General features: G+C 62.7%; 42 protein-coding genes and 1 tRNA gene. 22 read left to right on the top strand and 21 right to left on the bottom strand.

What is annotated here, in order from left to right; all coding sequences use genetic code 11:
- Positions 1-39: 39 nt before the first annotated feature.
- On the bottom strand, positions 40-1,473 hold the full coding sequence (locus AC1RQ9_RS14250) for a pyridoxal phosphate-dependent decarboxylase family protein (protein WP_485987476.1): 1,434 nt from the start codon (positions 1,471-1,473) through the stop codon (positions 40-42).
- Positions 1,474-1,570: 97 nt separating this feature from the next.
- Positions 1,571-2,518: a bile acid:sodium symporter family protein gene (locus AC1RQ9_RS14245; protein WP_485987475.1), complete on the bottom strand. Its 948-nt coding sequence runs from the start codon at positions 2,516-2,518 to the stop codon at positions 1,571-1,573.
- Positions 2,519-2,606: 88 nt separating this feature from the next.
- On the opposite strand from AC1RQ9_RS14245, the gene AC1RQ9_RS14240 reads away from it, so the two are divergent.
- A complete protein-coding gene (locus tag AC1RQ9_RS14240) occupies positions 2,607-3,539 on the top strand; it encodes a hypothetical protein (RefSeq protein ID WP_485987473.1) in 933 nt (310 codons plus the stop codon).
- Between the two features lie 215 nt (positions 3,540-3,754).
- Here the strand turns inward: AC1RQ9_RS14240 and mfd are convergent, their stop codons facing one another.
- Together mfd and AC1RQ9_RS14230 are read right to left on the bottom strand one after the other, a co-directional pair.
- A complete protein-coding gene (mfd, locus tag AC1RQ9_RS14235) occupies positions 3,755-7,237 on the bottom strand; it encodes a transcription-repair coupling factor (RefSeq protein WP_485987472.1) in 3,483 nt (1,160 codons plus the stop codon).
- Complete coding sequence (locus tag AC1RQ9_RS14230; protein WP_193732037.1) at positions 7,234-7,545, bottom strand: FAD assembly factor SdhE; 312 nt, start codon at positions 7,543-7,545, stop codon at positions 7,234-7,236. The genes mfd and AC1RQ9_RS14230 overlap by 4 nt, the downstream gene beginning before the upstream one ends.
- A 104-nt stretch (positions 7,546-7,649) precedes the next feature.
- On the opposite strand from AC1RQ9_RS14230, the gene recG reads away from it, so the two are divergent.
- On the top strand, positions 7,650-9,797 hold the full coding sequence (recG, locus tag AC1RQ9_RS14225; protein ID WP_485987479.1) for an ATP-dependent DNA helicase RecG: 2,148 nt from the start codon (positions 7,650-7,652) through the stop codon (positions 9,795-9,797).
- Here the strand turns inward: recG and acuR are convergent.
- Positions 9,736-10,461, bottom strand: a complete 726-nt coding sequence (gene acuR / locus AC1RQ9_RS14220) for an acrylate utilization transcriptional regulator AcuR (protein WP_485987470.1) — start codon at positions 10,459-10,461, stop codon at positions 9,736-9,738. The genes recG and acuR overlap by 62 nt on opposite strands.
- Here acuR and AC1RQ9_RS14215 point away from each other — a divergent pair.
- Both AC1RQ9_RS14215 and AC1RQ9_RS14210 read left to right on the top strand, forming a co-directional pair.
- Positions 10,460-10,846 (top strand): hypothetical protein, encoded by a 387-nt coding sequence (locus AC1RQ9_RS14215; protein WP_485987469.1) that lies wholly within the window; start codon positions 10,460-10,462, stop codon positions 10,844-10,846. The genes acuR and AC1RQ9_RS14215 overlap by 2 nt on opposite strands.
- Entirely contained in the window at positions 10,836-11,516 is a 681-nt protein-coding gene (locus tag AC1RQ9_RS14210; RefSeq protein ID WP_010507903.1) for a cold-shock protein, read from the top strand. Before AC1RQ9_RS14215 ends, AC1RQ9_RS14210 begins: the two co-directional genes overlap by 11 nt.
- 298 nt (positions 11,517-11,814) lie before the next feature.
- Here the strand turns inward: AC1RQ9_RS14210 and smpB are convergent, their stop codons facing one another.
- The 4 genes from smpB to AC1RQ9_RS14190 all read right to left on the bottom strand — a co-directional run bounded on the left by smpB (position 11,815) and on the right by AC1RQ9_RS14190 (position 14,924).
- Positions 11,815-12,309 carry an SsrA-binding protein SmpB gene (smpB, locus tag AC1RQ9_RS14205; RefSeq protein WP_025438569.1) on the bottom strand — a complete coding sequence of 165 codons (495 nt, stop codon included), beginning with the start codon at positions 12,307-12,309 and terminating at the stop codon, positions 11,815-11,817.
- Positions 12,310-12,312: 3 nt separating this feature from the next.
- Positions 12,313-13,191, bottom strand: a complete 879-nt coding sequence (dapA, locus tag AC1RQ9_RS14200) for a 4-hydroxy-tetrahydrodipicolinate synthase (protein ID WP_485987478.1) — start codon at positions 13,189-13,191, stop codon at positions 12,313-12,315.
- A gap of 153 nt (positions 13,192-13,344) precedes the next feature.
- Entirely contained in the window at positions 13,345-14,190 is an 846-nt protein-coding gene (locus AC1RQ9_RS14195; RefSeq protein WP_485987468.1) for a prephenate dehydratase, read from the bottom strand.
- Positions 14,187-14,924 (bottom strand): 3-deoxy-manno-octulosonate cytidylyltransferase, encoded by a 738-nt coding sequence (locus AC1RQ9_RS14190; protein WP_485987467.1) that lies wholly within the window; start codon positions 14,922-14,924, stop codon positions 14,187-14,189. The genes AC1RQ9_RS14195 and AC1RQ9_RS14190 overlap by 4 nt, the downstream gene beginning before the upstream one ends.
- A 137-nt stretch (positions 14,925-15,061) precedes the next feature.
- Between AC1RQ9_RS14190 and AC1RQ9_RS14185 the strand changes: the two genes are divergently transcribed.
- The 3 genes from AC1RQ9_RS14185 to serA all read left to right on the top strand — a co-directional run bounded on the left by AC1RQ9_RS14185 (position 15,062) and on the right by serA (position 17,737).
- Entirely contained in the window at positions 15,062-15,565 is a 504-nt protein-coding gene (locus AC1RQ9_RS14185) for a c-type cytochrome (protein ID WP_485987466.1), read from the top strand.
- A complete protein-coding gene (locus AC1RQ9_RS14180; RefSeq protein WP_485987464.1) occupies positions 15,565-16,380 on the top strand; it encodes an inositol monophosphatase family protein in 816 nt (271 codons plus the stop codon). The genes AC1RQ9_RS14185 and AC1RQ9_RS14180 overlap by 1 nt, the downstream gene beginning before the upstream one ends.
- A 91-nt stretch (positions 16,381-16,471) precedes the next feature.
- Positions 16,472-17,737, top strand: coding sequence for a phosphoglycerate dehydrogenase (gene serA / locus AC1RQ9_RS14175; RefSeq protein WP_193732030.1), 1,266 nt, complete (start codon positions 16,472-16,474; stop codon positions 17,735-17,737).
- Positions 17,738-17,931: 194 nt separating this feature from the next.
- Here the strand turns inward: serA and AC1RQ9_RS14170 are convergent, their stop codons facing one another.
- Entirely contained in the window at positions 17,932-18,258 is a 327-nt protein-coding gene (locus AC1RQ9_RS14170; RefSeq protein ID WP_193732029.1) for a superinfection immunity protein, read from the bottom strand.
- A 148-nt stretch (positions 18,259-18,406) separates the two neighbouring features.
- Here AC1RQ9_RS14170 and AC1RQ9_RS14165 point away from each other — a divergent pair, with 148 nt between their 5' ends.
- Positions 18,407-18,913, top strand: coding sequence for a hypothetical protein (locus tag AC1RQ9_RS14165; protein WP_193732028.1), 507 nt, complete (start codon positions 18,407-18,409; stop codon positions 18,911-18,913).
- Between the two features lie 113 nt (positions 18,914-19,026).
- Here AC1RQ9_RS14165 and AC1RQ9_RS14160 read toward each other — a convergent pair whose 3' ends face one another.
- Positions 19,027-20,391 (bottom strand): MATE family efflux transporter, encoded by a 1,365-nt coding sequence (locus AC1RQ9_RS14160; RefSeq protein WP_485987463.1) that lies wholly within the window; start codon positions 20,389-20,391, stop codon positions 19,027-19,029.
- A 180-nt stretch (positions 20,392-20,571) separates the two neighbouring features.
- Here AC1RQ9_RS14160 and AC1RQ9_RS14155 point away from each other — a divergent pair, with 180 nt between their 5' ends.
- The 4 genes from AC1RQ9_RS14155 (at position 20,572) to AC1RQ9_RS14140 (ending at position 25,159) form a co-directional block, all read left to right on the top strand.
- Positions 20,572-21,759, top strand: coding sequence for a restriction endonuclease subunit S (locus AC1RQ9_RS14155; RefSeq protein ID WP_485987462.1), 1,188 nt, complete (start codon positions 20,572-20,574; stop codon positions 21,757-21,759).
- A gap of 38 nt (positions 21,760-21,797) precedes the next feature.
- Positions 21,798-22,286 (top strand): GNAT family N-acetyltransferase, encoded by a 489-nt coding sequence (locus tag AC1RQ9_RS14150; protein ID WP_485987461.1) that lies wholly within the window; start codon positions 21,798-21,800, stop codon positions 22,284-22,286.
- A gap of 158 nt (positions 22,287-22,444) precedes the next feature.
- Positions 22,445-23,494: an AI-2E family transporter gene (locus tag AC1RQ9_RS14145; protein ID WP_193732021.1), complete on the top strand. Its 1,050-nt coding sequence runs from the start codon at positions 22,445-22,447 to the stop codon at positions 23,492-23,494.
- Positions 23,495-23,503: 9 nt separating this feature from the next.
- Positions 23,504-25,159, top strand: coding sequence for an HsdM family class I SAM-dependent methyltransferase (locus AC1RQ9_RS14140; RefSeq protein ID WP_485987460.1), 1,656 nt, complete (start codon positions 23,504-23,506; stop codon positions 25,157-25,159).
- A gap of 159 nt (positions 25,160-25,318) precedes the next feature.
- Here AC1RQ9_RS14140 and mtnK read toward each other — a convergent pair whose 3' ends face one another.
- Positions 25,319-26,551, bottom strand: coding sequence for an S-methyl-5-thioribose kinase (mtnK, locus tag AC1RQ9_RS14135; RefSeq protein ID WP_485987459.1), 1,233 nt, complete (start codon positions 26,549-26,551; stop codon positions 25,319-25,321).
- Positions 26,552-26,708: 157 nt separating this feature from the next.
- Between mtnK and bfr the strand changes: the two genes are divergently transcribed.
- Positions 26,709-27,197: a bacterioferritin gene (gene bfr / locus AC1RQ9_RS14130; RefSeq protein ID WP_193732018.1), complete on the top strand. Its 489-nt coding sequence runs from the start codon at positions 26,709-26,711 to the stop codon at positions 27,195-27,197.
- Here bfr and AC1RQ9_RS14125 read toward each other — a convergent pair.
- Together AC1RQ9_RS14125 and AC1RQ9_RS14120 are read right to left on the bottom strand one after the other, a co-directional pair.
- Entirely contained in the window at positions 27,166-27,357 is a 192-nt protein-coding gene (locus tag AC1RQ9_RS14125; protein ID WP_485987458.1) for a hypothetical protein, read from the bottom strand. The genes bfr and AC1RQ9_RS14125 overlap by 32 nt on opposite strands.
- Positions 27,358-27,429: 72 nt before the next feature.
- Positions 27,430-28,089 (bottom strand): hypothetical protein, encoded by a 660-nt coding sequence (locus tag AC1RQ9_RS14120; protein WP_485987457.1) that lies wholly within the window; start codon positions 28,087-28,089, stop codon positions 27,430-27,432.
- A 147-nt stretch (positions 28,090-28,236) separates the two neighbouring features.
- Here AC1RQ9_RS14120 and AC1RQ9_RS14115 point away from each other — a divergent pair, with 147 nt between their 5' ends.
- Complete coding sequence (locus AC1RQ9_RS14115; protein ID WP_193732015.1) at positions 28,237-28,686, top strand: Fur family transcriptional regulator; 450 nt, start codon at positions 28,237-28,239, stop codon at positions 28,684-28,686.
- Positions 28,687-28,726: 40 nt separating this feature from the next.
- Here AC1RQ9_RS14115 and AC1RQ9_RS14110 read toward each other — a convergent pair whose 3' ends face one another.
- Positions 28,727-29,074, bottom strand: coding sequence for a hypothetical protein (locus AC1RQ9_RS14110; protein WP_485987456.1), 348 nt, complete (start codon positions 29,072-29,074; stop codon positions 28,727-28,729).
- A gap of 288 nt (positions 29,075-29,362) precedes the next feature.
- On the opposite strand from AC1RQ9_RS14110, the gene pgm reads away from it, so the two are divergent.
- The gene (pgm, locus tag AC1RQ9_RS14105; RefSeq protein WP_485987455.1) at positions 29,363-31,030 is read left to right on the top strand and encodes a phosphoglucomutase (alpha-D-glucose-1,6-bisphosphate-dependent); all 1,668 of its coding nucleotides are present in this window, start codon (positions 29,363-29,365) and stop codon (positions 31,028-31,030) included.
- Positions 31,031-31,225: 195 nt separating this feature from the next.
- On the opposite strand, the gene AC1RQ9_RS14100 is transcribed toward pgm, so the two are convergent.
- Positions 31,226-31,720 (bottom strand): YaiI/YqxD family protein, encoded by a 495-nt coding sequence (locus AC1RQ9_RS14100; RefSeq protein WP_485987454.1) that lies wholly within the window; start codon positions 31,718-31,720, stop codon positions 31,226-31,228.
- Between the two features lie 264 nt (positions 31,721-31,984).
- Positions 31,985-32,974 carry an AraC family transcriptional regulator gene (locus tag AC1RQ9_RS14095; RefSeq protein WP_485987453.1) on the bottom strand — a complete coding sequence of 330 codons (990 nt, stop codon included), beginning with the start codon at positions 32,972-32,974 and terminating at the stop codon, positions 31,985-31,987.
- A gap of 110 nt (positions 32,975-33,084) precedes the next feature.
- On the opposite strand from AC1RQ9_RS14095, the gene AC1RQ9_RS14090 reads away from it, so the two are divergent.
- The 3 genes from AC1RQ9_RS14090 to AC1RQ9_RS14080 all read left to right on the top strand — a co-directional run bounded on the left by AC1RQ9_RS14090 (position 33,085) and on the right by AC1RQ9_RS14080 (position 35,412).
- Complete coding sequence (locus AC1RQ9_RS14090) at positions 33,085-34,257, top strand: alpha/beta hydrolase family protein (protein WP_485987452.1); 1,173 nt, start codon at positions 33,085-33,087, stop codon at positions 34,255-34,257.
- 514 nt (positions 34,258-34,771) lie between these two features.
- Complete coding sequence (locus tag AC1RQ9_RS14085) at positions 34,772-34,918, top strand: hypothetical protein (RefSeq protein WP_010511556.1); 147 nt, start codon at positions 34,772-34,774, stop codon at positions 34,916-34,918.
- 143 nt (positions 34,919-35,061) lie between these two features.
- On the top strand, positions 35,062-35,412 hold the full coding sequence (locus AC1RQ9_RS14080; protein WP_485987477.1) for a zinc ribbon domain-containing protein YjdM: 351 nt from the start codon (positions 35,062-35,064) through the stop codon (positions 35,410-35,412).
- 179 nt (positions 35,413-35,591) lie between these two features.
- On the opposite strand, the gene AC1RQ9_RS14075 is transcribed toward AC1RQ9_RS14080, so the two are convergent.
- The 3 genes from AC1RQ9_RS14075 to ruvX all read right to left on the bottom strand — a co-directional run bounded on the left by AC1RQ9_RS14075 (position 35,592) and on the right by ruvX (position 38,930).
- Complete coding sequence (locus tag AC1RQ9_RS14075) at positions 35,592-37,226, bottom strand: dihydroxyacetone kinase subunit DhaK (protein ID WP_485987450.1); 1,635 nt, start codon at positions 37,224-37,226, stop codon at positions 35,592-35,594.
- Between the two features lie 131 nt (positions 37,227-37,357).
- Positions 37,358-38,287: an MIP/aquaporin family protein gene (locus AC1RQ9_RS14070; RefSeq protein WP_485987449.1), complete on the bottom strand. Its 930-nt coding sequence runs from the start codon at positions 38,285-38,287 to the stop codon at positions 37,358-37,360.
- Between the two features lie 166 nt (positions 38,288-38,453).
- A complete protein-coding gene (gene ruvX / locus AC1RQ9_RS14065) occupies positions 38,454-38,930 on the bottom strand; it encodes a Holliday junction resolvase RuvX (RefSeq protein ID WP_193732008.1) in 477 nt (158 codons plus the stop codon).
- Positions 38,931-39,005: 75 nt separating this feature from the next.
- On the opposite strand from ruvX, the gene gatC reads away from it, so the two are divergent.
- From gatC to AC1RQ9_RS14045, 4 genes are all read left to right on the top strand, one after another.
- Entirely contained in the window at positions 39,006-39,293 is a 288-nt protein-coding gene (gene gatC, locus AC1RQ9_RS14060) for an Asp-tRNA(Asn)/Glu-tRNA(Gln) amidotransferase subunit GatC (RefSeq protein WP_010511548.1), read from the top strand.
- A gap of 1 nt (position 39,294) precedes the next feature.
- Entirely contained in the window at positions 39,295-40,779 is a 1,485-nt protein-coding gene (gene gatA / locus AC1RQ9_RS14055; protein ID WP_485987448.1) for an Asp-tRNA(Asn)/Glu-tRNA(Gln) amidotransferase subunit GatA, read from the top strand.
- Positions 40,776-42,224, top strand: coding sequence for an Asp-tRNA(Asn)/Glu-tRNA(Gln) amidotransferase subunit GatB (gene gatB, locus AC1RQ9_RS14050; protein ID WP_485987446.1), 1,449 nt, complete (start codon positions 40,776-40,778; stop codon positions 42,222-42,224). The genes gatA and gatB overlap by 4 nt, the downstream gene beginning before the upstream one ends.
- 99 nt (positions 42,225-42,323) lie before the next feature.
- Positions 42,324-42,416, top strand: a tRNA-Ser gene (locus tag AC1RQ9_RS14045).
- Positions 42,417-42,486: 70 nt separating this feature from the next.
- On the opposite strand, the gene AC1RQ9_RS14040 is transcribed toward AC1RQ9_RS14045, so the two are convergent.
- On the bottom strand, positions 42,487-42,742 hold a 256-nt coding region (locus tag AC1RQ9_RS14040; protein ID WP_485987444.1), incomplete at its 5' end, for a tyrosine-type recombinase/integrase.

The following is a 42,742-nucleotide window of genomic DNA, read 5'->3' as shown; positions in this document are numbered from 1 at the left end:
GGCAGCATCCAGAAACTTTTATTTTTTATTAGCCGTGTTTTAGCCAGCCGTCAGCCGACGGTCCGCAAGTTCCAGCAGCGCATCCAGCATGCGATCCACATCCGCATTGGTGGTGCGGTGGTTGACGATGGCCGCGCGTATGGCCTTGTGCCCGTTGATGACAGTGGTCGAAGGGGCCGCAATCCCGCTTTCATGCAGGTCCTTCACCACCTCCCCATTGAAATGGTCCAGATCAGCCACCGGGGCGATGATGCGGAAGCACACGATGTTCAGCGTAACCGGGGCCAGCAGTTCCAGGCGGGGATTGGCCTCGATCCGGGCTGCAAGATGCCGGGCGATGGCGCAGCAGTTGGCAATCATGTTCCCCATGCCATCCGCGCCATAGGTTCCCAGCGTCATCCACACCTTCAGCGCACGGAAACCACGGGACAGGTCGGGGCCAAGGTCACAGTACCACGGTGCGTTGGTGGCAAGACCACGGTCCTCACGCGCAAGATAGGCGCGCGACTGGGCGAAGGCTGCGGCCTGTGCGCCCGGACGACGGACCAGGATACAACCCGCGTCGTACTGCACCTGCGCCCATTTGTGGAAATCGAAGGCCACGCTATCGGCGCGTTCCAGCCCCCGCAGGCCGGGCCGCAATGTGTCCGACAGCATGGCCAGCGCACCAAAAGCGCCATCGACATGGAACCAGATCTTTTCCCGCGCCGCGATATCGGCCAGCATGTTCAGGTCATCAATCGCCCCGGTATCCACCGTGCCTGCCGTGCCGATCACCATGAACGGTTCCAGCCCCGCCGCGCGGTCACGGGCAATGGCGCGTTCCAGTTCGGGCAGGACCATGCGGTTATCCGCGCCAACCGGAATCACGCGCAGGGCGTCGGTGCCCAGCCCCGTCAGGTCGAACGCCCGCGAAATGCAGCCATGGGCGGTAGCCGCGGCATAGCCCACCAGCCTGCGCGTGCCCACGCCCCTCGCGCGCATGTCCAGACCATCAGGCACGGCGCGGCTGGCGGTGATGACGGCGATCATGTTCGCCATGGATGACCCGGTGACCAGCAGCCCGGTGGTGGTATCGGGAAAACCGCACATTTCGGCGGCCCAGCGGATGATCTCGCGCTCGACTTCGATCGGGGCATGATCCCTGCCGCCGCAATTTGCGTTCAGTCCACCCACCAGCAGTTCCGACAGCATCCCGACCGCCGTGCCGCCACCATGCACCCAGCCCATGAAACCGGGATGCACATTGCCGGTGGAATAGGGTTCGACCAGTTCGCGGAAACGGGCGTACAGTTCTTCCGGTGGGGTGGGATCATGCGGCAGGCCGGTCCGCAACCGCGCGCGCAATGCTTCGGGCATGGGCTGCCAGACCGGTCGGTCGCGCAGGGTAGACAGGCGGTCGATCATGTCATCCACCATCTGGTGGCCAAGGGCGCGCAGCCCATCCCAGTTGTCCGGATCCAGTCCTGTCATCTCTCTCCACCATTCATGCGGTTGCAGGCCCATCCGGCCTGTCTGGCGTGCCTACATACCGGGCCATGCGAACATGCGCGAGGGGGGAATGACCCGATCAGTCCCCGTCCCCGCGCGCGCCCATGCGGCGGGCCAGTGTCGCGCATACGAAAAGCTGGACCTGATGGTAGATCATCAGCGGCAGGACAATCAGCCCGACATCGTTATGCGAAAACAGCACGCTGGCGATTGGTACGCCTGATGCCAGTGATTTCTTGGACCCGCAGAATACAATGGCGATCCGGTCCCCGCGGGGAAAGCGGCCCAGCCGTCCCACCAGCAGGGTCAGCCCCAGCACGATCGCCAGCAGGCCGGCATCCACCACGCCCACACGCCCCAGTTGCAGGCGATGCCACAGCCCCTGGGTCACGGCCTCGCTGAAGGCGGTATAGACCACGACGAGGATTGATCCCCGGTCGGAAAAGGACAGCAGTTTCCTGTGCCGGTGCGCCCATTCCCCGATCCATGGCTGGGCCACCTGCCCCGCGATGAAAGGCACCAGCAGTTGCAGCACGATGGGCATGATCCCCCCACCACCGCTGTCACCATGCCGGCCGAATACGATGCCGACCAGGAGCGGGGTCAGGAAAATGCCCAGTATGTTGGACAGCGTGGCCGAACAGATGGCGGCGGCCACGTTGCCCCGCGCGATGGAGGTGAACGCGATGGACGACTGCACTGTTGACGGCAGGCAGCACAGGAACAGGATACCCGTCCACATGGATGTATCCAGCATGCCCGGCAATATCACGTGCAGCGCCATGCCCAGCAGGGGAAACATGACGAATGTGCATGACAGGATGGCAAGATGGATTCGCCACCCCAGCATCCCCTCCATTACCGCCCGGCGCGACAGACGCGCGCCCTGCAGGAAAAACATGTTCGCGATCATGATTATGGCAAGGATATTGAAGACCTTGACCCCCACCCCGTGACAGGGCAGCACGCTTGCCAGCGCCACGGTGGCCAGCAGGCAGGCCAGAAAGGAATCAATCCGGCGCAGCATGGGCCAATGAGTACAAATGTTTCATCATCGCGATGGGATATCATACCCGATTGCATCAGGCGCGTAATCACGCCAACTTGTGCCGCAAATGAAGAAATTACTCATCACCACCGCCCTGGCGGCCCTGTCCTGCATCGGGTCGGCCCGGGCTTCGGCCCTTCCAGGTACATGCGGCCATGTGCAGGTCGCCAGCAGCCAGCCCCATGGCGACAGCGCCCTTGCCGGGCATGGCTATGATCTGGCGCTGGCGGGGGATGCGGACCAGACGTTTCATGCCACTGACATTGCGGCCAGCGGTACCGGGCTTGGCCCGCAGGCGCTGCGGGATATGGAGGACGTGGCTTCCCTCGTCATGCTTGCGACGCTGACCGGTCATCATTCACAGGGCTGCGCACAGGATTATTTCGTTTCCGCTGCCACCCCCATCATGGACGGGTTGCGCGCGGGACACAGTTATGACCTGACATGGCAGGGTGGCCTGCTGACCAGCGGTCAGACAAAACTGTCTTTCCGCCGCGCGCACCTGCATCTGGCGGGCGCCAAAGGTGACAGCGCCCCGGCCACGCTGACACTGGAAACACAGGGTATTGGCATAACCGGCACGCATAACACGCTGCTGGCCAGTGCATTGCCGCAGCAGGCCACGGCCAATGCATCGATCCCCGGTGATTCGCTGGTGCCGCTGGCTGCCGCCATTACCGGTCATCCATCGGAAAACGTGCGCGTGCCGTTGCATGTCGCATCGCTGAACGCCCAGCGCGGGACCATGCAGATCACGGGTAATGGCGACGCCAACCTGACCGGCAATACCGATGCGTCATCCGCTACGGGCCACATACAGGTGCAGAACCTTGACGCCGTGATCGAGACCCTGCGCAACGCGGGCCAGACGCGGGCAAGTGCTGCGCTGATTCTGGCCAAGCTGTTCGGTCACAAGGCCGCAGGCGGTGGTACGTCATGGGATGTAAGCTGGGAAGGTGGCGTGATGACCGTCAACCACATTCCCCTGCCCATCCGTTGATACGCCAGCAGAAGTAATAGAAGTTTCTGTGGGCCACCTTTTTTCAAAAAGGCGGCGTTCCTTGAAGCTTTTGAAAAAAGCTTCACCAAAAACCTTGATTATGTTCCATGGGCGGGGATACAGGCGGCCCCAGACGATACCTGCTTTCCCTCCCCTTCCCTCGTACTGCCCAAGATACGCACATGTTGCGTATCGTGTGCCGGCGGCTGGCATGTTCAGGCCGGAACGTCTGCATCCTCCCGCGCCAGCCTGACCAGTGCCGTCAGTGCCTTGCGTGCCTGCGTGATCCTCTGGGCGTTGGTCATTTCGCGTATGATTGCCAGCTTGTGGTCAGGACGCAGGCGGACATTGGCTTCCTTCTGCTTTGCAATCCATGCCACCAGCCCCGCCGGGTTGGCAAACGTGTTGCCACGGAACTGGATGACCATGCCCTTGGGGCCGGCTTCCAGCCGTTCCACGCCCGCCTCGCGGCACATGCGTTTCAGGGTGACGACATCCAGCAGGTTGCGCACTTCGTCAGGCAGTGTGCCGAAACGGTCCACCAGTTCGGCTTCCATCGCCTCGACCTCGGCATCATTGGCCAGTGCCGCGATGCGGCGGTACAGACCCAGGCGCACCGGCAGGTCGGTGACATAGCTATCAGGGATCAGCACCGGCAGGCCAAGGATGATGTTGGGCGTCCAATCGCGGTCCTGCAGCTTGCGCCGCCCTTTTTCGGTGCGCAGGTCGGCCACCGCATCTTCCAGCATCTGCTGGTACAGCTCGATGCCCACTTCGCGGATATGGCCCGACTGTTCATCGCCCAGCAGGTTGCCGGCCCCGCGCAGGTCAAGATCGTGGGATGCCAGCGTGAAGCCGGCGCCCAGCGTATCCAGCGTCTGCATGACTTCCAGCCGCTTCTGCGCCGCCGCCGACAGCACATGCGTCTGCGGCCACGTAAGATAGGCATAGCCACGCTGCTTGCCACGGCCTACGCGTCCGCGCAGCTGGTACAGCTGACCCAGCCCGAACATGTCGGCGCGGTGGATGATCAGCGTATTGACCGCAGGCATGTCCAGCCCGCTTTCCACGATGTTGGTGGACAGCAGGATGTCATATTTGCCGTCACTGAACTCGGTCATGACCCGCTCCAGTTCGGTTGGCGTCAGGCGGCCATGGGCCTGTACCAGCCGGGCGTCGGGCACGATTTCGTGCAGGCGGGCTGCCATGCGGTCGAGGTCCTCGATACGCGGCACGACGCAGAACACCTGCCCGCCGCGGAAGCGTTCGCGCTGGATCGCCTCACGGATCACCACGCTGTCGAATGGCATGATGAAGGTACGCACCGCCAGCCGGTCGGTGGGCGGGGTGGCGATCAGGCTCATTTCCCGCACGCCGGTCAGGGCAAGCTGCAGCGTGCGTGGCAGCGGTGTGGCGGACAGTGTCAGGACATGCACGTCCTCCCGCAACGCCTTGAGCTTTTCCTTATGGGCCACGCCAAAATGCTGTTCCTCATCGACGATCAGCAGGCCGAGATCAGCGAACTTGACGGTCTTGGCCAGCAGCGCATGCGTGCCGATCACGATATTGACCGTGCCATCGGCCAGCCCCTTGCGCACGGCGGTGGCTTCCTTGGCCGTGACCATGCGCGAAAGCTGCGCCACGTTGACCGGCAGCCCGGCAAAGCGGGCGGAAAACGTGCGGTAATGCTGGCGGGCCAGCAGTGTGGTCGGCACCACCACCGCCACCTGCGCACCGGACATGGCGGCGACGAAGGCCGCGCGCAGCGCCACCTCGGTCTTGCCAAAGCCCACGTCGCCACATACCAGCCGGTCCATCGGCTTGCCCGACGCCATGTCATCCAGCACGTCGGCAATGGCGCGGGACTGGTCCTCGGTCTCGACAAAGGGGAAGCGGGCGCAGAATTCGTCCCACATCCCGTCCTCTGGCGTAATGGCCGGTGCTTCACGCAGCGCACGTGCCGCGGCCGTGCGGATCAGTTCACCCGCCATGTCGCGGATGCGCTGCTTCATCTTCGCCTTGCGCGACTGCCATGACACGCCACCCAGCCTGTCCAGCGCCACATGGGCCTGATCCGAGCCAAAGCGGCTGAGCAGTTCGATATTCTCGACCGGCAGGAACAGCTTTTCATTGCCGTCATAGATCAGGCGCAGGCAGTCATGGGGCGCCGTGCCCACGCCAATCGTCTCCAGCCCGTCATAACGGCCGATGCCGTAATCCTGATGGACGATCAGGTCGCCTTCGGCAATTTCCGATGCCTCGGATATGAACTGGTCCGCCTTCTTGCGGCGGCGCGGCGGACGGGAAATCCGCTCACCCAGCAGGTCCTGTTCGGATACAAACGCCACGTTGTCCGCCACGAAACCGCGATCCAGTCCCAGCGTCAGCAGGCCGACAGTGCCGGGCTTCAGCTTCTGGGCCTCTTTCCACGTGGCATAGGTCTGCACCGGCAGGCGGTATTCACGCAGCAGCACGCCAATGCGTTCGCACGATCCCCGGCTCCATGCCGTGACATAGGCACGCCTGCCGGTCTGGGACCATTCCTCCACCTTTGCATGCAGCATGGGGAAGACGTTTTCACGTCCCTCGGTCACGGTCTTTGCAAACATCTGGCCGGGCCTGCCGCCCGCATCCATGCCCGGCGCGCCGTCAGGCTGGGCAAAGGGCATGAACACGACGGCCTTGCGGCCCGCAATCATCGCATCCCACCCCTTGCGGTCGAGATACATGAGGTGCGGCGGCAGCGGGCGATAAGGCACCTCGCCTTCGCGCGTCGGCTGCCTGCGGGCGTCATAATGGTCGGCAATCATTTCCAGGCGGGTGACCAGCACCTCTTCCGCCTGGTTGGCCAGCGATATGGACACGCCGGGCAGGTAGTCCACCAGCGTTTCCATCTGTTCATGAAACAGGGGCAGCCAGTGTTCCATCCCCGCGTGGCGACGCCCATCGGATATGTGCTGATATAACGGGTCATTGGCGGCAGCAGGGCCAAACAGGTCGCGCCAGCCGGTGCGGAAACGCGAGATACTGGCAGGATCAAGGCTGAAATCCGCTACCGGCCGCATGGTCAGCCTGTCGACCTTCGCGGTTGAACGCTGGGTACCGGGGTCGAAGCGGCGGATATTCTCCACCTCGTCGCCAAACAGGTCGAGGCGTACCGGTTCGCTGTCGCCTGCGGGGAAAATATCGAAAATACCACCACGGGTCGCAAATTCGCCCTGTTCCATAACCGTGTCGGTGCGGTTGTAGCCATGTGCGATCAGCAGTTCCATCAGGAACGGCGCATCAAGGCTTTCGCCAGCCTTGATGGTGATCGACTGCCCGGCAAAGGCCGCACGCGGCGGCACGCGCTGTACAATTCCCATGACCGTGGTCAGCACGATGCGGGGGGCGGTGGCCTTTTCCAGCAGGCGGGTCAGTGTCGCCACCCGTTCCGCCACGATGGCGGGATTGGGGGAAACGCGGTCGTACGGCAGGCAGTCCCAGCCCGGGAAACGCAGGATTTCCGCCCCCGGCATGACAAAGGCCAGCAGGTCCGCGATGCGCGCCATGGAGGCGTCATCGCGGCAGACATGCAGGACAGGCCCGTCATGGTCGCCTGCCCTGCGCGCCAGCAGGAAAGCGTCATACCCATCCGGCACGCCCCATACGGGAAGTGGTGCGCCGGGTGCGAGTGAGAAACCTGCCGTATCGTTCATTTTCCGCCCCGGATCGCCGCAAGCCGCACGGGGTCGGTGGCGTCGGCCATGATTTCCTTCATCATGGGAGTGTTGAGTTCATCCGGCACCGGGCGACGGCCGCTCAGCCAGTCGGCCAGGTCGGCATCCGGCAGGTCCATCACCGCTTCCAGCGCATCAAGCTGGGCTTCGGTCATACCTTCCAGCCGGGGGGCGACAAAGCCGCCGATCAGCACGTCGGTTTCGTGTGTGCCGCGATGCGTGGCGCGGTAATATATCTTGCGCCGTCGTGTATCGAGGCGCGAGAGGTCTGGCGTTCTGGCTTCCATTGCGTTCCACCCATGATGGTTGTGTTTTGTTCCGTAACGCAGGTGTCCTATAGCCCTGATGCGGGCATCTGTCAGCCCGCATGACAAGCATGCCACCCCGCAGGATGAACCGCCGCGTGTCCGATACCGCCTCCCCGCCCGCCAATTCCCTTCTTGCCCCGCTGCTTGCGGGGGTTGAGACCCTGAAGGGGGTAAAGCCCGCCACGGCAAAGCTGCTGGCGCGGGTGGCCGGTGGCGGGCGGGTGATCGACCTTCTTTTCCACCTGCCGGAATCGGTGGTGGACCGGCGGTACCGGCCTACCCTGCGGCAGGCGGAAACGGGGCGCGTCTGCACCCTGCATGTCACGGTCACGCGCGTCGTGCCGCCAGCGCCCGGTGGCGGCCGGGGCAAGCGGCCGTGGCGGGTTGTCGTGACCGACGGCACGGCGGATGCGGACCTGGTGTTCTTTTCCCCCCATCTGGTCCGCAGGCTGGAAGCGGGACAGGACATATGCGTATCGGGCACGCTGGAGCGCTTTGGCGACCGGCTGAACATGGCCCATCCCGACTATCTGGTACCCGCCGCCCGCATGGCGGAAATTCCGCTGCTGGACCCGGTATGGCCACTGACGGCGGGACTGTTCCCCAGTCAGGTGCGTGCTGCCGTGCGCGCGGCGTTCGATGTATTTCCCCCTCTGCCCGAATGGCAGGATGCCAGCGTGCTGAAACAGCGTAAGTGGCCGGGGTTCGAGGACGCGTTGCGCACGCTGCACCGTCCGTATGACATGCCCGACCTGCTGGAAGGTGACGCGCTGGTGGCCGCATCCGAACGCGCCCGCGCGCGGCTGGCCTGTGATGACCTGCTGGCGCAGCAGGTATCCATGGCACAGGCCCGCAGGCTCAACCGGCTGCGGCCAGGGCGTGCGGTGGTGGGCGATGGCAGCCTGCGCCGCATTGCGCTGTCGCGCTTTGGCCATGAACCCACCACAGCCCAGATCCGCACACTGGGGGAAATCGACGCCGACCTTGCAGCCCCCCGCCAGATGACGCGCCTGCTGCAGGGGGACGTGGGCGCGGGCAAGACGCTGGTCGCCCTTCTGGCCATGCTGGCGGCGGTGGAAGCGGGGCATCAGGCGGCCCTGATGGCGCCGACCGAAATTCTGGCCCGCCAGCATCTTGCCACCTTCCGCAGACTGTCGCCCGTGCCGGTCGCCTTCCTCAGCGGCAGCGTGAAGGGCAAGGCCCGGCGCGAGGCACTGGCCATGATCGCCGATGGTACGGCGCGGCTGGTGATCGGCACCCATGCCCTGTTTCAGGACAGCGTGGTTTTCCATGACCTTGCGCTGGCGGTCATTGATGAACAGCACCGTTTTGGCGTCGAGCAGCGTGCGATGCTGGGCGAAAAGGGCCCGCGCACGGATGTGCTGGTCATGACCGCCACCCCCATCCCGCGCAGCCTGCTGCTGACGCAGTGGGGCGATATGCTGGTCAGCCGGCTGGATGTGAAGCCTGCGGGGCGCAAGCCGGTGCGCACATCATTGCATGCGCTGTCGGCCATGGGGGACCTGCTGGCGGGGATGGAGCGCGCACTGGCGCGTGGGGCGCGGATATTCTGGGTCTGCCCGCTGGTCAGTGAAAGCGAGACAAGCGACATCGCCGCGGCTGAAGCCCGTCACGCTGCCCTGTGCGCCCATTTTGGCGAAGGCGCCGTGGGACTGGCCCATGGCCAGCAGGACATTGCGGTGCGCGAGCAGTCCATTGCCGATTTCGCAGCAGGAAAGACCCGTATCCTTGTGGCGACCACGGTGATCGAGGTGGGCGTGGACATACCCGACGCCACGGTCATGGTCATTGAACATGCCGAACGCTTTGGCCTGGCGCAGCTGCACCAGCTGCGTGGGCGCGTGGGGCGGGGCCAGGCTGAATCCTACTGCCTGCTGCTGCACGATGCGGGACTGGGCCAGACCGCGCGGCGCAGGCTTGCCCTGCTGCGGGAGACGGAGGACGGGTTCCTGATCGCGGATGAGGATTTCCGCCTGCGTGGCGGGGGCGACCTGACGGGACGGCGTCAGTCCGGCCTGCCGGACCTGCGGCTGGCCAGCCCGCTGCATGTGGACATGCTGCTGCGGCTGGCGGCGCAGGACGCGCGGCGCATTGTCGATACGCCACCCGCCGAAGCCCCGCCCGCGCTGCGTGCGCGGATCCCCGCCGTCAGTTTGCTGCTTGAGCTGTTTGCGCGTGCGCAGGCGGTACGGGCGATCCGGGCAGGCTAGACACGGCGGGCGCCCTGGTCCCCAGTTCGGCCGCTGCCTGCGCCAGGAAGAAGGTTGCGAACAGGTCCAGCAGTTCGGCATCATGTTCCATGCGCGCGCGCAGGACCGCCCCTTCCCAGCCGATCCAGAAATAGCGTGACAGACGCGCGCACTGCTTCCGCTGTGCCGCGGTCGGGTTCGGGCCGCATGCCACCAGCAGGCAGTCTGTCACGCGGCGTTCCCACCCTTCCAGAATCGTCAGCAGCAGGCCGTTGAACGAATCGGGCAGCATATCGATTTCCTGTCCCAGGTTGCCGATCAGGCAGCCCCGGCGGAAATGGTGCTTCATCATGCCTGCCCGCGCGTCCTGCATGAAATTGAGCATGCGCTGCAGCGGCGGCGTCGCTCGGTCGGTCAGCCACAGGTCGAGCTTGGTATTGAAATAGGTGGCGTAACTGTCGATCAGGACCTGACCGAAATCTTCCTTGCTGCTGAAGCAGTAGTAGAACGAGCCTTTGGAAATGCCGGTGGCGTTCAGTACATCATCGACGCAGGTGGAAGAAAAACCCTTTTCCGTCAGCAGGCCAACGCCCGCACGGACCAGCATGGCGCGTGTCCCTTCGGGCGCACGGGCAATTTTTGGGGGTCGGCCGCGCCCTCGGCGTGGGGGAAGTGGATTGGGCATGGATCGTTTTCTTACCAATGTGGGGCATGTGAATCGAAACGTTAATTTTTATAATGTGCGAATGCGAGTAAAAATCAAGATTATTCCTGAATTTAATCTGCATCTTTTTGCACGGTTTTTTGCACCCCTGGCCTCACAAACTGTTCACAGATGCAAATTCGTGTGGAAACCAAAGGCCGGAATATGCTTTGGTGTTGTTGATGCCGATGCGATTTATGCTAGGGTCACCGTAGGACAGAGGATGTTTTCCTGCAGCCGCATGCCGCCTGTAACGACGGTCAACGACATGCAGGCAGTCTCTATCCTGCAAACGTGCTTTCATTCGGTGATGTCCCCATGGGGCAGCCACCACCTAGACCTCGGGATTACGACCGTTGAGAAGTAACAGGACCGACCGCAGCTCCCGCTCCCCGCGCCGCGGCGGGTTTGACGATGATTTCATGTCGTCACCTTCATTTGGTGATCGTGGCGCCCCGCCGCCGCGCCGCTCCTTTGGTGGCGGAGGTGGTGGTCCCCAGATCGTCGCATCCGGCCCGGAAATCAGTGCCACTGTAAAGTGGTTCAACAGCGAAAAGGGCTTCGGCTTTGTAGAACTGTCGGACGGTTCGGGTGACGTGTTCCTGCACGCCAATGCCCTGAACCCCACCGGTCATGCGACGGTCGCGCCCGGCACCACGCTGGTCGTGCAGATCGGCCAGGGCCCCAAGGGGCGCCAGGTCGCAAACGTCGTATCCGTTGACGAGAGCACGGCCCAGCCCGAGCGCCCGCGTGCGGCTTTCGGCGCGGCACCCGGTGCGCGTGGCGGGTTCTCCCGCTCCGGTCGTCCCGCCCCTGACCTGTCGCATGCGCAGGACATGCGCGGCACGGTCAAGTGGTACAACGCCACGAAGGGCTTTGGCTTCATCACGCCGGAAAACGGTGGCAAGGACATTTTCGTCCATGCTTCCGCGCTGGAACGCTCGGGCCTGTCCGGCCTGACGGAAGGCCAGACGGCGAACGTGCAGGTTGTCGAAGGCCAGAAAGGCCCTGAGGCAGCAGCACTGTCGGTGGACTGATCCCCTACCCTGTCCCACCCCGTCAGCATGGCGGTGTGGGCAGGATGAACGGATAAAATGAAACAGGGCCATCCCGATTGGGACGGCCCTGTTTTTTATTGTGCATTCTGCGTGCTGTGCGCAGATTAGCCTGCGGCATAGCCTGCTGGGAAAAAATCAATAAAGGCCATCAATTGCCGCCTTTTTCAAAAAGGTGGCAATGCCGCATGGCTTTACCGATAATATCCCTGCCCTACAGGTTGGTTACCGAACGAAACGGGTTTCCGGCCGGACACATCCCCGCCACGCAGGGATGGGATCAGTAATCGCCACCCTTGTTACGGATCAGACGGGCCTTGTCGCGCTGCCAGTCGCGGTCGGCTATGGCCTGCCGTTTGTCGGCTTTCTTGCGCCCCTCACCCACGCCCAGCGTCAGCTTGGCAAGGCCGCGGCTGTTGAAGTGGATGTCCAGCGGTACAAGGGTCACGCCATCACGCGCGACTTCCCCCAGCAGCTTGTCCACCTGCTTCTTGTGCAGCAGCAGCTTGCGCGGGGCACGTGGTTCAAAACGCGACAGTACTCCGCCCTGATATTCGGGGATATAGCTGTTGATCAGCCATATTTCCCCATTGCGTTCACCGGCATAGGCTTCGTTTATGGTGGCGCGGCCCATGCGCAGGCTCTTGACCTCGGGGCCTTTCAGCACAAGGCCCGCCTCCACCGTGTCCACGATGGTATAGTTGAAACGACCTTTGCGGTTCTGGGCTGCGATCCCGGTCGAGATCATGCCGCTGCCCTTGTTCCTGGGTGCCATGGGTCAGTCCAGCAGTCCGACGGCGGACAGGGCGGCCTTGACCTTTTCCCGGCTGGCATCACTCAGCGGGGCCAGCGGCAGGCGGCAGGTTTCCCCCATCAGGCCCAGCACGCTTGCGGCAAACTTGACCGGCACGGGATTGCTTTCGCAAAACAGCGCGTCATGCAGCGGTAGCAGCCGGTCCTGCAGTTCCATGGCTTCCATCACATGACCGTCATTCCAGCTCTGCTGCACCTGCGCGCACAGGGCCGGGGCAACGTTGGCGGTCACGCTGATGCATCCGTCGCCACCGGCTGCCAGGAAGGATACGGCGGTTCCGTCCTCGCCCGAAATCTGGTTGAAGGGCTTTTTCACCGCACGGCGCACCAGCAGCGGGCGCAGCAGGTTGGCGGTGGAATCCTTCACCCCGATGATATTGGGATGCTGCGCCAGCCGCGCCATGGTATCGACCGAGATATCGATGATCGACCGGCCGGGAATGTTGTACAGGATCAGCGGGATGCTGATGGCGTCTGCCACAGCCATAAAATGGCGGTACACCCCTTCCTGCGTCGGCTTGTTGTAATACGGCGTCACCACCAGCACGCCTGACGCCCCGGCCTGCTGCGCCTGCTGGGCCATGGCCACTGCTTCCGCCGTGCTGTTGGACCCCGCGCCTGCAATGACGGGCACGCGCCCCGCCACGGATTTTATGGTGAATTCCACCACCTTGGCATGTTCGTCATGCGTCAGGGTCGGGCTTTCGCCCGTCGTGCCGACCGGTACCAGGGCGGATGCGCCCTGCTGGACCTGCCAGTCGATGAATCGGCCCATGGAGGGCAGATCCAGCGACCCGTCCTCGTTCATGGGGGTAATAAGGGCGGTAATGGAACCCTTGAACATGGTTGTTTCCACCTGGATCCTGTGTCGTGGCTGTGCATGCGCCGGTGGGTCCGGCACGTTGTTTCCTGTGGTCAGCCCCGGGGCATGGGACGGACAATACCGTTATATAGACAATGGCACGGGGGGCAAAACATGCCCGCCATGCCCACCCCATCAGGGTTTGGGCCGGAAGGGCGACGCGGGATAGACGCCCAGGATCTCCTGCTGTTCCGAAAAGAACGAAAGTTCGTCCAGCGCGCGCGCCAGTGGCGGGGCTTCGGGGTGGCCTTCCACATCCATCAGGAACTGCGTGGCCGAAAACGACCCTTCCAGCATGTAGCTTTCCAGCCGCGTCATGTTCACCCCCGCCGTGGCAAGGCCACCCAGTGCCTTGTACAGCGCGCCGGGCTGGTTGTTGACGCGGAACAGCAGCGTGGTCATGAATCCCGGTCCGGGCGGTGGCAGGGTCAAAGGCCTGCGGGATGCGATATAGAAGCGTGTGGTGTTGTGGGCGGCGTCCTCCACATTGCGGCGCAGGATTTCAAGTCCGTTCAGTTCGGCTGCAAGCGCCGAAGCCACGGCCACGTCTTCCTTGCGTCCCCATTCGCGCACCATCTCGGCTGCACCAGCGGTATCGAATTCCACCACCGGGTCCAGTCCCAGTTCGGTAATGATGCCACGCACCTGCGCCATGGCAACGGGATGGGTATGAATACGGCGCGCATCGTCCAGCGTGCTGCCGGGTACACCCAGCAGGCAGTGTTCCACGCGCTGGAAATGTTCCCCCACGATGAACAGCCCCGCCTGTGGCAGCAGCGCATGGATATCGGGCACGCGGCCCGCCAGGCTGTTTTCACATGCCAGCATGGTCAGTTCGGCCCGCCCGTCATGCACGGCGGCAATGGTCTGTGCGAATGTCTGGCACGGCAGCGTGGTCCAGCCCGGTCTGGCCTGTCGGCACGCAAGGTCCGAATACGCGCCGGGTCGCCCCTGAAAGGCGATGATGCGTTCCCCGTTCATGCCCTGACCCCCAGTGTGGTCCGCGCACGTTCCAGGTCGGCAGGCGTATCAACACCGAAGGGTGCGGTGGTGATCCGTGCGCAGCCCATGGTCATGCCGGCTTCCAGCGCGCGAAGCTGCTCAAGCTTTTCACGCTTTTCCAGCCCGCTTTCGGGCAGGCCGACAAAGCGGGCCAGCGCCGCGCGGCGATAGGCGTAAATACCGATATGGTGCCATAGCGGCCCATCCCCCCAGGGTATGGGCAGGCGGGAGAAATACAGCGCGCGCGCCACCTGCGCATCTGGCCCGAAGGTGCAGGCGACCTTGACTACGGATGATGCCATGGCTTCCGCCTGGTCACGCACCGGGGCGACAAGGGTTGCGATATCGGTTCCCGGATCGGCCAGCGGGCGCAGCACGTCGCGCAGGTTTTCGGGCTCAACGCCGGGCAGGTCGCCCTGCAGGTTGATGACGGTATCATGCACGCCCTGCGGGTCCAGTTGCCGCAATGCCTGCCATATGCGGTCGGACCCGGATGGGAGCGCGGGATCGGTCAGGACCGCCGTGCCGCCCGCGCGTTCTACGACATCAGCAATCTCACGCTCTGCCGTGGCGACGGCCACGGGGCCGACAGCGGCGGCATGCGCGCGGTCAAGCACATGGACAATCATGGGACGGCCGGCAATGTCGGCAAGCGGTTTGCCCGGCAACCGGGTCGAGGCCATCCGGGCCGGAATCAGGACAATGGGATTCATGGGATCTGGGTCTGGGCCATCCGTATCTGTGGCGGCGGCGGGGGCCGTCCGCTGCCGTGCATGCTTCACACAGGGCGCGCGGCAGTCTAGGTAAGGAGCGGTTTTCATGCAACCGTATGGGAAGGACGCCCGATTTCATGGACAGTGTACGCCTTAACCAGATCGGGGCCGCCTGCCTCTGCGCAGTCATCGCGGTCGGGGCCAGTTGGGGTATCGCCCATACCACCGTGCCGGAGCAGATCCCGGCAAAGCCCGGCGTGGCCATTCCCCACCCGGTGGCCCCCGCAGGCGCGTCCATTGATGATCTGGTGGCCAGGGCCAGCGTGGAAAAGGGCCATGCCATAGCCGACCGGCAGTGCGCGATGTGCCACAGCATGGCGCCGCAGGGGCCTGCCATTATCGGGCCGGGCCTGTTTGGCGTGGTCGGCACGCATGTGGGCGATATTCCGGGTTATGAATTCTCGGACGGGCTGAAGGCGCACAAGGACGAGACGTGGACCAACGCCACCCTGTCCGTATGGCTGAAATCCCCTGCCGAATACGCGTCGGGCACCAAGATGTCGTTCCCGGGCATTGCATCGGAAACCGAGCGTGCGGACGTGATCGCCTACCTCAACTCCCTCAAGCCGGAGACGAATTGATGACCGCCCTGCCCGCCGGGTTTCCGCGTGCTGCGGTGCTGGAGGCGGCGGGCGCCGCAGCCGATGTCGCGCGTAGCGTGGTGCTGCCATTTTTCCGCCGTGGCGTGCGCGCGGATGACAAGACCGACGCCAGCCCGGTCACCATAGCCGACCGCACGGCAGAGCGCGCGATTCGGGCCGTACTGTCCGAACGCCTGCCCGGTTTTGGCGTGATGGGGGAGGAATTCGGGCTGGAGGGTGGTGACAGCCCGTATCGGTGGGTGATCGATCCGATAGATGGCACGCGTGCCTTCCTGACCGGGCGGCCGACCTTTGGCACGTTGATCGCCCTGCTGCATGACAATGTCCCGGTTCTGGGCATGATCGACCAGCCCGTGACGGGGGAGCGGTGGATCGGCCTGCGTGGTGAGGCCACGCGGTATGTCTCCACCCTGCCCGGCAGGCCGGTCACGCGTGCCTGCGCCGATGTAGGGCGGGCGGAACTGTCATGCACTGCGCCCGAAATCCTTGATGCCCCCCACCGGCCCGGTTTTGACGCGCTGGCTGCTGCCGCCAAGCGCACAAGCTGGGGTGGGGACTGTTACGCCTATGGCCTGCTGGCCCTGGGACAGATCGACATCATCGCCGAATGTACCATGAAGATATGGGACTGGGCCGCCCTTGTGCCCGTGGTGGAAGGGGCTGGCGGGTGCATGACCGACTGGGCTGGCCAGAAGCTGCGCGCTGATGGTGATGGCACGGTCCTGGCGGTGGGGGATGGCGGCCTGCTGCCCCGTGTGACGGGACTGCTGACCCCGGGCATTGCCATAAAGTAACGGCGGTAATTGATCTTTCCCCCTAGCGGGGGCGCGGCCAATCGGATAGGGACGGACCCATCTTGACCGTACAGAAGCGGGAGCACGCGACATGACCAGCCCATCAAACGGACATCTTTCCCTTCCCAAGGACAAGATCCGTATCCTCCTGCTTGAAGGCATTCATGACAGTGCCGTAAAGCTGCTGAAGGACAACGGATACGAAAACGTCACCCGCCTGAAAACGGCGTTGGAAGGCGAAGCCCTGCAGAAAGCGCTGGAAGGCGTGCATATCGTTGGCATCCGTTCGCGCACGCAGCTGACGCGCGAAGTGATCGAGAAGGCTGACCGCCTGATCGCTATCGGCTGCTTCTGCATCGGTACCAACCAGGTGGACCTGAACGCGGCACGCGAAGGCGGTATTCCCGTTTTCAATGCGCCGTACAGCAACACGCGTTCCGTTGCCGAACTGGTCATGGGCGAGATCGTGATGCTGATGCGCCGCATCTTCCCCAAGTCGGAAGAATGCAACGCCGGGATCTGGAAAAAATCCGCCACCAACAGCTGGGAAGTGCGCGGCAAGACGCTGGGTATCGTGGGCTATGGCTCCATCGGGTCGCAGCTTTCCGTGCTGGCCGAAGCCTTCGGCATGCGCGTGTTCTATTACGATGTGATCGACAAGCTGGTGCATGGCAATGCAACGCCGGTCGATACGCTGGAAACCCTGCTGGCGCAGAGCGACGTGGTTAGCCTGCACGTGCCCCAAACCCCGGAAACGGCGGGCATGATTGGCGAAGCCCAGATCCGTGCCATGAAGAAGGGGTCGTTCCTGATCAACAACGCCCGTGGCAACGTGGTGGACCTTGACGCGCTGGCCGCCGCCCTGAAGGACGGCCACCTGCTGGGTGCCGCGATCGACGTGTTCCCCAAGGAGCCGAAGGCGGCTGGCGAGGAATTCCAGACCCCGCTGCGTGGCCTGGACAATGTGATCCTGACACCGCATATCGGCGGGTCCACGGCGGAAGCGCAGGAGCGCATTGGCGTGGAAGTGGCGCGCAAGCTGGTGGAATACTCCGACGTCGGCTCCACGCTGGGCGCGGTCAACTTCCCTACCGTGCAGTTGCCGGAAAATCCGCATGGCACGCGTTTCATGCATGTGCACCGCAACGTGCCGGGCATCATGTTGCAGATCAACGAAATCTTTTCGTCGGAATCCTGCAACGTCACCGCACAGTACCTGCAGACGGCGGGTGAACTGGGTTACGTGGTGGTCGAAGCGGATACCGGACGCGATGTGGAAAAGGACAACCGCATCCTTGACCGCCTGCGCGCGCTCAAGGGCACCCTGCGTGCGCGCCTGCTGTACAAGCAGCAGTAATGCGCGCCTGATTACATCGGGTCGACAAAACGGGGGGCATGCCGGTTGGGCGTGTCCCCTTTTCTATGCCCTGCTGTCCGGGCTTTGGGGAAGCCTGCCTTTGAGGCATCGTGCGAACTGAAAGAAGTTTCTGGTGAAGCTTTTTCAAAAAGTCGGCACCCGAAAACTTTAATTTTTAACAGGACGCCAAGGTGTCAGGGCACGCTCAGGAAGGTTGCCGGTTCGCTACGACGCAGCCGGGCATGGCGCTGGGTGTCGGTTTCCATCACGCAGGCCATGAGCAGTGCAATCACCCACCCGACCCCGGTCATGCCGGTGGCGCAGTTCACCACCGCCACCACCGCCGCATTATGGACCTTGCGCCGACACGCTATGAAGGTCGGCAGCAGGAATACCACCATGCCGAGAGCCATCCCCAGCGCAAGGGCGAGGAGGACAGCCGTGCCGATCTGCAGCCCGGTCCCCTGTATGGACTGCCAGCCACGGTAGACCTCATAGGTGGAGGGAACATGGATATTCATCGCACTTCATGCTAACCCTAAATGCAGGCGTGCCGCCATATCGTATCGCGCGCCGGCCGCAGGCATGCAGCATGAACATGCCGGGTCGTATCCAACTTGTCAGGGTTTTTACAGTGCGCAGTCATGTGTGCCCCAATGGGGACAACCTGTGATCTGGGGTGATTTCCAGGCGGTGATCCAGCTGTCAGCGGGTCTGAATGTCGCCATCCTCAGCTTTGTCGATATCAGCCTGCCCGCCATCAAGGAACGCAGGCGTGTCTTTGCCAAGGCCCGGCAGGAACTGGAACTGCACCGTAGCGGCACTGACCACCAGCACCCGGATGACACGGAGGACTACGCCGCCGCAGTTCAGGAAATGGACCGCAAGCTGTTCCTGTTATGGCAGGAATCCTCCACCTTCATCCGTGAGGAGGAATCCCTTATCCGCTCCACCGGCGTGCTGGGGGTCTTCGGCGCGGTGCTCAGTCTCGGGCTGCTGTGGTATTCAGCCGAGCATTACGGCGGGATCATATCGCTGATGGGGCGGGTGTTGATCATCCTGTCCTTCTGCTCGCTGCTGGGTGCATTCCTCATCAACTTCATGACGGCGTCACAGGCGGGCGTGTTTACCAAGAAGTGCAATGCCATCCGTGATGAAATGCACAAGCGGCTGTAGAAATTATTTTAAAATAAATAGTTTATAAAATAATAAAAATTTTGGGTGCCCCCTTCCCCCAAAAAGGCGGCATTTTCTGAAGCTTTTTAAAACAAGCTTCTCCAAAAACTTCTTTATGATCTGCACAATGTTTGCGGACGCATGCGCCACACGATGCGCGCCGCCAGCAGCACAAACACCGATACCAGTCCGATCCCGTTGCCGCACCACAGTCCCGACGGCCCCATGCCATGGTGGAAGGCAAGGTAGACCCCACCGGGAAACCCGATGCCCCAGTAACCGATAACCGCCAGAATCATGGGGATCGCGGTATCGCCCTGCCCGCGCAGGATGCCGGTGACAATCACCTGCGCCGCATCGGGGATCTGGAACGCCGCACCGACCAGCAGCAGGCCCAGTGCCAGACTGACTGCATGGGCATTTTCCGGCAGGGTAACATCCAGGTACAGGCTGATGATGGCATGCCGCCCCAGCGCCAGTACCAATGCCATGACGCATGCGACGGCCATACCCAGCACCATGCCCGCCCATGCCGTGCGTCGTACCATCACGGGGTCCGCCCGCCCGGTCCAGTATCCCACGCGGATATTGCAGGCCTGTCCCAGCGCCATGTAGACCACAAAGCACTGCACCCCCATGCCCAGCATGATCTGGAACGCCGCCAGCGCGCTGTTGCCCATCCGCGCGGCCTCAAGACTGTTGGCCTGGAACAGCGTGACCTCCGCCATGGCGGCCGCCATCATGGGCAGCCCGGTGCGCAGCAGCGCAAGGGTATGGCCCCATTCATGCCCGCGCGGGCGCAGCGCCGCGCGCAGTTCGGGCCTGCGCACCACAAAGGCCAGCATGATGAACGGCATGCACCACAATGTCATGACCGTGGCGGTGGCTGATCCATACAGGCCCAGCGCGGGCAGGCCGAACCACCCATGGATAAGTGTTGCGTTCAGTACCCCGTTGACCACCGTGATGCAGGGCATGACACGCATCAGGATCCCCTGCGCCCCCATGACCGGCAGCGCCGTGGTCAGGATCCCCTGCCCCAGCAGCGCGGGCGGCACGGCCCACATCAGCATATGCACGAAATGGATGACGGGCGCGCGCAGGCTTTCGGGTTCGTGCATCCACGCCAGCAGACGGTCCACATGCCACAGGCAGAACAGTTCGGGCACGCACAGCGCCAGCGCCACGGCCAGCATGGAGGTCATGATGGTGCCCAGACTGGCATGATCCTGTCGCCCGTGGGCCTGTGCCAGCAGAATGCCGCCGGCTTCGATCACGGCGGCAAGGATGGCGTTGAGCGTAAAGAACGTACCGGTCGCCAGTCCACCGATCGCCAGCGCCGATGCCCCCAGCCCGCCCAGAAGCACGTCATCGGTCGCCCCCATCAGCATCTGGACAAACTGCGACAGGCCCATCGGCCCCGCAATGGCAAGGATGGAGCGGAATTCCGCCCCGAAGGCTTGTGTTGGACGCGTCATGTAACCTGCTGTCAGCCATGGTCGGGCATGGCCATGTCTGCCGTATGGTAACAGGGGGCTTTTATATCATTCCGCTACAGGCCGCCAGCATGTGTCGGCCATGATTGACACGTCGTGCTTTTCCCGCCACCCGTACCGCATGCAGTGCGGCTGGTGGCATGGAATGGCTGATTTCAGGGGATGCTGGTCGTGATGGCGCCATGCTGGCCCATGGTTCCGCTTGGGGCGCTGGTGGACTGCCTTGATGCGCGGCGCGTGCCGCTCAACCGCGCGCAGCGCGCCAACCGGCCGGGGGGCATCCCCTATCATGGGGCCAGTGGCGTTGCAGGATATGTGGACCAGGGGCTGTTTGATGGCCCGATGGTCCTGCTGGGCGAGGATAGCGCCCCCTTTTTCGATCCCCTGCGCGATGTCGCATTTTTCCATGATGGCCTGTTATGGGCAGGCAATCATGTGCATGTATTGCGGCCACGCAGGGGTGTGGATGGCCGTTTTCTGGCGCATGCGCTCAATACCGTGTCGTTTGGCGCGTATGTGGAGGGCACGACCCGTCCCAAGCTGACCCGCGCGCGCATGAACAGCCTGCCCGTGCCCTGCCCGCCCCTGTCCCGCCAGCGCATGATTGCCCGGACGCTGGACCATCACATGGACCGTATTGACCGGCAGTTGCGTGCGTTGGATGCACAGGCGACGGTGGCAGATGAATACGTGCGCGCGGCCATCCATCACGCGGTCCTGCCACGGGGTGGTCCATGGCCCGGGCCGGTACCGAGCCATGGGGTGATACGGCCCGTGGGCAGCGTGTTTGACATTGTTGGCGGTGGCACGCCCGATACGGGCAACGCAGCCCATTGGGGGGATGATGTGACGTGGCTGACCCCCGCCGACCTGCCCGCCGGGCCGCCTGCATGGGTGGGCGGTGGCGCGCGCGGCCTGTCCACCACGGGACTTGCGGCGTGCCGGGCCACGCGCGTGGAAGCGGGCGCGCTGGTCATCTCCACCCGTGCGCCAGTGGGGCGTGTTGGCATGACGACGGCGGCCGTCGCCGTAAGCCAGGGGTGCAAGGCGCTTGTGCCGCGCGGGCGGGATGTGGACCTGCGCCATGCCGCCCTGCTGCTGCGCGTGGCGACTGCGGAGTTGCGGCGGCGCGCGGGGGGCAGCGTGTTTCCCGAAGTGGACACCGTGACCCTTGCCTCCCTTGACCTGTGCCTGCCGCCGTTGCACCAGCAGCGTGCGGTGGCGGCAAAGGTGTGGGACATGCTGGACCGACAGGCACGGCAGGCCGATGCCCGTGACCGGATGCGTGCCGTGCTGCGTGAATATCGCCCGGCCCTGCGGCGGGCCTGCGTCAATGGACATGGACCGTAAATGCGCTTGGTCGCGCAGCGGCGACGGGAAGGAACGGAATGAATACAACAGATGAATGCAGCGCCCGTATGCCGGGATCATCCGGCACGGATGTGGACATCACCATCCTGCCCCACCCCACCCGGGCGGATGAAGACGCGGTGCTGGCCATCCTGCGTGATTTTACGCGTGGTGTGGTGGGCTATATCGACAACCATGACCTTGTCATCGTGATCCGTGACCGGGCGGCGGGCACGATCTGCGGTGGGCTGGTAGCGCAGTCACGCTGGGGAGAACTGCATATCGACATGCTGGCCGTGGCCCCCCACCTGCGCGGGCGTGGCATGGGGCGCAGGCTGGTGGAAATGGCCGAACGGGCGGCACGCCAGCGTGGCTGCACCCATATGTGGCTTGATACCTATGCGTTCCAGGCGCGTGTCTTTTATGAAAAGCAGGGGTTTGAGGTTTTCGGGCAGCTTGACGGGCCGCCGCCTTTCTTCCCACGTTATTTCATGCGCAGGTTGCTGCCGGACCTGAATGGACGCTGAAATATTCAGCGGTTGTTAAGGCCGCCGCACTAGCGTGTGGTATCCACCATGAAGATGTTACAGGACGGGAAAACACGCGGCCACGCGTCAGGCGGGTCGTGTTACACTGCCTGACATTTACACCGCATAATCTGAACAGCAGGAATAGATCATACCACATGGATGAAAACCGGAGCCGGACCCAGTATATCGGGACTTTCATATTTGTATGCGCGGTCCTGCTGTTTTCCGCGTGGATCGAACAGTCGTTTCTGTTCGCCTTTGTCTGGGGCGGTATCCTGAGCATCACGACCTATCCGCTGTATCACCGGCTGGTCGGGCGCGGCATGGGCAACCGGGTTGCAGCAGGGCTGATCGCGGCGGGGATTTTCGCGCTGCTGGCGGTCCCCATGATCGCCATGGCGGTAAGGGCGGGCATGGAACTGCCCTCGCTTATGGCATGGGGACGCGGGGCGCTGCATGATGGCATTCCCGTCTCGCCACAGGTGGAGGAAATCCCGCGCATCGGGCCGCGCCTGTCAGCCCTGTGGCAGCGTTACCTGTCCGATCCGGATGAACTGCGGCACTGGACCGGCGTCGCCTCGCGCATGTTCGCCACCGGCGACGGGCGTGAACTGCCGCACCGGCTGATGGAAATGACGGAAACCTTCGTCATCGCCACGCTGTCGGTCTATTTCTACCTGGCCGCATCGCACGCGCTGGTGACCGATATCCGCGCCGTAGGCCGCCGTTTCCTGGGTGAGCGGACGGGTGGGGTCATGCGCAACACCGTAGGTGCCGTGCGCGGCACGGTCGCGGGGCTGGTGCTGGTGGGCCTGGGCCAGGGCGTGCTGGTGGGGGTTGGCTATTTCATCGCGGGTACGCCCCACCCGGCATTGCTGACGCTGCTGACGGCGGTGGTCAGCATCATTCCCTTCTGCGGGCCGATCCTGCTCTGCGCCACCACGCTCATGACCTTTGCCGCCAATGGTGTGACGCAGGCGATCATCGTGGCGGCTCTGGGCACCATCGCCTACGGCGCGGGGGACCATTTTGTCCGCCCCAAGCTGATCAGTGGCAGCACCAGCATCCCGTTCCTTGCGGTACTGACGGCCATTCTGGGGGGCTTGCATATGTTCGGCCTGCTGGGACTGTTCATGGGGCCGACGGTCATTGCGGTCGCCCTGTCGCTGTGGCGCGCGGCGGCGGCGGAAGAACAGGCGCGTTAAGGCCGGACGGTGGTTGACGCCCCTGCCCGCCCGCTGCTGTCGGCTGCCGCTATCTGGCGTGTGGCCGACCTGTTGCGCGGCGGCATGGAGCCGGCGGAATACGGGCCGGCCATACTGGCGTTTACCATGCTGCGGCGTCTGGAACTGTCACGCGCCCGTCCCGCATGCTGGCTGGATGCGCTAGCAGGTGCGCCCGACCCGGTGGACCGTCTTGATCGCCTGATTGCGCGCCTGCCCGCCAGCGTACGAGATATCCTTTCCCATCTGGAGGTCATGCCCCTCGCCCGGCGTCTGGCACGTAGCGACCGGTTGAGGGCGATGGCGGCGCATTTCGCGGCCCTTGACCTGTCACCTGCCCAATATGGCAGCGAGGCGATGGCCCGCCTGTTCGAGGAACTGGTCCACCACTTTGCCACCAGTCAGCGTACGGGTGCGCATTTTACCCCGCCGGAGGTCACGGACCTTATGGTGGACCTTGTATTCGCCCCTGATGGCCCCGGGGTGCACCATACCCTGTATGACCCGGCGGCAGGCACGGGCGCGCTGCTTGGCCGGGCTGCGGACCGCCTGCTGGCGCGCGGGGTGACGGTGGACCTGTTCGGTCAGGAAATCGGTTCGCGTGCCTGTGCCCTATGTCGTGCGGACATGCTGCTGCGCGGGCATGCGCCCGGGCATATCGCCAGTGGCGACACGTTGGCCCATGACGGGCATGCGGGCCGCCGCTTTGCCCGCATGCTGTCCAATCCGCCCTTCGGGCTGGACTGGCGGCCTATCCGCGACGCAATACAGGCTGAACATGCCACAGGTGACGCCGGGCGTTTTGCCCCCGGCCTGCCCCGCGTATCGGACGGGTCCATGCTGTTCATGCTGCATCTGGTCGCCCATATGCGTGGCAGGCGTGCCGGTGGCGCGCGTGTTGGCGTGGTGACGCATGGGGCGGCGCTGTCCGGCGGTGGGGCGGAATCCGGTGAATCCGCCATCAGGCGTTATCTTGTGGACCAGGGCCTGATTGACACGATCATTGCCCTGCCCACGGATATGTTCGTCAATACCGGTATCGCGACCTATGTATGGATACTGGATAACAACAGGCCGGCGGCACGGCGGGACAGGATCCGTCTGGTTGACGCGACCGGCCTGTGGCGGCGTGCAAACTCCGGCAGTGGTGAAAAGCGGCGGGAAATGACACAGGCCCATATCGCCGCCGTGGTACAGGCCTGCATGGCCGATACGGCAACGGATATCATCAAGTGCGATGGGCTGGAGGGTGCAACAGCATCATGGCAGGTACTGGCACACGATGCCCCGGCGCCGGATGGCGCGACAGATATGCGCCGCATTGCGTTTTCACGCATCCTGCCGGGGCGGGAATTCCTGTACCGCAGCCTGACGGTGACACGCCCCGCCCGTGATGGCGCACCCGCGCGCACGACGTTCCACGTAGGGATGGAGCATGACCCGCAGGCATGGTTCAGCCAGATGATCCAGCCGTATGACCCCGAAGCCCGGCTGGATATGGGGCGCACCGGCATTGGCTGCGCCATTTCCTTTTCGCGGTATTTCAGCCATGAGGACCCTCCCCGCCCGCTGGCGGAGATCGAGGCAGATCTGCGCCAGTCCATGGCGCGGCTTGTGGCCCTTATGCCTGATGGAAATCCACAATAGGTATTCTGAAAATGAACTGTTGATAAATAAAAGTTTTTCGGCGCCGCCTTTTTAAAAAAGGCGGCGTTTTTTGAAGCTTTTTGCAAAAAGCTTCAAAAAAAAACCTTATCACCGGATCATTCATCCGCGCCATGTCCTGGCCATGCCGGGGCGCTGGGGTTACAGGCCTGCCTCCCCCTGTTCATCAAGGAAGTACAGGAAATCATTGATCGTGTGGAATTCCTGCAGGTGATCCAGCACATGATAGGCGAAGGCCAGCGCCCCTGCCCGGCAGGCCGCGCGTTGCTGCCGGTCGGCTATGATGTCGAAATCCGCCGTGTGGGCATAGCCGATGATGCGGCGGATGATCTCTATCGCCGCGAAACCGATGGTATCGCCCAGGATTTCATCCATGAATGCCTGTTGCGCCACGTGGGCAGCCGGCCCGTAGGCCAGCGGGCGTAGCGTGCCCGGTGGCGGGGCCTCGTTCGCGTTCCACAATCCCATGAACTGTTCATGGAAGCTGCTCCAGAAGGCGCCGATATCACGCAGTGTGGCCTTGCGCGCCGCCCGGTCAGGCATTGCGAAATAATGCAGCACCAGGTTGCCCACGAACATGCCGCAGTCAAACCCGATGGGGCCATATACCGCGAATTCGCCGTCAATCACGCGGGTATCGTCCGCCGTGCTCATGATCGAACCGGTATGCAGGTCACCATGCAGCAGCGCCTGCGGCTGCGACAGGAAACGCCGGCGCAGGTTTTCAACCGCCAGCAGTGTCGCAGCACTGGAACGGATATCCAGCACGATGGGGGTCAGGACGGGGTCGCGCCAGTGATTGCGCGGGTGGTCGCGGTACGGGTCGTCCAGCACCAGATCCAGCGTGATGCGGGTCAGGGCCAGATTGGCGGCAAAGGTGCGCCGCGTGGTGAACACCTCCTCGAACGGGCGGGCCAGCAGTGACGTGCCAAACGCGGCATGGGCGATGAAGGTACCGATGCGGGGCGCCACCCCGGGCCAGTCCACCCCCTGCATGAGCGCCGTGCGCAGCACGGTATGACCCGACAGGCTTTCAACAATCAGGACATACAGGTCCCGGTCAAAAAACAGGCATTCCGTCGTAAGCCCGCCCACCAGCGGTAGCACCGCGCGCAGCCATGCGGCTTCGAAAAACGTGCGGTCCAGTGGCATTTTCCATGACGGGTCCACGCGCACATGCGGCAGGGACTGCTTGAGGCAGACTTCCCCTGCCGGGCCACCTACAAGGAAGACGTTGTTGAGGTTGCCGTCACTGACCTCACGCACCTGCCATTGCGCGGATGCGCCGCCAAGACGTGTCGCCACGTCCGGCAGGCCCGCGATCAGGTCACGTATGCCGTTTGCGTCCAGCGTGTGGTAGGGGGTCTGGGTCATGCGGCTCTCCTCATGCCATGCGCCGCGTGCTGCGGGGGTTACGGGCGTGGCAGGGTCGCGCGCAGCTGGCGGTTATGCAACGCTTTTTTATAATTGCGCACAGGCAGGCACCGCAGTAACCCGGATGGATAAACATTGACAGGAGAGGAACGCGCACATGCCCGTCAAGGATCCGAAGGTTATCGAACACCTGAACACGCAGCTGACGAACGAGCTGACGGCCATCAACCAGTATTACCTGCACGCCCGCACGCTGCGCCACTGGGGTGTGACCCTGCTGGGCAAGAAGGAATACGAAGAATCAATCGAGGAGATGAAGCACGCCGACTGGCTGATCGAGCGCATCCTGTATCTGGGCGGGCTGCCCAACGTGCAGCGCTACAACCAGATCCTGGTGGGACAGGATGTGGAGGAAATCCTCAGATGCGACCTGAAGCTTGAGGAAAAGGCCATTGGCGACCTGCGCGAGGGCATCGCGTATTGCGAAAGCGTGCGCGACTTCGTCTCCCGCGATCTGCTGCTCAGGATCCTGGTCAACGAGGAAGAGCATGAAGACTTCCTCGACCGTCAGTTCGACCTGATCCGTCAGGTGGGGATCCAGCAGTATATCAAGCTCAACTCGGCTCCCGCCCCCGATCAGGACTGACCATTTCCCGACTGGCGCATAACGGCTCCGCCAGCCCGTGGGGGCAGGCGGATGGCGTTGGCGCCATCCCTTCCTGCCATGCAAGGATGTCGAGCAGTTCAAGAAACGCGTTTTCCATGAACATGCAGGCATGGCGCATGGACAGCCGGTGTGATGGCATGGTGGATCATCCTGTCATCATGCGGCGATGCGCGACCGTCCGGGCCGCGCACGCTCCCCCCCTGGATATTGCCTACAGGCCGCCTGTCTGCATGGCGGCGGCGCTGGGCCACATGACGTGGGCCGTGCCCATGTCGGCGCTGTGCCAGCGCATGGCCGCAAGGCAGCCCGCGCCCACGGGCTGCACGGCCGCGGCAGTGGGCATGGCGGCAGGGGCCACGGTGGTGTTGTGTGCCGTCGTCCCCTCGGCTGCCTGCGGCGCGGGCCAGCGCAGGCTGCGCACGGGTGGGCTGCCGCCCCCACCGTGATGGCCCCGGCGTGGCAGCCAGTAACCCGCACCCGCCATGCAGGCCCCCAGCTGGGTTATGGCGGCGGCAAAGGGGGACAGGACATGATGATGGGTGAAAACGGGCCGCAGCGTGCGGCGTACTTCGGCCTCACGCCCTTCCTGCGCGGCGGCGGCGGCGATGAGGAAACGGTTTTCCGTGCCCGTCAGGTGCGTCGCACTGCAGATCGCCACATCCACCGTGCCGTTCTGATAGGCGCGCAGCCGCCCCAGCGCCATGCGGAAGGCATCGGCCACGGCGGCGAAATCAGTCCGGAAGCACGGCAGGGCCAGGCCGGGCATATGGCCGCTCCCCTCGCCCGCGCCGCTAAGACGGCGCACGCACCAGACCAGCAGGCGTTCGCTGCACGAAAGATCATTCATGAAAACTGTCGTGTTGGTCATCATCTGCTCGGGCCTTGGCAAAGCCCGCTCCCTGTTATGTCGGTGAGACCGTGATAATGAGAAAGATTATCATTTGCAATTAAAATCGACGTGCATAACGCCTTATCCCTACTGGACCGCGGCGGTCTGTCTGGATTACGTTACAGAACGATGAAAGAGCCGAATTCCCCCGATTCCCCCTTGGCGGATCTGTGCCGTCAGCGTGGCCTGAAACTGACAGGCCAACGTCGGACGATTGCCTTCGTTCTATCAGATAGTGATGACCATCCGGATGTGGAGGAACTGTACCGCCGCGCGGTGGAGGTGGACCCGCGCATTTCAATCGCGACGGTGTACCGCACCGTGCGTCTGTTTGAAGAAAACGGCATCCTGCAGCGCCGTGACTTTGGCGGCGGCCGTGCACGGTATGAAGTCGCGGATGGCGACCATGGCGATCATTATCACCTGATCGACGCCGATACCGGCAAGGTCATCGAATTCGAAAATACCGAACTGGATTCCCTGCTTGAAGGAATCGTGCGCCAGATGGGCTACGATCTCGTCACGACCCGCCTGTCCGTTGTCGGTCGCACGAAGGCGAAGACGCGCAGCCGCGGCTGATTTCTTTTTTTATCCTGCCCGATCCCCTATCGCGCGGGTGTCAGGGCGCCGGTTTGGGAGCCATCCATTTCGGGTGGCGGCGTTCGATCCATTCCAGCATGCGCGCCGTCAGCCTGCGCAGCGGGGGTACGTCCTCGCCCAGCAAAATAAGACCCAGCGGCAGCATCCATAGCCCCAGTACCGGCAGGAAGCTCAGTAACCCGCCCAGGATCAGCGCGCTGCCCAGGATGGCCCGTAGCCATGCCCGCCCCGGCTGCAAAAGCCAGCGCATGGCCTGTTCCCCCCGCGTGGGCAGGCGGCGCAGCAGCCGTTCCAGCCGCTGCCGACGCAACTGTTCAGGGTCCATTTCTTCGGGCGCGGGGCCGTTGGGCGGAAATACGCTGTTCATGAGCATATGATGGGGTTCACTTCCCTGTCCCGCAACCCATGCGCGGGAACGTGATGGATGGACAGGGAAACGAAAAAGGCCCGGATTTTGATATAGTTCAATGTCGGCTGCACAATTCACGCGCCAGTGTCCGGGCATGATGCATGCCCTTTTCCGTGCCCTACGTCGTCATCCGGCTGTCCTGTTCCCTATCCGTTGGGGCGGTTTGCGGGTGGACGCTGCCTGTATCGGTCTGTAAGGGAATTTGTAGAATATGCGTTTTTTCATATCGTATTTCGGGAGCAGTCAATGCCCAGCATAAGCCCATTTGCCGGCAAGCCGGTCGATCCGGACCGTCTTGTCAATATCGATGCCCTGCTTGACGCCTATTATACCCGCAAGCCTGATCCCGGCATTGCCACGCAGCGCGTGGCGTTTGGCACGTCGGGGCATCGTGGTTCCTCGCTGACCACCAGCTTCAATGAAAACCACATCCTGTCGATCAGCCAGGCGATTTCCGATTACCGCAAGGGCGCGGGCATCACCGGGCCGCTGTTCATTGGCATTGACACCCATGCGCTGTCCCGGCCAGCGCTGAAATCCGCGCTGGAAGTGTTCGCGGCCAATGGTGTGGAAGTCCGCATTGACGCGCAGGACGGCTACACCCCCACGCCGGTCATCTCGCACGCGATCCTGACCTATAACCGCGACCGCAGCACGGACCTTGCCGATGGCGTGGTCATCACCCCGTCGCATAACCCGCCGGAAGATGGTGGCTACAAGTACAATCCCCCCCATGGCGGCCCGGCGGATACCGATATCACCAAGGTGGTGGAAAATGCGGCCAACGACTACATGGCCAAGAAGATGGAAGGCGTCAGGCGCGTTAGCCTTGAGGACGCGCTGAAGGCGCCCACCACAAAACGCCATGATTACATCACGCCGTATGTGGATGACCTGGCCGCCGTGGTGGATATGGACGTGATTCGGGAATCCGGCGTGTCCATCGGCATTGATCCGCTGGGTGGGGCAGCAGTGGATTACTGGCAGCCGATCATCGACAAATACGGCATCAACGCCACGATCGTCAGCAAGGAAGTGGACCCGACCTTCCGCTTCATGACCGCTGACTGGGACGGGCAGATCCGCATGGACTGTTCTTCCCCCTACGCCATGGCGCGTCTTGTCGCGATGAAGGACAAATTCGACATTGCCTTCGCCAATGATACCGATGCCGACCGCCATGGCATCGTGTCGGGCAAGTACGGGCTTATGAACCCCAACCACTATCTTGCAGTGGCGATTGAATACCTGTTCAACAACCGTGAAAACTGGAACGCCAGCGCGGGCGTGGGCAAGACGGTGGTCAGCAGCAGCATGATCGACCGCGTGGCCAAGGAAATCGGCCGTAAGCTGGTGGAGGTACCGGTCGGGTTCAAGTGGTTTGTCGATGGGCTGTATAACGGCACGCTGGGCTTTGGCGGGGAAGAAAGCGCGGGCGCGTCCTTCCTGCGTCGTGCCGGCACGGTGTGGAGCACGGACAAGGACGGCATCATCCTTGGCCTGCTGGCCGCCGAAATCACGGCCCGCACCAAGCGTACCCCCGGTGCGGCGTATGAGGACATGACCAGGCGCCTTGGCACGCCGTATTACGCGCGTATCGACGCCCCGGCCGACCCGGAACAGAAGGCCATCCTGAAAAACCTCTCGCCCGAGCAGATCGGCATGACCGAACTGGCGGGTGAGCCGATCCTCAGCACCCTGACCAACGCACCCGGCAACGGGGCGGCCATTGGCGGGCTGAAGGTTACGGCAAAGGATGGCTGGTTTGCCGCCCGTCCCTCCGGCACGGAAAACGTCTATAAGATCTACGCCGAAAGCTTCAAGAGTGCTGCGCACCTCAAGGCCATCCAGACCGAGGCACAGGATGCGATTTCCGCCCTGTTCGCCAAGGCTGCCAAGAAAAAGGCTGGCTGATCTGTAATATGATCCCCATGTCCCATCATTGGGACATGGCTGGTGCCGTCTGCCCGTCATGGGCAGACGGCATTTTTTTTGGAATTATTGCTGAAAAATCAGGAGAAAGTTTTTGGCGAAGCTTTTTTCAAAAAGCTTCAGGGAACGCCGCCTTTTTGAAAAAAGGCAGCACCCAAAAACTTTTGTTTTTATTGATTATGCTGAAGGGGGAACAACTGGCGGCGTCCGCCCATGGCCCACAGCCTGCCTGCGTGCCCTGACCACCGCCGTGTCCAGCGCGGACAGGAACGTGGAACGGTCGGCCCGGGTAAAACCACGACTGCCCTGCATGATTGCGCCGGTATCGCGCAGGTCCGTCATCAGGTTGCGCATGGCCAGCGCCATGCCAATCGCGTCCTGATCCAGTATTCGCCCGCGCGGTTCCAGCACGCAGGCCCCGTTCGCAACACAGCGCGCGGCCAGTGGAATATCGGCGGAAATGACAATGTCATGGGCTGCCGCATGTTCGGCAATCCAGTCATCCGCCACATCCATGCCCTGTGTCACCACCACCCGTTCAATCAGGGGCGTGTCAGGCACCGCGATCATGCGGTTTGATACCACATAGGTCTGCAACCCGTAGCGCAGCGCCACGCGATAGGTCTCGTCCCGCACGGGACAGGCATCTGCATCAATGAAAATCCGGGTCAACGCATTTGCCCTCCACATGGGGGAGTGGGCAAGCGGCCACCGGGGTCAGGCACGTATAACAACATGCCTACTGTACTAGGCCCGCCTGCCATCTGTTGGCAAGGCGATAGCAGGCCAATCAAAGCAGGCCACAGATCATATGGACAATAATAACGGTTTGATAAAATTTTTTGGGTGCCGCCTTTTTTCAAAAAGGCGGCGTTCTTCCGAAGCTGTTTGAAAAAGCTTCACCAAAAACTTCTTTATGATTTTTTGAATCAGCCTTTATCCCGTGAGGGCAGACTTTGCCCATCGACGCAGTGCATGGGCGAATACCGACTGTTCGGCATAACCCAGCAGGAACGAGATTTCGTTTTTCGTATGCTGTCCCGTCCGCAGCAGGCGTTCGGCCTCGTGCCGCCTGACGCGGTCCAGAATATCGCGGAAACTGTTTTTGTCGTCTGCCAGCCTGCGTTGCAGCGTGCGGGGCGATATGCCCAGATCCCCCGCCACATCGCCAATTGATACCTGTCCCGATGGCAGGCGCGTGCGCAGGCTTTCGGCTACCCGGGCCGACGGGTCGGATTGCGCGGGCACTTCGGCCAGCATGCGGCGGGTCAGTTCTTCCAGGAAAAAACGCGCAGGCCGGGTCTCAAGGTGCTGGCGGCGTTCCAGTGCCGCACGGTCGAATACCAGCCGGTAGCTTTTCTGTCCGAAACGGATCGGGCAGCCAAGGATGCGTTCGGCCATCTGCCATGGCCCCGGTTGGGGTGGCGGACAAGCCACGTCCATGCGGCGGGGTGTGATATCCAGTCCCAGCATCGTGCGCGGCAGCCGCGCCAGCAGGGTCAGTGCCCATAACTGTCCTGCAGCCATTACCCCTGACGCGATGCGCTGGTCCGCGCGCAGCAGGGTATAATGGATTTCGATGCGCCCTGCCTGCCTTATGGCCCGGATATCAATATCGGGATGCAGCAGGCGGCTGTAACGCCCGATCACCCGGTAGGCATCCAGCAGGCTGTCGCAATGGCTGACCAGTTCACCCAGCACGCCAAAATCATGCGCCCCTGCATTCAGCGCCAGCGTGATTCCCAACCCGTGATCCGCGCCGTGCCGGGCCAGCAGTTCATTCCATATGGCCGCACGCATGCGTGTTACCCGGGTCGGGTCATCCGGCGCGGTTCCGGCCCGCGCCATGATGCACCGGACTTCGCCCATGTTCAGGTACCCGGCCTGAAGTGCGGCTGCCAGTACCGCCTCGACTGTCGTGACCATCTCTGTCCCCGTTATGGCATGAAATATCAAGTAACTGGCGCAATATATCAAATATGCGCCCGGGCGCGCGGTATCATGTCCCGGTCCCTGACCTGTAACCGAGGTATCCGATGTCGCAACCCGTCGCCCCCCTGCCCGATCACGGGCTGTCGCGTTTTTTCCGTAACCAGACCTTCCATTTCCAGACCCTGCGCACGCTGAACCACATCGCGGCGGGTGGCGCCGACCTGAATGAAGTGCTGATGGCGATCAGCCAGATTGCGGATGGCGACAGCAATGGCTGGTACGCGCAGTTTTCCGCCCTTGCCACCCGAACCGAGGACCGTATCCCCCATTGCGCTGATCCGTTAAGCTGCGGACATGCATGGCTGCGCGCCCATAATTACTGGCGCACGGCGGAATTCCTGCTCTCCCCCCACGATCCACGCCGCCAGACGGCATGGGCGCGACAGGTGGCGGCCTTTGACAATGGCATGCGCCTTTCGGCCATTGCGTATGAACGCTTTACCGTTCCGTATGAAAACGGGCAGTTACGCGGCATTGTCTATCCCGGCCCGGCAGGATGGCAGGCGCGGCCGCTGATCGTGCTGGGGGGCGGATATGATTCCACACTGGAGGAACTGTATTTCGTTCTGGTCAAGGCGGCACATGACCGGGGTTACGGCGTCCTGACCTACGAAGGACCGGGACAGGGCACGGTCCTGCGCGAATACGGCCTGCCCTTCACACCGCAATGGGAAAAGCCTACGGCAGCGGTGCTGGATCATTTTCAGGCCACATGGTTTACGCCCCGCCGCACGGTGCTGGTGGGCATGAGCATGGGTGGCTACCTTGCCCCGCGTGTCGCGGCGTTTGATGGTCGGATTGATGGCGTGGTGGCCTATGATGTGTTTTTCGACATGGGCAGTGTTGCGCAGCGTTATGCCGCTGCCGCACAGGATCCGGACGCCATGAAAAACCCCGATATCGCATGGGCGCTTGATAACGCGTTGTGGACGCTGGGTGTCAGCACGCAGGAACAGGTGCTGGAGGCGCTGAAATCCTATACGCTGGCGGGTGTCGCGGAAAAGATCACGGCGGATGTGCTGACGCTGGTAGGTGAACGGGACCATTTCATTCCGGCTTCGCAGGCCGATGATTTCGCCCGTGCCTGCACCCGTGCGCGATCGGTGGAAACGGTCATGTTCGATGTCCAGTCCGGTGGCGCGGAACATTGCCAGCTTGGCGCACCGACCCTGTGGCATGCTGCGCTCTTTGACTGGATGGTGCGTAAATTCGGCTGACCTGCCGCCGAGTTCTGGAAATTGCCTTTCCATATGGATCTTCTTGCTGGCCAGTAGATGCATGCGAACGGGGTAGCGGGGGCAGGTTGACCGGCCAGCCCCCGAATATCCGTGCACAGACGAAATGTAATTGTGAAGCATGCAATGTGCGTTTTTGCTTCCGATTTGGGGGCGAATACGTCACTATCTTTCCGTAAGCCAGAAGAGGAGGCTGTCATGCGTTACCTCATCGATCATGCGCGCGAGGGCTTTGGCGTCGCGTTGCTGCTTGGCATGCTGGCTGTCGAACGTTTTTTCCGAAAGCAGGCTGTCCGTTAGGGACAGCCCTGAAATGCGGGTTACACCGGATGGAATATCCTTCCTTCCAGTACCGCCATCGCTGCTGCATGCGCATGCATGAAATGACAGGTGTCGCGCTGTTTGCCCGACGTTGTCCTGTTTTCTCACGCAACCGTGGCGCGGTACGGCGGTTATCCCCCCTTGAAGGCCAGAATAGCTGGAGAGGAGAAAACCAATGCGAAACCTTGCGCGGATGATGATGGCGGTGGCTGTTCTTGGCTGTCTTGCCGGGTGTGACAAGCCAAAGCCTGCCGGTGGCGGGTCGGATGATGGCGGCGGCCCCGGTGTCAGCACCCATGGCGGCACCGCACCACAGCAGTAAACACCACAATCCGGGCTTGCGCCGGGTTACCCACCCGCGCGGTCTGGCTGCTGATCGGGCGTGAAAGCGTGTAGCTGCATGATCCATGTCCTTCCCGCATCCGGGTCCGTGCTGTATGAGCGCGATCCCAGATAGTGAGGATGATGATGGAAGCTGACATGACATGCCCCCAGTGCGGGTGCGAACACGTCTATCCCGATGGCAGCCTGTGGAACTGCCCCGAATGTGGATATGAATGGAACCCGCAGGATGCTGCCCCCGCGACGGAAGGCGTGGCGGAAATACGCGACGCCAACGGCAATGTGCTGGCTGATGGCGACAGCGTGACCGTTATCAAGGACCTGAAGATCAAGGGCGCGTCTTCGGTCATCAAGGGCGGGACAAAGGTCCGTGGCATCCGGCTGGTCGATGCGACGGATGGGCACAACATCGCCTGCAAGATCAGCGGTGTGGGTGCGATCAACCTGAAATCTGAATTCGTGAAAAAAGCCTGAATGACCTTTAAAAGTTTATGGTGAAGCTTTTTTTAAAGATTCAGGCAATGCCGCCTTTTTTCAAAAAAAGGCGGCATACAAAAACTTTCATTATTTATTTCAGTTTTTATTTGAAAAATATTTCCTGATTACTTTGGAAGGGGCAGGAAAAACGATCACCTGCCTCCTACCCTATCCGTTCAACCGGCCGCCAGTCCTTCCAGCAGGCGGGCCACCGCTTCAGCCCCCGGGTCGGGCACGTCGCGCACCTGCGCGCTTGGCACATAGGCGGCGCGCCCGGCGCGCGCACTTTCCATCGTGGTGGTGGACTCAGCACCCTGCCGTGCCGCCAGCGCCACATCCGGCAGGCTACCGCCGGTCGCCAGCACTTCCAGCGCGGGATACAGCGCGTCGATCATGGTGCGGTCGCCCGGTTTTGCGCCACCGCATTCCATCATGTGTTCCAGCCCGTCACGCAATGCCTGCCGCCAGGGTTCGGGGCTGCGTCCGGCTGCCGAAAACATGATGGCGAACAGCACGCCGCTCGACCCGCCCGCATGCTGGGTCAGGATGTTGCTTATGGTGGTCATCAGGTGATGCGGGTCATCCAGTGGCAGGCGGTCGAGCGCCGCCGTGATTTCACGCGCGGCCCCTGCGAAGGTGGAGCCGGCATCCCCGTCCCCGATCCGGCCATCCAGTTCATTCAGTGCCGCTTCGTTGGCGATCAGGATATCCGCCCCGCGTTCGAGCACGTGCCGCAGCGCGGGATTGGGTGTGGCGGGATACGGGAAAGCATCGGGCATATGGGGCATGGGCGCTATGGCAGGGCTGCCCAGCGGGGCGATTCCGGGCCAGGCACGCGGCTGTGCCGGGGCCTGCAGCGCCGCGGTGATGGCTTCATCCAGTTCGATCAGCGTGAACGAAAAACCGTTCATGTCCAGCGCGGTCATAAGCGGTGCCGGACCAATGACGTGCGATACCCGGCGGGCCAGCGGCGTGTGGCTGAAGGCTTCCAGCAGCAGCGCCATCTCCACTTCCGGCACCGTGCCAAGGTTGTTCAGCACCAGCGCGAAACGGGTGTTGCGGACTGTTGTGGGCAGGCTGGCTTCCAGCGTGTCAGCGGCAATGCGCACAAGGTCGCGGGCACTGGCCATGGCAATGCGCTGGGCCCCCGGTTCGCCATGAATGCCCAGGCCCAGTTCAACCTGATCGGCGGCAAGGCGGCTGGCGCGACCGGGTTCATACGGATTGCAGTCCTCCAGCGCCAGACCGATGGTACGCATACGTTTTGCGCCGTCGCGTACGAATTGCGCAATCCGTGACAGTGGCCAGCCCTGTGTCGCGCCATACCCCGCCAGCTTGTGCGCCAGCACCGTTCCCGCCACACCGCGCGGTGTGGTGGAATCCGGCAGGGCGATGTCATCGCCCACAATCACCATTTCCACCTGCCTGCCCAATGCGCGCGCGCGTTCGGCCGCAAGCCCGAAGTTCAGCCGGTCGCCGGTATAGTTCTTGACCACCAGCAGGCAGCCTGCCTTCCCCGTGGTGGTCAGGATGGCGGCCACGATCGCGTCAACACAGGGTGAGGCAAACAGCGCGCCACACACCGCCGCCGTCAGCATGCCACGCCCGACAAAACCGGCATGGGCGGGTTCATGCCCCGACCCACCACCGGAAATGACCGAAACCTGCGCGCGATCCGGTTCGCGCTGCATGATGACACAGGTATCGGGGTAACCGTCCAGCCGACACAGATGGCTGCCCGCGGCCGAACGCAGGAACCCGTCCAGGGCCTCGGTTACAATGGTGTCGCGCGTGTTGAAAAAACGCTTCATTATTATGTTCTCTCCCTCGACGGGCCATGTCGGGCATGGCCGGGTGGCGACTATGGCCGTTAATGCCATCCAAGCAAAACAACAGAATATGTCATTCGTGGGTTGCGCCAGATGCGGGCCACCCGCAGCAATCAGGCCGGGCCTGCGCCGGGGGGAACGTGGTCGGGGTCGTCGGGGTGGTTGAGCTTGCGGTGCGGGTCATCCAGTCCCGGCACGCGGCCATGATGGCCGAAATTGACCAGTCGCGCCTCCAGCAGGTGCAGCTTGCCCAGCAGGTTCATGCGGATGGCCATGACCGCAAGCGACGCCCCCGCGAACGGCCCCACAACATAGATCCACAGCCCCGTCCATTGCCCCGCAAACAGTGCAGGTGCCAGCGTGCGCGCGAAATTGACGCTGTTGCCCGACAGCCATGCCGTGATCGGGTTCATGATCAGGAAAAACAGCCCGCCCGACCAGGGGGTGATGAACTTCCATTTCGGATGGGCCGCCAGCCAGTACAGCATGGCGATCAGGGCGGCGGTCACGAACATTTCCGACCACATCGCCCACCAGATCGAAATCTGCCCGTATGGTACCGTTGCCCCGTACCGCACGGCCACCGCCATGTTGCCCCACCATGCAATCAGCCGGCCTGATTCATAAACCACGGCCGTGCCAAGGAAGGCGCCGATGACCTGCGCGATCATGTAGTTCAGCGCGTCCACGCCCCCGATCCGCCTGGCCAGTGAAAATGCAAGGGTCACGGACGGGTTGATGTGCGCCCCGCTGACCTTGCCAAACGGTGTCATGGCCGCAGCCGTGCCCGACAGGCCAAAGCACAGCCCGCACAGCGCGGTCTGGATGTAGGGATGGTGCATGAGCGGTGGTGAAAACGGGCTGCCGGGCGCCGTCAGCAGGATGACCGCGCTCAGGCCGAGGATCATGAGGATGGCGGTGGCAATCGCCTCGCAGAAATACAGCTTCCAGTGGAAGGGATTGTGCGGGTGCGGGTCGCCTGCCAGCGGGCGGTCATGCACATGGATATGCAGATAGGGCAGATGTAGATGCGGCAGGCGCATGGCCGGTATCCTTGTTTATGCAACATGGTCCGGCGGAAAAAGGCATTGGGGGGAAGGATTGCCTCCCGGTGCGCGCCGGTGGTCGGGGGCAACCATAGCAGCCCCCGCACCGGGCGGGTCCGGTTTTGGCACAATCCAGTCATGCCATCACGAATTCGAAATCCGCCTATGCCTGTTCCTGTGGGATCGAGGCATCAAGGGCCGCCTGCAATATGTAGGCCGCCGCCATCTGGTCCACCACTTCGCCGCGTCGCTGGCGGGTCATGTCGGCTTCCGAAATCAGGAAGCGGTTCACGGCGGACGACGAAAGCCGTTCATCCCACATCGCAGCAGGTAGCCCGGTCATGTCCGACAGGTTGAGTGTCCAGTCCCGTGCCGCCTGCGCCGCCGGGCCAAAGCTGCCATCAAGCGACAGCGGCAGGCCAACTACCAGCCCGCCCACATCCTGCACGCGTGCGATCTTGCTGATTTCAGCGGCCACAACTGACAGTTTTGCACGCTTCAGCCCCATGTGGGGGGACGCCAGCATAAGCCCGACATCCGACAGGGCGACGCCAATCGTCTTTTTCCCGGGGTCAAGGCCAAGCAGGCGCTGGCCGGGGCGCAGGGCTGCACGCAGATCGCATATGTTGAACAGGGGCATGGTCGGGGGTATGTTCCTTCTTGGTCCTGCGCCGCAGGATATTCTTCCCCTGTTATGATGGAAAGTTATTGCTTCATGTCGCTTGATCCCGCGACCGTCCGCCGCATTGCCAGACTGGCACGGATTGGTATTGACGAGTCTGATCTTCCTGCCCTGCAAGGGGAGCTTAACGGGATCCTCGGCTGGGTCGAGCAGCTGAACGAGGTCGATGTCGAAGGGGTCACCCCCATGGTCGGCACGGGCCACGCCGCCCTGCGCACCCGTGACGATGTGGTGACCGACGGCAACTGCCGCGACGCCGTGCTGTCCAACGCGCCCGATGCCGTTGGCCCCTTCTATACCGTGCCCAAGGTTGTTGAATAAGATGAGCCTGACCGAACTGACGATTGCCGATGCGGCAGCAGGGCTGCGCGCGCGCAAATTCAGCGCCGTGGAACTGGTGCGCGCGCATACGGATGCCATCGCCGCGCTGAACCCGCGCCTGAATGCCTACATCACCACCACGTCGGACGCGGCGCTGCAGGCCGCAGCCCATGCGGATGAGGCGCTGACGAAAGATGAGGCAAAGCCCCTGACCGGGATCCCGCTGGGGATCAAGGACCTGTTCTGCACCAATGGCGTGCGGACCACGGCGGCCAGCAACATCCTGAAAAACTTCATCCCCCCGTATGAAAGCACGGTGACGGCCAACCTGCTGCGTGATGGCGCGGTGTTTGTCGGCAAGACCAATCTTGACGAATTCGCCATGGGGTCGGCCAACATCACCTCCGCTTTCGGCCCGGTGGAAAACCCGTGGAAGCGCAATGGTGATGACGCGGCCCTCGTGCCCGGTGGTTCGTCGGGCGGGTCCGCCGCCGCCGTGGCGGCAGGGCTTGCCATGGGGGCAACCGGCACCGACACCGGCGGGTCCATCCGCCAGCCCGCCGCCTATTGCGGCATTGTCGGGCTGAAGCCGACTTATGGCCGGTGCAGCCGGTTTGGCACCATTGCCTATGCCTCCTCGCTGGATCAGGCCGGGCCCATGGCACGCAGCGTGCGCGACTGCGCGATCATGCTGCAGTCCATGGCAGGTTTCGACCCGCGTGACAGCACCAGCGTGAACTGTGACGTCCCGGATTATGCCGCAGCCGTCGGTCGCAGCCTGAAGGGGCTGAAAGTGGGCATCCCCGCCGAATACCGTGCCGAGGGCCTTTCCGCCGAGATCGAGGCGGCATGGCAGCAGGGTATTGAATGGCTGAAGGCCGCAGGGTGCGAGATTGTCGATGTCTCCCTGCCCCACACCAGATACGGGCTTGCCACCTATTATATTGTTGCCCCTGCCGAATGTTCGTCCAACCTGGCCCGTTATGATGGCCTGCGCTTTGGCGAACGGGTTCCGGGTGACACGCTGGACGCCATGTACGAAGCCACCCGCCGCGCAGGTTTTGGCCCCGAAGTGCGTCGCCGTATCATGATGGGGACGTATGTGCTTTCGGCAGGGTATTACGATGCCTATTACCTGAAGGCGCAGAAGGTCCGCAGCCTGATCCGCCGCGACTTTACCGAAAGTTTCCAGAAGGTTGACGTATTGCTGACCCCCACTGCGCCAACGCCTGCGTTCGCGCAGGGGGAAAAGACGGATGATCCGGTCCAGATGTACCTGAATGATATTTTCACCGTGCCGGCGTCCATGGCTGGCATGCCCGCCATGTCCGTGCCCGTGGGGCTTGGGGCTACCGGCCTGCCGCTTGGCCTGCAGTTGATCGGCCGCCCGTTTGATGAAGAAACGCTGCTGGCCGCAGGCAGCGCGCTGGAAAGTGCCGCGGGCTTCACCCACCGGCCTGCCATCCGTGCGGAGGGCGCGAAATGAGCTACACACTCGAAGGTAAGACCGGCACGTGGGAAATCGTGGTGGGTCTGGAAGTCCACGCGCAGGTGATTAGCCATTCCAAGCTGTTTTCCGGTGCCTCTGCCTCCTATGGTGGTGAACCCAACACCCATGTCAGCCTGGTTGATGCGGGTTTTCCCGGCATGCTGCCGGTCCTGAACCATGAATGCGTGGCGCAGGCCATCCGCACCGGGCTGGGGCTTCGTGCGCGGATCAATCTGGAAAGCCGGTTTGATCGCAAGAATTATTTCTATGCCGACCTGCCGACCGGCTACCAGATCAGCCAGTTCACCCACCCCATCGTGGGCGAAGGCACGGTCGAGATCGAACTGGGCGACGGCACGGTACGCCATATCGGCATCACGCGCCTGCATATGGAACAGGATGCGGGCAAGTCCATGCATGACCAGGACCCGACGCGGTCCTTCATCGACCTGAACCGTGCCGGTGTCGCCCTGATGGAAATCGTGAGCGAACCCGACATCCGCAGCCCGGAGGAAGCTGGCGCCTACCTGCGCAAGCTGCGCCAGATCCTGCGCTATCTTGGCACATGCGATGGCAACATGGAGGAAGGGTCCATGCGTGCCGATGTGAACGTGTCGGTGCGCAAGGCGGGTGAGCCGTTCCGCACGCGTTGCGAGATCAAGAACGTCAACTCCATCCGCTACGTCATGCACGCGATCGAGGTCGAGGCCACGCGCCAGATCGAGGTATGGGAGGACGGTGGCGAGGTCGATCAGGAAACCCGCCTGTTCGATCCTTCGCGCAATGAAACCCGTTCCCTGCGCAGCAAGGAAGACGCGCACGATTACCGCTACTTCCCCGATCCCGACCTGCTGCCATTGGTTGTGGAACAGGCATGGGTGGACGAACTGGAACGTGCCCTGCCCGAACTGCCCGATGACAAGCGTGACCGCTTCGTCAAGCAGTATGGCATCCCCCGCTACGACGCCAGCGTGCTGGTGGCCGAACAGGCCATTGCCGATTATTACGAGGAAGTGGCAAAAGGCCGTGACGCCCGCCTTGCCGCCAACTGGGTGACGGGCGACCTGTTCGGCGCGTTGAACCGAACGGGCCGCAGCATTCAGGACAGCCCGATCTCGGCGCAGGCGCTGGGTGGCATGCTGGACCTGATGGCCGACAAGACAATCAATGGCAAGATTGCCAAGGAAGTCTTTGAGGACATGCTGGAAACCGGCGACAGCGCGGCTGACATCGTGGAACGCAAGGGCCTGAAGCAGGTAACCGACACCGGCGCGATCGACGCCGCCGTGGCCGATGTGCTGGCGCGCAATGCGGACAAGGTGGAAGAATACCGGGGCGGCAAGGATCGCCTGTTCGGATTTTTCGTGGGCCAGGTGATGAAAGCCATGGCGGGCAAGGCCAATCCGGCCATTGTGAATGAGGCCCTGAAAAAAGTTCTGTAAAAACGGGCTTTAGCGCATTTTTGGGCTTTGCAGGGGTGCGGCAACACGCTAAAAGCAGCCCTGCAAACGCCGTGTTACTTATAATGCGCGCTCTTCGGCGGAGGGGTGGCCGAGTGGCTGAAGGCGGCGGTTTGCTAAACCGTTATACGGTGTTAAGCCGTATCGAGAGTTCGAATCTCTTCCCCTCCGCCAATCTTCTTGAAAATAAACAAGAAATCACCAAGCGCCCTTCGGGGCGCTTTGGTCGTTTCTGGACGGTTTTTCAGGCCGGTGTGGTAGAAATTGTGGTAGGTGCTGCAAAAATCTGCTCCGCCTGGAACTGGACCCGCTCCTGTTCCTCCACGGTCAGGAAGCCCAGATAGTTCTGTTCGGTCACCTTCACGGAACTGTGTCCAAGGTGCCGCGACAGGCGATAGATATTCCCTCCTGCTTTCAGCCAGCGCACGGCAAAGGCATGTCGCAGGCCATGCACCCCGAAGCGCCGGAACAGCGGATTGTCCCGCAGGATGCGCCGCAGG

It is taken from the genome of Komagataeibacter ossonobensis, assembly GCF_057359305.1.
Note: the sequence above shows the minus strand (reverse complement) of the source record. Positions and strands in the feature narration are given on the sequence as shown.

Excerpts from the sequence above, each read along its gene's own strand:
- AC1RQ9_RS14250 (WP_485987476.1), bottom strand. The coding sequence starts at position 1,473 with ATGACAGGACTGGATCCGGACAACTGGGATGGGCTGCGCGCCCTTGGC.
- AC1RQ9_RS14245 (WP_485987475.1), bottom strand. The coding sequence starts at position 2,518 with ATGCTGCGCCGGATTGATTCCTTTCTGGCCTGCCTGCTGGCCACCGTG.
- AC1RQ9_RS14240 (WP_485987473.1), top strand. The coding sequence starts at position 2,607 with ATGAAGAAATTACTCATCACCACCGCCCTGGCGGCCCTGTCCTGCATC.
- mfd (WP_485987472.1), bottom strand. The coding sequence starts at position 7,237 with ATGAACGATACGGCAGGTTTCTCACTCGCACCCGGCGCACCACTTCCC.
- AC1RQ9_RS14230 (WP_193732037.1), bottom strand. The coding sequence starts at position 7,545 with ATGGAAGCCAGAACGCCAGACCTCTCGCGCCTCGATACACGACGGCGC.
- recG (WP_485987479.1), top strand. The coding sequence starts at position 7,650 with ATGAACCGCCGCGTGTCCGATACCGCCTCCCCGCCCGCCAATTCCCTT.
- AC1RQ9_RS14215 (WP_485987469.1), top strand. The coding sequence starts at position 10,460 with ATGGATCGTTTTCTTACCAATGTGGGGCATGTGAATCGAAACGTTAAT.
- acuR (WP_485987470.1), bottom strand. The coding sequence starts at position 10,461 with ATGCCCAATCCACTTCCCCCACGCCGAGGGCGCGGCCGACCCCCAAAA.
- smpB (WP_025438569.1), bottom strand. The coding sequence starts at position 12,309 with ATGGCACCCAGGAACAAGGGCAGCGGCATGATCTCGACCGGGATCGCA.
- dapA (WP_485987478.1), bottom strand. The coding sequence starts at position 13,191 with ATGTTCAAGGGTTCCATTACCGCCCTTATTACCCCCATGAACGAGGAC.
- AC1RQ9_RS14195 (WP_485987468.1), bottom strand. The coding sequence starts at position 14,190 with ATGAACGGGGAACGCATCATCGCCTTTCAGGGGCGACCCGGCGCGTAT.
- AC1RQ9_RS14190 (WP_485987467.1), bottom strand. The coding sequence starts at position 14,924 with ATGAATCCCATTGTCCTGATTCCGGCCCGGATGGCCTCGACCCGGTTG.
- AC1RQ9_RS14185 (WP_485987466.1), top strand. The coding sequence starts at position 15,062 with ATGGACAGTGTACGCCTTAACCAGATCGGGGCCGCCTGCCTCTGCGCA.
- AC1RQ9_RS14180 (WP_485987464.1), top strand. The coding sequence starts at position 15,565 with ATGACCGCCCTGCCCGCCGGGTTTCCGCGTGCTGCGGTGCTGGAGGCG.
- serA (WP_193732030.1), top strand. The coding sequence starts at position 16,472 with ATGACCAGCCCATCAAACGGACATCTTTCCCTTCCCAAGGACAAGATC.
- AC1RQ9_RS14170 (WP_193732029.1), bottom strand. The coding sequence starts at position 18,258 with ATGAATATCCATGTTCCCTCCACCTATGAGGTCTACCGTGGCTGGCAG.
- AC1RQ9_RS14160 (WP_485987463.1), bottom strand. The coding sequence starts at position 20,391 with ATGACGCGTCCAACACAAGCCTTCGGGGCGGAATTCCGCTCCATCCTT.
- AC1RQ9_RS14155 (WP_485987462.1), top strand. The coding sequence starts at position 20,572 with ATGCTGGTCGTGATGGCGCCATGCTGGCCCATGGTTCCGCTTGGGGCG.
- AC1RQ9_RS14150 (WP_485987461.1), top strand. The coding sequence starts at position 21,798 with ATGAATACAACAGATGAATGCAGCGCCCGTATGCCGGGATCATCCGGC.
- AC1RQ9_RS14145 (WP_193732021.1), top strand. The coding sequence starts at position 22,445 with ATGGATGAAAACCGGAGCCGGACCCAGTATATCGGGACTTTCATATTT.
- mtnK (WP_485987459.1), bottom strand. The coding sequence starts at position 26,551 with ATGACCCAGACCCCCTACCACACGCTGGACGCAAACGGCATACGTGAC.
- bfr (WP_193732018.1), top strand. The coding sequence starts at position 26,709 with ATGCCCGTCAAGGATCCGAAGGTTATCGAACACCTGAACACGCAGCTG.
- AC1RQ9_RS14125 (WP_485987458.1), bottom strand. The coding sequence starts at position 27,357 with ATGCCATCACACCGGCTGTCCATGCGCCATGCCTGCATGTTCATGGAA.
- AC1RQ9_RS14120 (WP_485987457.1), bottom strand. The coding sequence starts at position 28,089 with ATGATGACCAACACGACAGTTTTCATGAATGATCTTTCGTGCAGCGAA.
- AC1RQ9_RS14115 (WP_193732015.1), top strand. The coding sequence starts at position 28,237 with ATGAAAGAGCCGAATTCCCCCGATTCCCCCTTGGCGGATCTGTGCCGT.
- AC1RQ9_RS14110 (WP_485987456.1), bottom strand. The coding sequence starts at position 29,074 with ATGAACAGCGTATTTCCGCCCAACGGCCCCGCGCCCGAAGAAATGGAC.
- pgm (WP_485987455.1), top strand. The coding sequence starts at position 29,363 with ATGCCCAGCATAAGCCCATTTGCCGGCAAGCCGGTCGATCCGGACCGT.
- AC1RQ9_RS14095 (WP_485987453.1), bottom strand. The coding sequence starts at position 32,974 with ATGGTCACGACAGTCGAGGCGGTACTGGCAGCCGCACTTCAGGCCGGG.
- AC1RQ9_RS14090 (WP_485987452.1), top strand. The coding sequence starts at position 33,085 with ATGTCGCAACCCGTCGCCCCCCTGCCCGATCACGGGCTGTCGCGTTTT.
- AC1RQ9_RS14085 (WP_010511556.1), top strand. The coding sequence starts at position 34,772 with ATGCGAAACCTTGCGCGGATGATGATGGCGGTGGCTGTTCTTGGCTGT.
- AC1RQ9_RS14080 (WP_485987477.1), top strand. The coding sequence starts at position 35,062 with ATGATGGAAGCTGACATGACATGCCCCCAGTGCGGGTGCGAACACGTC.
- AC1RQ9_RS14075 (WP_485987450.1), bottom strand. The coding sequence starts at position 37,226 with ATGAAGCGTTTTTTCAACACGCGCGACACCATTGTAACCGAGGCCCTG.
- AC1RQ9_RS14070 (WP_485987449.1), bottom strand. The coding sequence starts at position 38,287 with ATGCGCCTGCCGCATCTACATCTGCCCTATCTGCATATCCATGTGCAT.
- ruvX (WP_193732008.1), bottom strand. The coding sequence starts at position 38,930 with ATGCCCCTGTTCAACATATGCGATCTGCGTGCAGCCCTGCGCCCCGGC.
- gatC (WP_010511548.1), top strand. The coding sequence starts at position 39,006 with ATGTCGCTTGATCCCGCGACCGTCCGCCGCATTGCCAGACTGGCACGG.
- gatA (WP_485987448.1), top strand. The coding sequence starts at position 39,295 with ATGAGCCTGACCGAACTGACGATTGCCGATGCGGCAGCAGGGCTGCGC.
- gatB (WP_485987446.1), top strand. The coding sequence starts at position 40,776 with ATGAGCTACACACTCGAAGGTAAGACCGGCACGTGGGAAATCGTGGTG.